The following is a 54,316-nucleotide window of genomic DNA, read 5'->3' as shown; positions in this document are numbered from 1 at the left end:
GAGATCGGTGGGAATCGCGATCACCAGGTAGGTGCCGACCGCGGTGGTCAGGGCGATCCACCACCGGCGAGCTGGCCAGCGGCGCAAAGCCCCGCCCGCGATCACGACGGAGCCTGCCAGCCGTGAGACCGGCGACCGTCCGGAGACTGCTGCGGTCGTTCGTTCACTCTGCATCACTGGCCTCTTCACAGGTAGGAGGTGAAACCGGAAAAAGATTTGATACCCACAGGGGTATTTTTATACCGTACGGGGTATTCTGTTGAGGGTCAACCTCGACGGGACTCCCCCCGTCGAAGCCTCACGACCAGGACGGGAGCACACGAAATGGGATCGTCACCAGACTCTAAGCCGCGCCTCGCGACAGCCTCGATCTCCCCGCTCGACGAGCCGACCGCCACCGCGGCCGCGTCGACGAAACCCGACGATCTCCGCAAGACCGTCAACCGTCTCAAGCGCGCGCAGGGACAGCTGGCCGCGGTGATCGCCGCGGTCGAATCCGGAGCGGACTGCCGGGCCGTCGTCACGCAGCTCGCGGCGGTCTCCAGCGCGATCGACCGTGCGGGCTTCACGATCATCTCCACCGCCATGAAGGAATGCCTCACCGGCACCGGCACGGACAGCACCAAAAAGCCCCTGCGGGTGGAGGAACTCGAGAAGCTGTTCCTCGCCCTTTCCTAGGCGGGTCGCCCGCACGGGCGGAGCAGGACCTGGCTGAGGCGATCAGCCGACCAGCGCCTGCACGGCCACATAAACCGCGACGCCGAGTACCAGTACCGCGAAGCCGCGCTTGAGCACGGTGTCCGAGAGACCTCGTCCGAGCCGGCCCGCCACCAGGGACGCAACCATGGCCGACGCGGCGAAGGCGCCTGTGACGGCCCAGTCGATCTGCACGTCGCCGAGGTGAGCGGTGAATCCGGCGACGGAATTGATGACGATGATGACCAGGGACGTCCCGACCGTCACGCCCATCGGCAGGCCGAGGACCAGGGTGAGGGCCGGCACGATCAGGAATCCCCCACCGACGCCGAGCAGCCCGGTGAGAAAACCGACCACGGCGCCCGTGGCCAAAGCCCGGGGCAGACAGCTGCGCCAGTTGACGCCCCCACCGGGGAGAGCGCAGGGACCGCCCTTCGATCGGGTCGGCAGGAACATCCGTACGCCAGCGATGACCATGATCAGGGCGAAGGCTCCGAGCAGCACACGCGGGTCGAGCAGCCGGTTCACCATGGTGCCCAGGTAGGCCGTGGCCACGCCGGCGCCGCCGACGATGAGGGCGAGTCGCCAATTCACCCCGCGGCGGAGTCGGGGAAGCACCGCAACGGCTGAGGCGGCTCCCACCACGATCAGGGAGGTCGGGATCGCCTCGGACAGCGGCAGGCCGACGCCATAGACGAGGGCGGGGACAGCGAGAATCGACCCACCCCCGCCGACCAGGCCCAGCAACGCCCCGACGATCAGGCCCAGGACGAGGGCCGTGACGATCACGGAAGCTGGGGCAGAACCATGGGGAGCCCCTCCGCGGCCCACTCGAGCATGCCGCCCCTCATCGTCTGGGCGTCGAAGCCGGCCTCGGCCAGGTGGTCTGCGGCGGCGGCGCTGCGACGCCCGCTGCGGCAGACCACGATGACGGGCCGGGCCGAGTCCAGGACCGCGTGACTGGCCGGGATCTGGCCGAGGGGGATGTGAATGGCACCGGGGATCATTCCGTCGACAAGCTCCTCGAGCTCTCGAACGTCAACGATCTGGGCCTCGTTCCGTCGGGTGGATACCTGCTGGGTGGTGAGTTCCATTATGGATGCCTTTCTGGGGAGGGGACGGTGCGGAAATGCCACCAGAGGACTGCGGAGAGCCAGGCCAGCGCGAAGAGGCCGATCAGGATCGCTCCCAGGGAGTTGAGATCGAGCGCCGCGACGACGGTGGAGACTCCCCCGCCGACGCCGAGGTCGGTGAGCATGGACATCAGGCCCATTCCGCCGACGAAGAAGGCGACGAACACGGACACTCCGGTCACGATGAGGTTGTAGTACACCTTCCGCACCGGGTCGGTGGAGGCCCACCGGTAGACGTGGTTCATCAGGATGCCGTCGGCGCTGTCGAATAGTGCCATCCCGGCCATGAAGACGATGGGCAGCACCATTGCCGCGTACCAGGGCAGGTTCGGCGTGAGCACCCCGGCGAAGACGAACAGGCTGATCGACGCGGCCGTGTCCAGGCCGAGTCCGAAGAGCACGCCGATCGGGAACATCTTCCAGGGCGCGTCCACGAGTCGGGACATCGGCCGGAGGAGCCGGTTGATCAGGCCTCGGTTGGCCAGGTGCCCGTCCAGTTCACTCTGCACGAACCGGCCGGCGCGGATGTCGCGGAGCACCCGTCGCAGACCCGTGAGGGAGGAGAGATTGAGCGCCCCCATCAGGATGAGGAAGAGCCCCGAGATGGCGGCGCCCCAGACCCCGGCGATCTGGCGGAGGGCCGACCCCTCATCCGCGAGACCGCCCGCGAACGCGTTGATGCCGACGACCAGCATGACGACGGAGACCAGTACCACCGCGGAGTGGCCCAGGGCGAACCAGAACCCCACGGATACCGGCCGGCGACCGGTGGCGATCAGCCGACGGGTGGTGTTGTCGATGGCAACGATGTGGTCGGCGTCGAAGGCATGCCGAACGCCCAGAAGGTAGGCACTGACGGCCAGGCCGAGCAGCACGGCGGGGTTGCCGCCCGACCGGGCCAGGCCCGGCAGGACGAAGACGAACAGCGCCCCCCAGCCGATCAGATGGAGTGCGCCCACGGCCACACCCATGCCGAGAAGACTGCGCTTCTCGGCCGGGTGAATGGCGGCTCGGAGCACCGTCACGGGTTAGACGGTTTGCTCGGCCATCGGCACGCCGGCCGATTCGGCATCACCGAAGGCTGCGTCGACGTGCACGACGTCCCGGCCGGCGCGCTGCAGGAGGCTGGCGGCGACCCCGGCACGGTACCCGGATCCGCAGTGGACCCAGACGGTTCCCGCCGGGATCTCGTCCATCCGGGAAAGGAGCTCGTGCAGGGGCACGTTGACCGCGTCGAGCAGGTGCGAGTCGGCGAATTCGTCGGTGCGTCGCGTGTCCAGGAGAACATCGTTCGCCGCCCGGTCGCGCACGAGTTCCGGCCAACCCACGCGGGGGTAGGCGGCGACGGGGGCATCCGGGGCCAGGGCGTGCGGCTCGGTGCCGATGGCGGCATCAGGCGAGTCGATGCCGATCCGGGAGAGGTCACGGATTGCATCCTCGACGTCGGCGTGAGCGCCGACCAGGGTGAGCTTCTCGTTCCAGGGCAGCACCCAGCCCAGATAGGTGGTGAAGTTGGACCCGTTGCCGTATTCGAAGCTCACCGCACCCTGCAGGTGGTTGCTGGAGAAGGCGATCCGGTTGCGGAGATCCACGACCCATTCACCGTCGGCGAGCCTGCGGGTCAGTTCGGCGCCGTCCAGGGATTCGGGCACCTCGAGGTTCGCCGGACCGGGACCCTGGGTGTTGGCCGGCGCCATGTGCGCGTAGTACGACGGGTACGCGGTGAGGTTGGCGATCAGGTCGGCGACGAAGTGTTCCTCATCGGCGTCGGTGAGGGCGTGGTTCGCGGTGAGCTGCTCACCGATGGTGGATGAACCGGCTCCGGTGGCGGGGCCGCTGGAGCAGAACGAACCAAAACCGTGGGTGGGGAAAAGCTCGGCGTCGTGCTCGGCTTCGTGCACGAGTCTGCGCACCGACGCGTACTGGTCGTGGGTGAGTCCGACCGTGTCCGTGGCGGCGACCAGGTCGGTGCGGCCCACGGATCCAAACAGCAGGCTGCCACCGGAGAATACGGCCTCCGTGGTGCCGTCGCTGACGATGTACGAGACGTGGGTGTGCGTGTGCCCCGGGGTGGCTACGACGGTGACGCTGAAGTTTCCGATCTGGATGACCTGGCCGTCGGTGACCGGCTCTCGTTCGAACGTCACGGGGTCGGCGGCGTTGACCAGGTACTTCGCACCGTGCGCCCTGGCCAGCTCGTAGCCACCGGTCACGTAGTCATTGTGCAGGTGGGTCTCCGCGACGTGGGTGATCGCGACACCCGCTTCGCGGGCGGCGTTGTCGACTCGGTCGGTGTCGCGCTGCGGGTCGATGACCAGTGCGACGGCGCCGTCATGCACCAGGTAGCTGCGGTCTCCCAATTGCGGGGTTTCGATAACGATAACGTCCATGGTTCGAATTCCTCCAGGTCTCAATGCGGCTCGGTTCTGCCCTTCACGATACCCCTAGGGGTATACGGAAGCAAGTCGGGACAACTCTTCGCTCACCCGCAGCCGCGCTCTGCGCGATACCCCAATGGGTATTTGCAACTATACCCCATAGGGTATATTCTGGGCGTATGGCTACCATTGACATCACCGAAAAGACGTTTGACGAGACCATCACCGCCAACAGCATCGTGCTCGTGGATTTCTGGGCCGAATGGTGCGGACCCTGCCGCATGTTCGCGCCGACCTTCACTGCGGCATCGGAGAAGCACCCGGAGATCGTCTTCGCCAAGGTCGACACCGAGGCCGAACAGGGACTGTCCGCTGCGGCGGGCATCCGTTCGATTCCCACCCTGATGGCGTTCCGGGACAAGATCCTCGTCTTCTCCCAGCCCGGTGCGCTCAACGCATCGTCCCTGGACGAGGTGATCACCGCCGTGCAGAGCCTGGACATGGAGGCCGTGCGCGCCAGCGTCGCTGCCCAGCAGCCCTCCGCCTGACCCGGCGGCCGTGACGGGCGCACCGTGACCCTCCCGATCATCCCCACGCCCCGCGCTGGCGACGTGCCCCGGCCGATCACACTCGGCCTGAGGCAGAACCTCGCCCAGTTTCTGCTACTCGTCGCCGTCAACGCGTTCGTCGGCGGCACGCTCGGCCAGGAGCGCACGGTGCTGCCGCTCCTGGCCGACCAGGTCTTCCACCTGGACCTCTACACGAGCGCCCTGACCTTCATCGTCGCCTTCGGCCTGGCCAAGGCGGGCACCAACTATTTCGCGGGGACCCTCTCCGACCGCTACGGTCGCAAACCCGTGCTGATCGCCGGCTGGCTGATCGCGATTCCCGTGCCGCTGTTGCTGATCTTCGGTCCCTCCTGGGGTTGGATCGTGGCGGCCAACGTCGTACTCGGGATCAGCCAGGGCCTGACCTGGTCCACCACGGTGATGATGAAAATGGACCTCGTCGGTCCGGAACGCCGCGGACTCGCGATGGGCTTCAACGAGGCCGCCGGATACCTCGGTGTCGCCGGCGCGGCACTGGCCACCGGGTTCATTGCCGCATCCTCCGGGCTTCGACCCGGCCCGTTCCTGCTCGGCGCCGCCTTCATCGCCCTGGGCCTCGGGCTCTCGGTCCTCTTCGTGCGAGAGACGCACCACCACGCGAAGGTCGAGGCCGCCGGCCACCTCGTCGTGCACGCCAACGCCGGCTCCGCTCTCAGCAACCGTCAGGTATTCACCCTCACAAGTTTCCGGGACCGATCGCTGTCCTCGGTGAGTCAGGCCGGCCTGGTGAATAATCTGGGTGACGGACTGGCCTGGGGATTGTTCCCGATCCTTTTCGCGGCGGCCGGCCTCAGTATTGAACGAATCGGCATCCTGGCCGCCGTCTACCCCGCGGTTTGGGGAGCCGGCCAGCTCATCACCGGCGCCTTGTCCGACCGAATCGGACGAAAATGGCTGATCGCCGTTGGAATGATCGTGCAGGCCATTGCCCTGGTCCTGGTCGGCGCCGGCCACGACTTCGGTACCTGGCTGGTCGCCGCCGCGCTGCTCGGGGCCGGGACAGCGATGGTCTACCCGACCCTGCTGGCCGCCATCGCCGACGTCGCCCACCCCGCATGGCGCGCTCGGTCCGTGGGCATCTACCGCCTGTGGCGTGACGGCGGGTTCGCCATCGGGGCCGTGCTCTCCGGACTACTCGCCGACGCGTTCGGCATTCCCCACGCGATCATGGTCGTGGCCGCACTCACGGCAGCGTCCGGCGTCGTGGTCGCCGTGCGCATGCGCGGGACCGACTACGTTAGGAATCAACCGGCGAATTGAACGGGAGCGACATGATTCGGACCAACCGCGTCGGTGTCGATCCGGTCGCGCACGTCGCCGAGCCCGCTCGGCGTTTCCTCTGGCGCCAGCGCCGGGCCGACGCACTGGAAGGCCTGAGCTGGTTCTCCTTCGCCGTGGTACTGGCTCTCTTCCTGGCCGACGGTGGCTGGACCTACTTCACGAACATTCGCGATCTCGCGACCGGAACCGGCATCGTGGCCGGGCTGATCGGTAGCAACCTCTTGTTGGTCATGCTCCTGCTCGCCGCGCGGCTGCCGGTCGTCGATCGGGCGATCGGCTACGACCGGGCCCTCGCAGCACACCGACGACTCGGCAAGCCGGTGCTGTACCTGATTCTCGCCCACCTGATGCTGCTGCTCATCGGCTACGGCCTGGCCCTGGGACGTGACCCCGTTGCCCAGGCCATCGCCATGATCACGACCATGCCGGATCTGCCGCAGGCGTTCATCGCCCTCGCCATTCTCGTGCTGGTTGTGCTGACCTCCCTCGTGATCGTGCGGCACAAGCTTCCCTACCTGGGCTGGTACGGCGTACACCTGCTCACCTATGCGGCGGTGCTGCTCGCGCTCCCCCACCAGTTCGGACAGGGGGAACTGTTCGCCGTCGGCACCTGGGCGCGCTGGTACTGGCTGACCCTGTACGTTGGCACGCTAGCCGCCGTCCTGGGGTACCGTTTTCTGATCCCGCTCGCCCGCAATCTGCGGCACCAGCTTCGCGTGGCTGAGGTGCGCGCCGAGGCGCCCGGCGTCGTGTCCGTCGTGATGACGGGCCATCACCTGGACAAGTTGGCCGCGCACGGCGGACAGTTCTTCGGCTGGCGGTTCTGGTCGCCCGGACTGCACCTTGAAGCGCACCCATATTCACTTTCTGAGGCTCCGAACGGCCAGAGCCTCCGGATCACGGTGCGCCAGCTGGGCGACGGCAGTCACCGCCTCCTCAGCGTACGGCCAGGAGCCCGCGTGTTCTTCGAGGGACCGTACGGCCTGTTCACAGCCGCCGCTCGCACGACCGGGCATACGGTGCTGATCGGCGCGGGCATCGGAATCACCCCGATCAGAGCCCTCCTGGAAGACATCGACACACCGTCGGGGGGCCTGACCGTGATTCTCCGCGGCGACGACGAGGAGCATCTGTACCTGAGGCGGGAGGTCGAGGAGATCTGCGGCCGCATCGGTGCCCGTCTCGAGGTGCTGGTGGGCTTGCCGCCCCACCAAGGACGCACCTGGTTGCCCTCGGCCGAGTTCGCCGCGGGCCAGACAATTTCGACCCTCGCGCCCGACATCCCCGATGTCGATCTCTTCATCTGCGGCCCGAAGCCCTGGGCGGAACTCGTGGTGCGCGATGCGCGCGCGGCCGGCGTTCCCAGACACCGCATTCATGCCGAACGGTTCGACTGGTGATGAGACGCTCGAGCACCGCAATCGTCGGGGTGGGCTCCGCCGCCGTTCTGGTCGCGGGCTGGTTGGCGGGCTCGGCCCGGTTCACCACTGACCTGCCCGTCGCCCCGGCGACGCAGCTCCCGATCGCAGAAAAGACGCCACCGCCAACGGATGCCGGAACGAGTCCCCTGCCGACCCCCACGGAGGCGGCACCGGTTGTCGTGGCCTTCAACGGTCCGGTAATCGAAACCAAGTACGGTTCCGTGCAGGTGCAGGTCGTTCTCACGGACGGCGCCATCACGGACGCCATCGCCCTCACCCTCACCGATTCGAGCGAGACCTCGGTGGAAGTCAGCGCGAGGGCGGCTCCCATCCTGCGCGAGGAGGTGCTGGCCGCACAATCTGCCGGCGTGAGCAACGTCACCGGTGCCACCTATACGACCCAGGCCTATCTCAGCTCGGTTCAGTCTGCGCTCGATGCCGCGGGATTCATGGGGTAGACGAGTCACCGATGAGCGTGAACACCTTCGAGAGCATGGGCACCGTGATCAGCATTCGTCTGGCACCGGATGTCGACACCGAGGCGCCGGACGCCGCCCGCGCCATCGCCCCCGCGCACGCGCTCGCCGACATTCGCCGGGTTTTCGATGACCTGGACCGCCGATTCAGCCTCTACGACCCGGCTTCGGAACTCTCCCTGATCGCCGACGGCTCCCTACCCCTTTCCGGTTCGAGCCCGGAAATGCGCGGCGCCTACGCGGATGCCCTGGGCTGGCGCGAACGCACGAACGGGGCTTTCACACCCCACCGTCCCGACGGCGTTCTCGATCTCTCCGGCCTGGTCAAGTCCGTCGCGATAGAACGGGCGGGCCGAGTACTCGAGCGTCACGGACACCGGGTCTTCTCCATCAACGCCGGCGGGGACATCCTCACCGGGGGCGTGCCCCGTGAAAGTGCCTGGATCACCGGGATCACCGATGCGGGCGATCGGACCGGACTGCTGACCCAGGTGACCCTCTCGCCCGGATGGCCTGCCGTGGCCACGTCGGGTTCGGCCGAACGCGGCAACCACATCTGGCTGCGACCGGACACCGACCGTTCCTTCCGACAGGCCACCGTCATCGCCGAGAGCATCGTGACCGCGGATGTCCTGGCCACGGCGATCATCGCGGGCGGGCAGACGACTCTGGACCACGTCACCGACCGATTCCCCGTCGCCGTGCTCGTGCAACTCGCCGGCGGCGCCCTGCTGGCCAACCCGGCATTCCGCGCGCTCATCGTCCGGCGACCGGACGGCCGGCAGAGCCTTGACCTCACGACCGAACCATCACATGATGACGCCGCACCATCGCCGGTGCCAGAAAGTCCGGAAAGGCCAGCCTGATGAACAGCAGCACCCCATTTGTGATCGTCGTCGGCGTCGACGGCTCAGCACAATCACAGGCAGCCCTGAAGTGGGCCATCACGGAGGCGCAGCTGCGCCAGGCGCAGATCCGGTTGGTCACGGCCTGGTCCTACCCACCGATGGCGTCGGCGGTGGCCGACGGAGTCTTCGATGATGCCTTCCGGAAGGCCTCCGCACGAACCCTGGCCGAGGCCGTCGACGCCGTCACCGACGCCGGCGTCGACGTCACCGGGAACGTGGTCGAAAACACGCCGGCGGCCGCACTCCTGGATGCCGCGAACGATGCGGACCTGTTGGTCGTGGGATCGCGAGGCCACGGCGGCTTCACCGGCCTGCTCCTCGGATCGGTGTCCACCCACCTCGCGCACCATGCCCCCTGCCCGGTGCTGATCGTGCGCCCCGGCCGTTCCTAAACCGCAGAAGCGGCGCTGCCCGTGGCGGGCAACCGGATGGTGATCGTTGTGCCCTCACCCGGTGCCGACGTCGCCTCGATGGTTCCGCCGTGGCTGCTCACGATTTCGCGCACCAGGGCCAGGCCGATCCCCGACCCGCTGACCTGCTGCGCCGCGCGGCCCCGCCACAGCCGGTCGAAGATGTGCGGGAGCTCATCCGGCGGGATGCCCGGACCGGTATCCACCACCCGCAGCACCGCATGGCCGTGCTCGACCGAGACCGTCAGGGTCACCCCATCCCCCGGTCGGCAATAGCGGGCGGCATTCGCCAGCAGGTTGCCGATGGCCTGGTGCAGGCGGTCGGCATCCGCCCGCACGAACGCCGGCCCACTCGGCTCGACGGTCACCGTCAACTCCGCCGCCCGCAGCTGCGGCTCCCGGAGCCCGGATTCGTCACGAATGATCTGCGCCAGGTCCACGACGGCCAGGTGCATGGACAGCCCCGCGGTCTCCACGGCCGACAGCTCGGCGAGGTCGGCCACCACTCGCCCCAGGCGGAGCGACTGGTCGTGCAGGCCGGCGAGGCCTTCCGGCGTCGGCTGCACCAGTCCATCGCGCAGTTCCTCCAACCCGGCCTGCAACGCCGCCAGCGGCGTTCGCAGTTCGTGGGCCACGTCGGCCGTCAGGTTGCGCCGATCACGATCGGACCGCACCACAGCATCCGCCATGCCGTTGAAGGCGACGGCCAATTCACCGAGTTCACCCGGGCCCGGGCCGGTGGCGCGCGACTCTCGGTCGCCGGCGGTGAACGACCGTGCCGCGTTGGTCATCGCGCGGATCGGCCGGACGAGCAGCCGGGTCACCAGCCAGCTCGCACCGAGCGCCATGATGAGCGCGGCCGCGGCGGCGGCGGCGATCCACGACCAGGCGATGTCGACCACTCGGGTTGCGGCCATGGCGCCGAAGTTCAACCGGACCGTGCCGACCTGACTTTCGCCGCTGAGCACCGGCGCGGTGACGAGGTTCTGGCCCATCCCGGACCCCTGGCCCATTCCCGGGCCGTTGGGGCTTCCGCCGGCGGAACCGCTTCTCTGCACCGTCGTGCCGCCCACGTCCAGAACGGTGAGTCTGGCCGACGCGGCGTCGGCGATCGCGATGGCCCGGCTCAGATCGGCGTTGTCCCAACCACCGTCCTGCCGGTAGGCGTCTGCGGCGGCCGCAGCGGCAGACGCAGCGATCTGCTCGCGGTCGGCCTGCTGGGCAACCTGCACTCCCCGATCGACACCGATCAGGGCGGCCCCGGTGAGCACGAGCACCGACGACACGGCAACCAGCACGAAGGCGAGCAGGAGCCTTCGCCCGAGCGGACCCAGTCCCAGCCGGATGCGGGTCATGGCGTGGCGTCCTGGCGAAGCCCGAGGCGGTAGCCGACGCCGAGAACGGTCTCGACCACGTCGGCCCCCGAGGCACCAAGCTTGCGCCGGAGATTCTTGATGTGCGAGTCGATTGTGCGCTCGTAGCCCGCGTACTCGTAGCCGCGAACCCGGTTGACCAGTTCGTAGCGCGAATACACTCGCCCGGGCGCGGCAGCGACTGCGGCGAGAAGTCCCCACTCGGTGGGGGTCAGGTCGAGCAGAGTGCCATCCAACCAGGCCTTGTGGGAGCCCTCGTCGATGCGGAGCCGCCTGTTGCCGTAGGTGACCGGGCCGGCCTCGCCGGGCAGACCGCTGTAGCGGTGAAGCACCGCCTGCACCCGGAGCACCACTTCGGCGGGACTGAATGGCTTGGTCACGTAGTCGTCGGCACCAAGCTCGAGCCCGTGAATGCGATCTTCCGTGGTGCTCCGGGCGGTCAGGACGATCACCGGCAGGTTCCCCAGGCCGTGGATCTCCCGCAGGATGTCCGTGCCGTCGATGTCCGGAAGACCGAGGTCGAGGATCACCAGGTCTGCCGAGGCCAGCAGACGGAGCGCCTCGGCGCCCGACGCGGTCGTGAGCACGGAAAACGCGGCGCGTTCCAGATAACGGCGCAGCACGTCCCGAATGTCGCGTTCATCCTCGACCACCAGCACTGTCGGCATGACTTCACCCTATTCCGTCGGGCCATCCGTTGAACCTCCGGCGGATGACGCGGCCACGCATCTCCATGCAATCTCCACACGCCCAGCAGATCTCCTGCACGCCGGGGAGGGATCTTATAGGTAGCAACAACCACAAGCCACCGAAGGAGCACATCATGCGCAAGAGAATCATTGTCACCACGGCGATCGCCAGCGGCGTCGTCATCACCGCTCTCATCGCCACGCCGAGCATTGCCGCCATGAACAGGGGCGGAGATGGCCAGGGCGCCGGAGAATCCGTGCAGAACAGCCAGTCGTACGGCCACTCGGAAGAGATGCCCGGCGGCATGCACCGCGGAATGGGCGACCGGGTCGCCGACGGCACTCACTCCGGAATGGGCGACGGCATCGCCGACGGCACCGGCACCGGAAACGGCCCCGGCATGCGCGGCGAAGGGAAAGCCGGCCAGGGAATGGGCACCGGCCTCACCGATGTCGCCAGCGGCACCGTGACGGACGAGCAGAAGGCCACCCTCACCGCGATGGCCGCGGAGGAGACGCTGGCCCACGACCTGTACGTCGCCTTCGCCGAGAAGTACGAGGACTCCACGGTCTTCAGCCGGATCGCCCGGTCGGAGACGAAGCACCTCGAGGCCGTTCGCACGCTCCTTGAGCGCTACGACATCACCGACCCGACCGTCGGACTGGAAGCGGGAACGTTCCCGACCGATGCCACCCAGAAGCTCTACGACACACTGCTCGCCCAGGGCTCGGTCAGCCTGGACGGCGCGATGGAAGCGGCCCGCACCGTCGAGAAGACGGACATCGCCGACCTGACCGCAGCCGCGGAGGGTGTCACCGCTCCTGACCTGCTCAAGGTCTACGAGAACCTGCTCAACGCCTCGCAGCACCACCTGACCGCGTTCGGCGGCTAGGACCATCAACACCAGGGAGGGGCGTCCACGACAGTGGGCGCCCCTCCCTCGTGTCCGCGATCCGGGTCGCGATCTCCCGTTCTGGCTACGGGGTCGTCACGATGGCGAGGCCCGTCGAACCGGCTGCCGCCGACATGGCACCGGCATCCGTCACCTGCGTGTAGCCCAGTTCGGCCAGCCGTGCGGCGGCGGCGGCCGAGCGATTACCGGACTGGCAGTAGACGACGTAGGCGCCGTCCTTGGGCAGGGCGCCGATCTGGCTGTCGAAGTCGGGCGACTGCACGTCGACGTTTATCGCTCCCTCGAGGTGCCCGGCCGCGTACTCCCCCGGGGTGCGCACGTCGATCACGACGGAGCCTGCCGGCAGTTCCGCCGGAGCCGCGGATGAACACGCGGTCAAGCCGAAGAGGGCGGTGAGGACAAGGGCCAGGGTTGTGATCACTGTTTTCATTCCCCCATGTTATACCCCCGAGGGTATAAAAGGACCTTGGTCCCTATACCCCCTGAGGTATCGGAGTATGGTCGGATAAACAGCGCAGATGCTGGGAGCGAGAGGTCTGACATGGCACGAGTCGTCATTCTGGGTGCCGGAGTCTCCGGCCATACCGCGGCGCTGTACCTCAAGCGGCGCCTGGGCCGGAAGCACGAGGTCGTCGTGGTGTCGCCGGGCTCGAACTGGAACTGGATTCCGTCGAATATCTGGGTCGGCGTCGGCCGAATGAACCCCGCGAAGGTGGTCTTCCCGCTCGCCCCGATCTATCGGCGCAAGAAAGTCGATTTCCGTCAGGCCAGGGCCGTCGCCCTCCGCCCTGAGGGTGACGCCGATAATCCCCGGGCTGGCGTTGATGTGGTCTACACCGACCCGAAGCGAGCCGGGCAGACCGAACGCATCCGCTACGACTACCTGATCAACGCCACCGGCCCCAAACTCAATTTCGCGGCGACACCAGGGCTCGGCCCGGACACCGGCCACACCGTCTCGGTGTGCACCCCCAGTCACGCAGTGGAAGCCGCCAGTCATCTGGCCACCGTCATCGAGACGCTGAAGGCGGGCACGCCACAGACCCTGGTGATCGGCGTTGGCCACGGCACCTGCACCTGCGAGGGCGCAGCATTCGAGTACGCCTTCAACGTCGAACATGAGCTCCGCACGGCGGGGGTCAGGGACCTGGCCGAGGTCATCTACCTCACCAACGAGCATGAACTGGGTGACTTCGGTGTCGGCGGAATGACGTTCAGCCAGGGTGACCGCCGGATCACGAGCGAGGCCTGGCTTGAGTCCCTCTTCCGCGAACGCAAAATGAAGGCGATCACCCAGGCAGCCGTGACCGAGATCGAACCCGGGCTGATCCACTACCGGCAGATCGACGGCAGCGCGAACACCCAGCCGTTCGATTTCGCGATGCTCCTGCCGCCGTTCCGGGGCGTCGGCCTCGAGGTCTTCGACCGAAACGGAGCCGAGATCACCGACGCGGTCTTCGCCCCCAGCGGCTTCATGCGAGTCGACGCGAACTACGAGGCCAAGCCCTTCGAACAGTGGACGGCGGACGACTGGCCGAAAACCTACCAGAACCCGAGCTACCGGAACGTGTTCGGCATCGGGATCGCGTTCGCTCCGCCGCATGCGATTTCTCGGCCGTACGCCACCCCGGACGGGATAGCCATTGCGCCGGCTCCCCCACGCACCGGCATGCCATCCGGGGCAATGGGGAAGGTCGTGGCGATGACCATTTCCGACATGATCCTCAGCGGCGCGACCTTGCCGACCCACACCGGGTCGATGGGAGAAATGGCGGCAGCCTGCATCGCCTCCACGGGCACGGGAATGCTCTCCGGCACCGCGGCGGCCATGTCGATGTCACCGATCGTGCCCGACTACTCCCGATACCCGGACACGCTCGGCCGGGACCCGAAGGAAACCACCGGGGACATCGGTCTCGCGGCGCACTGGGTCAAGAGACTGCTGCACACGATGTTCATCTACAAGGCCAGGGCCTACCCGCTCTGGTACCTCATCCCCGAATAACCCGCGAACGACCACCCGCTCCAACGGAGAACAGCATGGATGACGCCCAGCGTCGAATCGATACGGCACCGCTTCCGGGCGCGCAGGAACTCCGCCGACGCAGCAACCCGGTCGGGCAGTTCCTGCGCTTCCTGCGCCTGAACTGGACGATGTACCGGCTCGCCAACCACCGCCACTAGCTACGGATACCCGGCGATCAGACGCTCGACGGCGTCCACCCCACCGGCGAGGTAGCCGGCCCAGCCGACCCCGGAACGACCGGGGCCATCGGCCTGGGCCGTCCACCGGTCACGGAGGTCGCGCAACACCTCCCGGGCGGCCGCATCATCCGGGGGTGTGTCACCCTCGGGCTTGACCGCGTCCGGCACCGGCGGGAGCCGTCGGAGGGCGCGGCGCGCCTGGGCGAGGGCCGCGGCCTCTCCCTCGTAGTACTTCACCGCCGGAACCGGCCCGGGTCCCCGGGACAAAGAACAGAGCGACTGGCCGCCGGTGGCGGCGGCCAGTCGCTCGAGCGCCTCGTTCTCACGAGCCGCAATGTCTGCGGTGAGCGCCTCCCGGCGGCCCACTAGTTCATCACCTTTGTTTCGCACTGCCGACGACGACGCGCGAAGGAGACGTGTGCAGCGGAGACTAGTTGCAGGTGCAACGCTGCTCGGCGGGAACATCGGCCATGACGCTGGCGACGTGTTCGCCACATCCGGCCCAGGTGATCTTGCCGCAACGGTTACAACGGACTGCACTACACATGGGTCACTCCTTCTATTGGTCCAACGGAAGTCCCAGTATACCCCCCAGGGTATCAAAAACACAAAGCGCCGTGAGCCCGGCCGGAGAATCACCCCTGCCCCCAGGACCTCAGGTGTACCGCGAGCGGTGAGGGGGCCGGACCCAGGTGACGACCCACCATCCGTGCGTTGCGGGTCACCTCGCCTCGGCGCGCCACCCAACAGTCCGGACCCGGCTATTCTGCGATGGTGGCAAGGATCCTCGCGGCCGGCGCAGTGGTCATCGACCGGAGTGGCCGCATCCTGCTCGTTCGCCGGGGCACACCCCCGCAGCGGGGCCTGTGGACGGTGCCGGGCGGTCGGGTCGAACCCGGCGAGACACTGGCCGCGGCCGCCGTGCGTGAGGTCCTGGAGGAGACCGGACTGGTCGTGCGCATTCTCCGGGAGTTGGGCAGCCTGGAGGTAACCGACGGCAATGGCGACGTGTACGAGGTGCACGACTTCGCAGCAGATCACCTCTCCGGCGACCCGATTGCCGGCGACGATGCGGCGGAGGTCGGCTGGTTCGCCCCCGACCTGCTCCCCGGATTACCGACAACTCGGGGCCTGCTCGACCACCTTGCCCGGTGGGGTCTCTATGTTCCCCCTGGGACGTCACCGGCCGGATCCCCCATCCGGCCGGCGCGCCCACCCGCTACTTGAGGGTGCGAATGAGCTTCTTGTTGGCGAACTCCGCCATGCCGAAGCGGCCCATTTCCCGTCCGAATCCGGACCGCTTGACGCCGCCGAACGGAAGCTCCGCGGCGTCCAGGAGCGATCCGTTGATGAACACCATCCCCGCGTCGATCTGGTCGGCGACCCGCAGGGCCTGTTCCGGGTCGGTCGTGAAGAGGTAGGAACCCAGGCCATACGGGGTGTCGTTGGCCACCTGCACGGCCTCGGCCTCGTCCTGCACGCGGTAGATGGCGGCGACGGGACCGAAGAACTCTTCCCGGTACGCGTCACTCGTCGGCGGGACGTCGGTGAGAACGGAGGGCGAGAAGAAGGCGCCATCACGGTTTCCACGCAGAGCGACCGTTGCACCCTGCGCCTCGGCACGCTGAAGCTGCTCCTCGAGGCCCTCGGCGGCGCCGAGGGATGAGAGCGGCCCGAGGGTGGCGTCCGGCGACATGGGATCGGCGGGGACGTTGCCGGTCATCTTGGCCGTGAAGGATTCCACGAAGGCATCGTAGAGCCCGTCGATGACGATGAACCGCTTGGCGGCGTTGCAGGACTGGCCGGAATTGTCCAGCCGTGCGGCGACGGCCGCGTCAACGGCCTCGTCGAGGTTGTCGGTGCTGAGCACGATGAACGGGTCGGATCCGCCCAGTTCGAGCACGACCTTCTTGAGGTTGCGGCCGGCGACCTCGGCAACCGCGGCGCCGGCGCCCTCCGAGCCGGTCAGTGAAACGCCCAGGACGCGGGGGTCCGGGATGATGATGCTGGCGATCTGAGCGCTGGAGGCGTAGAGGTTGCGGTATCCGCCCTCGGGGAACCCGGCATCCGTGAAAATCTGCTCGATGGCGGCGGAGGATTCGGGGCACTGCGAGGCGTGCTTGAGCAGGATCGTGTTACCGAGCACGAGGTTGGGGCCGGCGAAGCGGGCGACCTGATAGTACGGGAAGTTCCACGGCATGATCCCGAGAAGCACTCCCAGCGACGCGTTGCGAACGAACGCCGAGCCTTCCCCGCCGAACAGCTCGATCGGTTCGTCGGCGAGAATCGCCTCGCCGTGGGTGGCGTAGTACGCGTAGATCTCCGCGGCGAAGTCGACCTCGCCGAGGGCCTGGTCGAGGGGCTTGCCCATTTCGCGCACGATGAGTTCGGCCAGGTGTTCGCGTCGCTCGGTGTGCAGGTCGGCGACCTTCTGGATGAGCGCCGCGCGCTCGGCAACCGTCGTGCCGCGCAACTCGCTGTGGGCACGATCCGCAATCCCGATCGCCGCGGTCACCTCGTCATCGGTCGTCAGCGGGAAACTCGATCCGCTGACTCCGGTCGCCGGGTTTGTGACTGCGTATTTGTTCATGATCTCTCCAGGTGTCGTCGTTAACGCCAATCGAAAATGGAACCGCCCTGCACGGGCAGGGCCACTCACATGTGGTTACAGTCTGCCGTAGTCGTGGTGCCATTTCGCCTCAGACCGGCGATTCTGGGTCGGAGTGGATTCCTCGGTGCGCGCGACGAAGCCCGTGGAAACCGGCAAACGAAAACGAATCCGTCGGAGCCTGGGTCGACCGGGGTCAGTCGTCGAGGTAGGAGACCAGATTGGCCGGTACTCCGAGCACCAGCGAATAGGTGTCGTGCGAAATCCGCAGGCCCCGCGGGTGACGGAAGACCTGCCAGCCGTGCAGGTCGATGCCGCTCGTGAGCATCTCCAGCAGGGCCTCCTCCCGTTCCGCAGCGGTGTGCGGTTCGCGGTCCGTGCCGAGGATCACGCGGTACCGAACGTCCTCCACCGACAGGCCGGACATCTCCTCGAGACGATGGTCCATCCCCAGTGTGACGGGAGCGAGGTACAGATCGGCCAGGTCATGCGGTCGTGCGGTCACAGCCGCCTCCTTCAGTTGATCTCAACATAGCGGTGCGTTCGCCCGAACGAAAGGATTGTTTCCGGGCCAGGAACCCCGCCGAGTGACGCGACCGTCTGCCCCGGCTCCAGGCCCGGACGGGGACGGCAGTCGTCAAGGGTGACATCATCGAGAAGGACGGCGCAGGCGCCCCTGAAGCATTCGTCGCGCCTCCGCAGAACCATCGACAGGAAGCAACCGCGTGACCCACCAAACCGTGAACCCCTCAACCGAGCCAGCCGACATCCGCCTCATCGTCTCGGACATGGACGGCACCCTGCTCGACGACGAGGGCCGCGTTCCCGACGCGTTCTGGCCTCTCCTCGACGACCTCGCGCATGCTGGGGTGCTGTTCGTTCCCGCGAGCGGTCGGCAGTACCAGACGCTGCACAAGGTTTTCGGTGAGCGCCAGGGACTGATTTACATCGCGGAAAACGGAACCAATGTGGTGCGCGACGGCACCAGCATCGACCGGACACCCGTCGATCCGTCGATCATCGCCCCCATCGTTGGCTGGGTGCGCAGCACCGTCGCCGCGGGAGCCGACCTGGGGCTCGTCGTCTGCGGCGCCCGCTCCGCCTACATCGAACGCGCCGACGAAGAGTTCGTCGGCCAGGTTTCCCGCTACTACGCGGCGCTCGAGGTCGTCGCGGATGTGCACGTCGCCGCCCTCGAGGACGTCGTCCTCAAGCTCGCAATTTTCGACCGCGGTGCGGCCGAGACCCGAACCGGACCGGCCCTGCGCGAGCTCGACCTCCTGGCGGACATCGTGGTCTCGGGCGAGAACTGGGTCGACGTGATGCGCCGGGGAGCGAACAAGGGCCGGGCACTCCTCCGGTTGCAGCAACAGCTGGGGATCGGCCGGGAGCAGACGATGGCTTTCGGCGACTACCTCAACGATGCCGAGATGCTCGATGCCGCCGGGCACTCCTACGCGGTCGCCAACGCGCACCCGAGCATTCGAGCCCGGGCTCGGCACATCGCGCCGTCGAATGCGGAGGCCGGCGTGATCACCAGCATCCTCGCGGCCCTGCCGCAACTGCAGGACGAGCGCACACACTCGGTTTAGGCGGTCGGTGCGGCGGGCAGCACCCGGGCCAGGTCGCCGCCGGAGACGATGCCCGGTCGAATGACCTCGGCGTAGACGCCGAATTCGATCTCGCCCGCCCGGAGGCGATAACCGGCCAGCGTCTTGAGCAGGCTCGTTCCCGAAACGCCGGTGTCCGGGTCGAGGTCGATGACCGCGCACCGGGGAACACCGCTCGAAACACGCAGTCGGGCAGTCCCGATCTCGAGCTCGCGGCCGATCCAGGCATCCTCCACGTGCGCCGCGGCGTCGCCGGTGTCGATCGTGAGGGTGGACCGGAACCGACGCGCATCGACCATGGTGCCGGATTCGGCGGCCAGGCGATTGAGCGAGCCGGACGTCGCGATCGTGACGGAGCCGCCGAAGACCACGGTGCCCGGGACGGCGCTCCGGGCGAGGACAACCCTCCGCCCCAGGAACCGCGAGAATTCGCTGGCCCATGGCCCCTCGATGACCTCCATCCTGGCGGTCCGGCCCCAGTAGTCGAGTGCGACCTGATTCCCGCTGGGCTCGACCTCCGCCGAGATCCATTCCCCGTCGATCTCCACGGACAGCACCCCACTGCCCCAGCGCGCTTCGCAGCCGAGGAGGGACGGCTGCTCAATGGTCCTCACGACCCGTCCGGCCTCGAGATCGACGACCGCGAACACTCGGTCTCCGACCGGGCCATCGGGCTCGAGTCGAATCTGGTCCCGGGATCGGTGGCGGCCGCCCTTGAGGGCGGAGACGCCGATGGTGCTTATCTGCATGGCGCCCAATCGACCGGATATCGTGCAACGTGGAGGTATCCCACACGGTACGCGAGGCGATGGGTTCGAATCAACCGCCCCACTCACAGCCAAATGATATATGATTCAACAAGCGATAATAGAACGGCGTGTTCGATTATCGAATCGACAGTGACGTCCGATTCGCCCACACAGAGAAGTGAGGAAGCCGTGCAGTTTCACCACCGAGGATACGTGTCCACAGACCCGCGCATTCAGGATGCGGCGGGTGTCGGCATCGATCGCCCCGACGATCTTCCCGAGAATGTCGACGTGCTCATCGTCGGAACGGGCCCAGCCGGCATGATCACCGCCGCCCAGCTCTCCCAGTTCCCTGGCATCACGACTCGCATCGTCGAGCGCCGCGGCGAACGCCTGGCGATCGGGCAGGCCGACGGCATCCAGGCCCGCAGCGTCGAGACGTTCCAGGCCTTCGGCTTCGCGGAGCGCATCATCGCCGAGGCCTACCGCATCACCGAAATGGCCTTCTGGAAGCCGGACCCCGCCGATGCGTCGCGAATCGTCCGCACCGCCCGCGCGGTGGACGACCCCACCGGCATCAGCGAGTTTCCGCACCTCATCGTCAACCAGGCGCGCGTGCTCGACTACTTCGCCGAGGTCATGGCCAATTCGCCGACCCGGATGAAGGCCGATTTCGGCCTGGAATTCCGCAGCCTGGAGAACACCAACGAAGGTGAGTATCCCGTCACCGTCACGCTCGTGAACACGGGCGGGGACAGCGCGGGCCGGGAGCGCATCGTTCACGCCAAGTATGTGGTCGGCGCCGACGGTGCCCGCAGCGCCGTACGCGAATCTATCGGCTGCACGCTCGCCGGCGACCAGGCATTCCACGCCTGGGGCGTCATGGACGTTCTCGCCGTCACCGATTTCCCGGACATCCGCACGAAGTGTGCGATCCAGTCAGGTTCCGGCGGCAACATCCTGCTCATTCCGCGTGAGGGCGGGTACCTGTTCCGCATGTACGTCGACCTGGGCGAGGTGGCCCCCGACGACAACGGGGCCGTGCGCGAGACGACGATTGAGCAGATCATCGGCAAGGCGAACGAGATCCTGCACCCCTACACGCTGGACGTGAAAAACGTCGCGTGGCACAGCGTGTACGAGGTCGCTCACCGTCTCACTGACCGATTCGACGACGTGCTGCCCGACGAGATCGGCACCCGCACGCCGCGCGTTTTCATCACCGGCGACGCGTGCCACACCCACAGCGCCAAGGCCGGCCAGGGCATGAACGTGTCGATGCAGGACGGCTTCAACCTGGGCTGGAAGCTCGCCTATGTGCTCGACGGCCGCAGCCCGGAGACGCTGCTCGGAACCTACTCGGCCGAGCGTCAGGTCATCGCCAAGAATCTCATCGACTTCGACAAGGAGTGGTCGACCCTGATGGCGACGAGGCCGGAAGACCTCACGGTTCCACTGGAGGAGTTCTACACTCGCACCGCTGAATTCCCGGCCGGATTCATGACCCAATACCCGCCGTCGATGCTGGTCGGCGAGGCGACCCACCAGGATCTCGCGGCGGGGTTCCCGATCGGCAAGCGTTTCAGGTCCGCCCCGGTGGTTCGCGTCGCCGATGCCAACCCGGTACAGCTAGGGCACCACCACCGCGCCGACGGTCGGTGGCGCCTCTATGCGTTCGCGGATGCCGCAGCATCCGGCGACACCTCACCGCTGGCCGATTGGGCGCACTGGCTGCAGACCTCGCCCGATTCGCCGCTGCGCGCGCACACTCCGGCGGGCAGCGACATCGACAGTGTCTTCGACGTGAAGGTGGTCTACCAGCAGTCTCACTCCGACGTGGACCTGAGTCGGGTTCCCGAGGCGTTCCTGCCGAGGACCGGTCCGTTCGAGCTGATTGACTACGAGAAGGTGTATTCCGCCGACCCGGCGCACGACATCTTCGAGCTCCGCGGACTCAGCCGCGACGGCGCCGTGGTGGTGGTGCGGCCGGACCAGTACGTGGCGACCGTGCTGCCCCTGACCTCGACCGACGAGCTGGCCGCGTTCTTCCGGCAGATGCTGCTCGTTCGGTAGGTTCCCCCGCCTTGGCAGTCCGCGCAGACTGGGCCGTCCGCGCCGGTGCGGTCGGCGCGGTCGGCGCGGTCGGCGCGGTCGGCGCGGCGCCCGCTCGCCTACTCGGCGGGCGGGCGCTGGCGCTGCCGCTTGGTGGCCGACCGCTGTTGCTTCGCGGCGAGGTGTCGCCGCCCCGAACCTCGGGTGGGTTTGGTCGCGCGGCGAGCAGGCGCATCGGGAGCCAGGCCTGCGGCAACGATCTCGGCGAGCTTGGCCAGGGCGATCTCCCGGTTGCGCAGCTGGGACCGTTGCTCGGAGGCGGCCACGGTGATCACTCCGGCGATGAGTCGTCGATCGAGACGCGAGAGCAGCAACATCCGCTGCTCGTCGGACAGGGCCGCCGAGTCGGCGACGTTCCAGATGAGCTCTACCCGACTGTCCGAGGTGTTGACGTGCTGGCCGCCGGGCCCCGACGACCGCGAGAATCGCCAGCCGAGTTCCGACGCGGGAATGGTGAGCGCGGGCGACACCTCCAGATCCATGCTCCCAGCGTGGCACGATCCGGCCTCGGCCGGGGCCAGGCAGGCGCGACCTGTCATGAGACTGTCCTCATCCGGGATCCGGCCCAACCGGATCCAGTGAGCCCTCTGTCGTCAGATTGCCCGCATCTGGTTGTTCCTGGGCGTGTGCGTGAGTTCGGCGAGACCGAGTGCCTCGAGCAGCGGCGGCAGGTACATGCCGAATCGTCCTCGATAGCCCTTCCGGGTTCCGTACCACCCGCCCACGGGGTTGTCGTCGGACCGACCCCAGGCCTCGACCGTTCCGGCCGCCACCGGCTTCTGCTCGTCGGCCGCGCCCAGGGGCACCCAGGTGGCCTGTTCGGTGAGCCAGGTGTGCAGGTCATCGATCGCGCGAGCGAGGTACTTCAGGGTGGTGGATCCCACCTGGCAGACGAGCAACTCGGGGTCGGAGACGTCATCGCGGTAGATCGTGAATGACGAGGTTCCCGGCGGCGTGGTGAGCACCCACGGGTCATCTTTCGTGCCTGTTCCAGCGGCCATGGTCGATCCCTTCGTCAGGCTTTCAGGCTACTCACCGGAGCGCCGGTAGACCATACGCGGTCAACCGTGCCCAGCTCGCTGTCTGGTGATGCGCCAGTGGGCGCCGCGCTATCTGGCGGCGCACTAGTGGGCGTCGCTCCGGGCGGCACGGTCGGCGCCGAGACGCAGTGGCGACCCGAGCTGCAGGGCGGACTTGCTGACCAGCCGAATCGGCTTCTGCCCGGCGTCGACGTTCGGCGGCGGGATCAGAAAGTACTCGGTGCCGGTGCGCACGATCTTCCAGTGCTCGTTGTGCAGTCTCAGGTGATCCGGCGCGCAGAGAAGGATGCCGTCGGCCAGGTCGGTCAATCCACCGTCGGCTGTCCACCCGTCGAGGTGGTGGGCCTCGGTCCAGCTCGGGGGTTTGAGACAGCCGGGCATCATGCAGCCCCCGTCGCGCACGGCCAGCGCGGCTCGTTGGGCGGCCGTGAAGAGGCGCTGCTCGCGCCCGACATTCAACACCCTCACATCGCCGCTCGTGGACTCGGCCGAGACCACTATCGGGATGAATCCGCTGTCGCAGATGAGCCGATTGATCGTCTCCGTGGGTGCCGGACTGGTGGTTCCCTCGATGATTCCCGGGGCGACGAGAGCCAGCCCGCGCCCGGGCCCCGCGGCGCCAACACCAGCACCAGCACCAGCACCAGCACCAACACCAACACCAGCACCAGCACCAGCACCAGCACCGTCGCCCGCAACGTCGCCCGCCCGTTTCGGAGCGTCACCCTGCTCCGTGGCACGGGCCTGCACGACGACCTTGACGCTCGCGCGGGTGCGACCGAAGACCACACCCGGGTTCGCGGCGGCGGCGACCCTGATCGCCTCGATCAGGGATTCCGCGGCGATCTGGTCGGTGGAGCGAGGATCGTCGATGATGGCCTGCGCCCGCGCCTTCTCGCCGGCTTCCACGAACCGGGGTCCTCCGGTGCGGGGGCCCGTTACCTGCAGCAGGAAGTCGCGGAAGCAACTCCCGTTCTCCGGGTCGAGCTCGAAGTTGCCGTGCAGCATGCCGTCTGGCTTGTCGTATACCCGCAGGTACTGCCGGGCCCGCATCGCGTCGGCGCGTGCGGCGATGCCCGCGGCATCGATCGCGTCCCGTGCCTGCCGTGCGGCCCGCGCCGCCTGGTCGGCATTCATCGAGCGGCAGTCTTCGATGAGGGGCACCAGCGCGTCCCGGAGCATGTCCTCCGTGACCCCGAGGGCCGGTTCGCCCAGGCCTCGTCGGATCAGGGTGGCTGCCTCGGCGCCGAGCACTGACGCGGCGACCGCCTCGCCGAGGGGCGCGAACCACGGCACCTGCACCGATGGGGCCGGTTGCTCCGGGTGTTCCGGAGGCGACTCTCCTGACTCCGCGGCCGCTTCCTCCTCCTCGCGCCGACGAGCCTCTTCCTTCTCCTGACGACGACGGGCGAGCTCGGCCACGGTGGCCATGGTTCCCGCTTCGATCAGGCGGCGGGCATCCGTTCTCGTGCCGGCTCCTCCCCCGCCGAGGTGTTGCACGAACTCCTCCGAGTTGCGGAATCCGTTCCGGCGGGCCAGGCCCTCCCGGCCGAGTTCCCAGCCGGAACGGCGGTCGATGTTCGCAGCCGACAGGGCGGCGACGGTCGTCACCGAGCGCAGAAACAGGGAAATAGCGGAATGGGCGCGTTCCGACTCCTCGTCGGACAGCTCCGCGAAGACACTCGCGGACAGTTTTGACCGGGCCAGGGATTCGGCCAGGTTCTCAATAACAGCTTCGATGCTGGTCATACGAGGAGTGTGCCACAACCCGCCGACATTCGAACATAAAGACGAAGTCTGTGGAGAAATCGCCCGCGGGGACATCCTCTGTGAAGTAGTCACCCGCGGCGAAAGCCGATCGGGACCAGCGTCAGGCCGACTGGTCCGGGCCGAACGTGGTTTCCTTGACCAGACGGCCGTCACGAGCATACGTTCGCCAGACGCCGATCTGCGTGCCACGATCGAACTCACCGGAGCGCATCAACGACCCGTCGAGGCGGTAGAACTCCCACTGGCCATGCATCTCACCGTCGAGTTCGAACCCTCGGGATTTCGTCACGCCGGTCGTGTAAACCTCGTGGCGCTCTATCGGAATCTGCTCAACCATGGGACCAGACTGCCAGAAACCGCTCAGTGATCGGCGGCATCCGGTCGGGAGATGGTGATCTCGCTCTGCAGCGGCAGTGTGCGCACGCTCTCGAACAAACGCGGGCTCCCGTCCACGGGGTCGGTGAACCGCACCTCGCTGGCCAGGAGCTGCAACGGGCGGGAGAAGTCGTCCAGTGCGACGTCCTCGACCACGGGGTACAGCGGGTCATCCCAGATCGGAATCCCCAGCCCGAGCATGTGCATCCGCAGTTGGTGCGTGCGTCCCGTCTGCGGAGTCAACCGATAGACGGCAAGGGCCTGCAACTGCGCTTCCCGCTCGATCAACGAGACGGCATTGACCGGGGCGCCGGGAATGACCTCGGCCTGCACCTGCCCGCGCGGTTTGCTGAGGTGATTGCGCACGGTCACGGGGAAGTCGAGCTCCGGGCGCAGCGGCGCCAGGGCGCGGTAGGTCTTGCCCACCTCGCCGCGCTGGAACATGGATTGGTACGCGCCGCGCCAGCGCCGCTCCGTCGCCAGGATGAGTATCCCCGATGTCACCCGGTCCAGCCGGTGCAGGGGCGACAGCTCGGGCAGGCCCAACTCCGCGCGCAGCCGCACGACCACGCTCTGCAGCACGTGGCGCCCGCGCGGGATGGTGGAGAGAAAGGCCGGCTTGTCGACCGCCACGATCCGCTCGTCGCGGTGAACGATGTGGATGCGTCCGGGCACGATGGTCTCCTCCGCACGATCCCGGTGAAACCAGACGAAGGCACACGACCGGTACGGGGCGTCGCCGTCCACCGGGCTGCCCGCCTCATCGACGAAGCGCCCCCGCGCCAGAAACCCGGCCACGTCGACGAAGTCGCTCAAGCGCTCGTGCAGCCAGTCCCCCATGGTCGGCCACGGGTCAGGCCGGGAGCGGTCACGGTCCGGGGTGCGCACCCACGCTGCATCGAGCCCGTGTTGCTGGGGCAGGGGGGAACGCGGGGGCACCACCCGATCGTACGCCGCTCAGGCGACCATGCCGCATGACCCATCAACGCCGGCGGCGCCCCACTTCCCGTCCTGCAGGGCCACGCTGATCACGCCGCAATTCGGCACACTCCCGCCGAACCGGTGCTCGGGATCGAGGCTACGGAGAAGGCCTCCCAGCACGCTGCCGTGGGTCACGACGAGCACATCCCCGGCGCCCTGCTGCGTCGCCCGCTCTGCCGCGGCGACGACGATCTTGAGCGCGGCCTCGACGCGAGCATTCACGTCTGCACCCGTCTCGGCACGCCCGATCGGGTCGAAGCGGTGGATGCTGTCGATGACGCTGTCGAAACCGTCGGCCGTCACTCCGGGCCAGTCCGCCGGCCCCGGGGCGTACCGCTTGCCGTGCGCCTCGAAGACCGGCGTCCAGAGGTCGGCGTTGGGCTGCCCCTCCCAGCTGCCGAAGTGCCATTCGCGCAGCTCGCGCAGCGGGGTCGGGACCAGGTGCGGATGCCCGGCGAGCGCGGCCGACATCGTCGTGCGAGTTCGGGTGAGGTCGCTCACGAACGCGGCAGCGAGCGGTACGTCGCGCATCCACTCACCGAGGGCAGCGGCCTGGCGTTCGCCGCGTTCGGTCAGCGGCGAATCGCACCAGCCCTGCAGCTGCCCGCTGACGTTGAAGAGGGTTTCGGCGTGCCGAACGAAGTGGATCTGTGCGCTCATGATGCGCCGAGGTCCGACGTCGGAACGGCGGTGATATCGACGGCGGGTCGCGCGTGCACGAGGGCAGCGGAGTGGGTGACGGTGGCGCGGTGGGCCATGGTGGGTGGTGCCTTTCGGTTGTCTGGAGGGTTCCGGGCAGGTTGCGCGCGGTCGGACCAGAGTTCTATCTGCGGGACGCCGTGGCGTTTCCCACGGGTGCCTTGCTCGGCAGGGAGAGGAGAACGATCAGTGCCACGGCTCCGAGGATCGGGATCAGGGCCAGGAAGAGGTACTTCCACGAGAGGCCAGCGTCGCGGAGTCGCCGAACGGCGACGGCGAGGGTCGGCAGGAGGACGACGAGCACCCAGGTCGTGGAGATGATGGCGAAAGCGCTCTGCGGATTCAGCCGCGAGTCGATGCCGCTGAGGAAGAAGTCAATGGCCGTGATGAACAGGATCCACCACCAGTATTCGGCGCGGCGGGCGACCCCGGTGAATTGGCCGTACTTGCCGAAGACGGAGGAAATCGCTTGGCCGAAGGTCATCATGTGGTGGGTCCTGACTCAGTGGGGTGCACGAGAAAGCTTAGGCGACCTGCGCTCCCCCAGCGAAGTGACCGGCTCACGTCGCTCCCGTGACCCGCAGAAGCGCCTAGAACAACGGCCAGGGCACCGCGGGCATCTCGCCGTGCGGGGCAGGGAACCGGCCGTCGGCCTGCAGGCGGTCGCAGCGTGCGGCCAGGGCGGCGATCTCTGGAGCGCTGAGCAGGCCGGCGAGTGTGTCGCCGAGCTCGCCGGCCAGGTGCGAGGCAACCCGCGCGATCCCGTCACGCTCCTCGGCGGTGAGCTCGTCGCCCAGCCAACCCCAGAGCACCGTGCGCAGCTTGTGGTCGGCGTGGAACGTGAGCCCGTGGTCGACACCGTGACGATGCCCACCCGTCATCGCAAGAATGTGGGCACCCTTGCGATCGGCGTTGTTGACGACGATGTCGAACACGGCCATCCGCCGCAGAGCGGCAGAATCCTCATGGATGAGCGTCACCTGACGGTTGTGCTCGTCCCTGCCGTCGAGAATATGGCGCCACCCCCGGGCGGGCACGGCGTTCGAGGGCACCAGGTCGACGGCATCCTGTTCGGGATCCACCTCCTGCCACAGTTGCACCATCCCCCGGCCCATCGGCCCATCTCGGAGCCAGGTGCGCGGAACGATGTCCCAGCCGAACGACTCCGAGACCAGGTACGCCGCCCTCTCCCTGCTTGCGAGGTTGCCGCCCGGAAAGTCCCACAGCGGATGCTCCCCGGCGATCGGTTTGTAGACGACCGCGACGCCGTCGATGCTGCCGAGGAAGGTCGCGTTCGACGCCGTCGTGATCCGACCCGTGAGCTCGAGTTCGCCGTCGCCGGGGTCCGCACCGCCAGGGCCGGCAGCGGGCACCATCAGGGGCTGCCGCGGAAGGTGCAGGAGTGTCCGTCCGCGTCGATCGGCTCACCGCAGAGCGGGCACAGGCGCCGGCCGGCTCCGACCACCTCGCGGGTGCGCTTCGCGAATGCCCTGGCGGTGCCGACCGGCATCCGCACCAGCAGCACCTCCGACGCGTCGGGCGGGTCGAGCGGGTCGAGCGCTTCGCCGTCCTCCCCCTCGGTCGGGAATGCGTCGATCGGGAAGGCCTCGATCACGATCTGCACCGTTGACGGATCCCAGCCGAGGCTCAACGCGCCGGTGCGGAATTCCTCCTCGACGGGCTGCTCCAGGGGGTCGTTGTCGACGAGCTCGACCGGAGTGCTGGGCGGGACGCTGAACGGGTTGCCCTCGGCCTTCATCAGCTGGTCGAGCATCGCGTCGATCTTCTCGGCGAGCAGGGCCGATTGTTGTTTCTCGAGAGCGATGCTGAGGATCCGGGCTCCGGTTCGCACCTGCAGGTAGAAGGTGCGTGCGCCGGGGAGACCGACCGTGCCGACGACGACCCGATCCGGCCAGGCAAAGTCGTGGACGATTGTGGACATGTCGATATATTAGGCGCCGGACGTTACCGGAGCCTGAGGACCCGCCCCACCGCCGACGGGGGCGTCGGCCTCCGGTGCCGTGGCACCGAGCCAGGAGAGGTCTCCGGCCTCCGTGTTGGTGGCGTAGACGCTCGGCCGGCTGGTGGAGTACCGAACTATCGAGACCGATGCGGGCCCGACGTTGATGCGCTGGAACAGGTCAAGATGCATGCCGAGCGCATCGGCGAGGATGGCCTTGATGATGTCGCCGTGGCTCACCGCCGCCCACACGGCTCCGGGCCCATGCTGCGCCTCGAAGGCCGCATCCTGACGCCGGATCGCGGCGACGGACCGCGCCTGCATCGCCGCCAGCGACTCACCGCCGGGAAACGTGACGGCGGACGGATGCGCCTGCACCACCGACCACAACTTCTCCTGTGCGAGATCACCGAGGGTGCGGCCCTGCCACTGCCCGTAGTCGCACTCGGTGAGGTCGGGCTCAACCGTCGTCGCCAGCGAACCGGCCTGATGCCCGAGGATCTGCTGCGCCGTCTGCAGGCAGCGCTCCAGCGGGCTCGAAACCACTCCGACCAGCGGCGCCACGGCCAGGCGACGGCCGGTGACCATCGCCTGCTCCCGCCCGATCTCGTCGAGGAGGACCCCGGCGGTGCGCCCCGCGAGCAAGCCCGTGGCGTTGGCGGTGGTGCGACCGTGCCGCACGAGGAGGACTGTAGCCATGGGTACAGCCTAGGCAGGCTCGCCCAGGCGACGCGCGATTCGTGCATCCGCCTGCGCGACGTCGTCGTGTGCGCCGCCCGACGGGCCTGATCCCGAGAACCCCACTGAGCGGAAGTCCCCACTCGTCGCGCCAACGCCGAACGCCGTGCGGACGACCGGCCACCCCCGCGATCCGCCGAACTTCTCCTCCGGAGAAGAATCGCGAAAGTTCTGCGCCGAAGTCTGAACTCGACCGGTCGGGATGGGCGCATTCTTCATATAGCGGCCGATCATGGCCCGCCGGATCCGCCGCCCACAGCCCGCACAATTCAACGTCGAAGGAATGCACATGACCATCTATCAGAACGACATCGAGGCCATCGAAGCACTGAAGCAGGGTGTCGGTCGCAGCTGGGATGCCATCGACCCGGAGTCTGTCGCCCGCATGCGCGCGCAGAACCGCTTCAAGACCGGCCTCGAGATTGCCCAGTACACCGCCGACATCATGCGCAAGGACATGGCGGAGTACGACGCCGATTCTTCTGTCTACACCCAGTCGCTCGGCGTCTGGCACGGCTTCATCGGCCAGCAGAAGATGATTTCGATCAAGAAGCACCTGAAGACGACGAACAAGCGCTACCTCTACCTCTCCGGTTGGATGGTCGCCGCTCTGCGGAGCGAGTTCGGTCCGCTGCCCGACCAGTCCATGCACGAGAAGACGGCCGTTCCCGCGCTCGTCGAGGAGCTCTACACGTTCCTCCGTCAGGCCGACGCCCGCGAGCTGGACCTGCTCTTCACCGCCCTCGACGCGGCCCGCGCCAACGGCGACGACGCCAGGGTCGCCGAAATCCAGGACCAGATCGACAACTACGAGACCCACGTCGTGCCGATCATCGCCGACATCGACGCCGGCTTCGGTAACCCCGAGGCGACGTACCTCCTGGCCAAGAAGATGATCGAGGCCGGCGCCTGCGCCATCCAGATTGAAAACCAGGTCTCGGACGAGAAGCAGTGTGGCCACCAGGACGGCAAGGTCACCGTGCCCCACGAGGACTTCATCGCGAAGATCAACGCCGTGCGCTATGCGTTCCTCGAGCTCGGCATCGACAACGGCATCATCGTCTCGCGCACCGATTCGCTCGGCGCCGGCCTCACCCAGAAACTCGCCGTCACCTACCAGCCGGGAGACCTGGGCGACCAGTACAACTCCTTCCTCGACGTCGACGAGATCACCGAGGCAGACCTGGGCAACGGGGACGTCGTGATCAAGCGCGACGGCAAGTTGCTCCGGCCGAAGCGTCTGGCCAGCAACCTGTTCCAGTTCCGCCAGGGAACCGGCGAGGCGCGCTGCGTGCTCGACAGCATCACCTCGCTGCAGAACGGCGCGGACCTGCTCTGGATCGAAACCGAGAAGCCGCACGTCGCCCAGATCGCCGGAATGATGAACGAGGTGCGCAAGGTCATCCCGAACGCCAAGCTCGTCTACAACAACAGCCCGTCGTTCAACTGGACGCTCAACTTCCGTCAGCAGGCCTACGACAACCTGGTGGCTGAGGGTAAGGATGTGTCGGCGTACGACCGCGCGAAGCTGATGAGCGTCGTCTACGACGAGACCGAGCTCGCCCAGAGTGCCGACGAGAGCATCCGCACCTTCCAGCGCGACGGCTCCGCCGAGGCGGGCATCTTCCACCACCTCATCACCCTGCCGACCTATCACACGGCCGCGCTTTCCACCGATGACCTGGCCAAGGGCTACTTCGCCGACCAGGGCATGCTCGCCTACGTGAAGGGCGTGCAGCGCCGCGAGATCCGCGAGGGGATCGCGACGGTCAAGCACCAGAACATGTCCGGCTCCGACATCGGTGACAACCACAAGGAGTACTTCGCCGGCGAGGCCGCGCTCAAGGCCGGGGGCAAGAACAACACGATGAACCAGTTCGAGGAACCGTCAGTAGCCGCTCGCTGAGTCGACCGCCCCGGTTAGACCGGCACTGAGAAGCCCCAGTCCCAGGACTGGGGCTTCTCAGTGCGCCGGGCAGCGGCCCCGCGCCGCGACCGGCCGGCAAACGAAACGAAACTAGGATGGCCCGATGCAGTTCTCTCTGTGGTTGGCCCTTGTCGGCGCGGGCACCTTGATCAGTTTCACGCCGGGCGCCGGGGCGATCAACACCATGAGCAACGCCCTGAACTCGGGCTTTCGCCGCTCAATCTGGGGAATCCTCGGCCAGCAGGCCGCGCTGCTCATCCACATCGTGATCGTCGCCCTCGGGGTCGGCCTGCTCGTGGCCAGTTCCCCGATCGCCTTCAACGTCATTCGCTACGCGGGTGCCGCCTACCTCGTCTACCTGGGCATCCGGCAATTCCTCGCCAAGCCGGAGCTCGATGCGGAGCGGACCGGTTCGCTGCGGTCTGAGCCCCGGTGGTCGATGTTCCGACGCGGGCTCTGGGTGAACATCCTCAACCCCAAGGCGATCGTGTTCTTCCTGGCGTTTCTCCCCCAGTTCATCCGGCTCGACCGACCAATGCTCACCCAATACTTGATCGTCGCGGTCACCGTTGTCGTGATCGACGTTCTGGTGATGTGGTTCTTCTTCGCCGGCACGGCACGGTCGTTCCGGCGCTTCACCCGTGATGCTGCGGGTCAGCGAGTGCTGAACCGTATCTTCGGCGTGCTCTTCGTCGGCGTCGGCGTGCTGCTCGCGCTCATCCACTGAGCAGGGTGACTGGCGCCGGCCCGGGTGGGTTCCAGACAACCGGAGTAGCTTGGGCGCGTGACCGAACAACAGCCCTATGACGTGGTGCGCAGCTACGACGACTTCCAGCTGCGCCGCTACCCTGAGCACCTGCTCGCGGAGGTCACGACTGATGGCCCCTTCGAGGATGCTGGCAATCGCGCCTTCCGCTATCTCTTCTCCTACATCACCGGCGCCAATCGCTCGCGCAGCACAGTCGCGATGACGGCGCCCGTGGTCCAGGCCGACGCCTCGGCGAAGATCGCCATGACCGCGCCGGTGGTGCAGCAGGCAGCGCCCGATCGGGCCGGCAGCTCCGGTTCAGGAGAATACATCGTCGCCTTTGTGTTGCCCGCCACTCTGACGGCCGACACGGCGCCGCAACCGACCGACCCGCGAGTGCGGCTACGCACCGTTCCCGAACGAAACGTCGCGGCAATCCGTTTCCGTGGTGGCTGGAGCGAGACGAACTACACCAGGCACCTTGACCGGCTGCGGTCAGCCCTCACTGCCGGCGGACTCGCCGCGAAGGGCACGCCGCGGTTCGCACGATTCGATCCGCCATTCATGCCCGCATTCCTGCGACACAACGAAATCATGCTCGATATCGAGTGATCAACGGAGGCACCCCCAACCCGACGAAAGCAGGCAGACACCATGACCGACAGCACCTCCCCGAACGCCGTGGTCATCGAACGCATCGTTGACGCACCCACCGACCTGGTCTGGAGGATGTGGACCGAGGCCGAGCACTTCGCCGCGTGGTACGGCCCGACCGGTGCGACGATTCCCGTCGCCACCATGGATGTCGTCGTCGGTGGCACCCGACTGGTCTGCATGGAGATGCAGACCCCCAACGGCACCATGAAAATGTGGTTCACGGGCGAGTATCTCGAGATCGTCGAGAACAAGCGCCTCGTCTACACGGAGTCCATGTCCGATGAACACGGCACCATTCTCGACCCGGCCGTCCTGGGAATGCCCGCCGATCAGCCCACCACCACCGAGATCACGGTCGAACTTGATGATCTCGGCACCCAAACCCGAATGGTGATGACCCATGCCGGAATCCCGGCGGACTCCCCCGGCGCAATGGGCTGGAACATGGCATTCGACAAACTCGCCACTTATCTGTCGACGCCCCATTAAGCATTCCTGGTCGGAGGAGATTCCCCGGAGCCGGGAACATCCCGCAGGATAGAAGCATGAAATCGCAGACCCTGCCGAACACGAACCTCGAAGCATCCAGCGTCATCCTGGGTCTGATGAGAATCTCCGCGATGACGGATGGCGACATCCACTCCCTGGTGAGCGCCGCCCGGGACGCCGGCATCAACTTCTTCGACCATGCCGACATCTACGGAACCGAGACCCACGAGTGCGAGAAGCGCTTCGGTGACGCCGTGACATTCTCGGCCGCGGAGCGCGCGGCCGTCACGATTCAGTCCAAGGTCGGCATTCGCCCGGGATTCTGGGATTTCTCCACGGAACACATTCTGCGCTCCGCAGACGAGTCCCTTGCCGCCCTGCAGACCGATTACCTCGATCTCCTGCTGCTGCACCGCCCCGATGCGCTCGTGGAGCCCGACGAGGTGGCTGCGGCGTTCGATGCGTTGCAGAGCTCCGGAAAGGTGCGCCATTTCGGTGTCTCCAACCACACCCCGGGGCAGATCGAGCTGCTCAAGAGCTCCGTGACCCAGCCCCTCGTCGTGAACCAGGTGCAACTCAGCCTCACCCACGCGCCGATGATCACCGCGGGCATGTCGGCCAACATGGCCGGCCTCGAGCAGTCCGTCGACCGCGGCAACGGCATCATCGACTACTCGCGGCTCAACGGCATCACCCTTCAGGCGTGGTCGCCGTTCCAGAAGGGTTTCTTCGACGGGATCTTCCTCGGTGATCGGGCGATGTACTCGGCTCTCAACTTGGCCATTGACGAGCTCGCGGTGCAGTACGACGTGGCTCCCGCGGCAATCGCCGTCGCCTGGATCCTTCGGCACCCCGCCAATATCCAGGTTGTGCTCGGCACCACGAACATCTCACACCTCACGGAGGCCGCAGCCGGCGCCGATGTCCCTCTCACCCGCCCGGAGTGGTACCGCCTGTTCACGGCCGCAGGTCACGTACTCCCCTAGCCGGTCCCGGGTTCTGGAGCAGAAGCAGCACGAGTCGGTGGAACGTCGGACCGGGGGCGCACGGCTGCGAGGATGCGGGCGATATCCATTGCGATGGCCGTCGCGGCTCCCATGGCTGTCACCGGCGCGGAGTCCCGCCGTTCGTCCAGTTCGGTCATCAGGGCTGCGGCCTTGTCCACTGCAGCGGAATACGCCGTCAGTTCCATCGCTCCCTGACCCCAGTCCCGGAGCATCACGGCCACCGCGTCCAGGGCCAGGCTCAACGAGGGGCGCAACTCCGGTCTCAGCTCGACCTCGAACGGGGTGCCCCACACCGCCCCGGCAAGGACATCAGTGAGATCTCGCACGTGAAACGTGACGGTTTCGAGGGCGGCGAGGTCCTCGAAGTCAGCACTCAGATCTCGGCGGTGGGTTATTGCCCGCGGATTGACCTTTCGGCTGTCGTCGGCGTGGCGCAACGCTGCCCGCACGTCACGGGAAACCCCGACGAGGGCGTCATTGCGGGATGCCCAGCCATCTTGCTCCGGTGGCCAGCTCTCGACCAGGGCTTCGGCGATCTCGGACAGATGATCCGCCAGCACCACGCGATAGTTCGATAGATGCCGGTCCACGGCATCGAGGCTCAGCGCGGGAAAGATCAGCATGTTGACCAGGAGCCCGATCACAATGCCGAGGCTGATTTGTTCGAGGTATCCGATCGAATACGCGTCGGCATTGGGGCCGCCGACGATGAGCACGAACAGCGCCGTGACCGGAATGAATTCGCGGTTTGCGCCGAACCACCCGGTGGCAGCGATCAGTGCGCCCAGCCCGACGGCGAGCGAGATGGTCGCCACATTCGGCTCGCTGAGCACGATCACTGCCGCGGCGAGCAGAATCCCGACTGCAAGACTTCCGAGGGTTTGCAGGGCATTCCTCAGCGAACCCATGAGCGTGGGATACATACTCACGAGGGCGCCGAGCGGCGCGTAGTAGGGGTAATCGTCGGCCACTCCTGGCAAGTACGGCGCGACGGTCCAGGCAATGCCAACCGCGACGGCGGCTTTGGCCGACTGCAGCATGCGCGACCGGGTTATCTGGGATTTCAACCGCCACGCCGTTCTTTTCACTGGCGCCAGGGTGATGCCTGTCATTGTTGTTCCGTTCGATCGCAGCGCCCACGGGCACCCGGTGTCCATTAATGTACTGCCGAACGCTGCAATCTGCCGGTATTTTTTGGCGCACGTGCCTTCCTCACCACAGGGCCTGACGTCGACGACCGGCCGATAGGGTGAAGGAACGGTCAATGGCGTTGCGAGGGGGAATCGCATGACGGTACGGAACAGAACTGGTACGTGGGGCGCGGTGCTGGCACTACTACTGTCCGCGGCCACTGTGACGCTCAGCGGATGCGCGCATGGCGACCCGACGCCGCAGGTGCTGGCGTTCCTGGCAACAGACCGAACGGCGGAGGACGCCTTACCCGCCGATCTCGACCTCGAAGGCCCCGGCGACCTCGTCGGGGATTCCAGCCGGCTGGTTGGCCTCGAGGCAGGCATCAGCTATTTCGTTGGCACCTCAAAATCGGCACAGATCTGCCTGATTCTCTTGGCCGAACCTCAACACATCGTGGGCTATACCTGCGGACCGGTCAATCGACTTGAGGTCTCGATCAGCGGCCAGGGCTCCGTCCCCGCCCGAGTCCCGGTCAGCGCCTACGGAGCAGCCCGGTTCCTCGGGGGTGCGGACCAGGTCCCGGACGGTTGGATGAGGCTGAACGACTTCCTGATCGTGAGGCGGGGCTGAGCTCTTCAACGACAGCCCATGCGGTTTCCGATGCAGCATGACCGCACAGCCGGTTGACACGGCCTCCCCTTTCGGAGCACGAACCCACTAGCATCTACTCATGCCGAAGACAGCATGGTCAGAGAAGCCCAGCGAATTGCATCGGGTGGAGCCCGGATTCCAGCTGAAGGATGTCGACCCAGGGTCGACACCCGGAATCGACGCCACCAAACGGTCGGGCAAGGCCCTCCGGCTGAAGCAGAAGGACGCCCTGGGCGAGCTGCAGGGCAAGCTCTTCGCCGACAGCACCGTCGGTGGCAAGCGCTCGCTGCTGATTGTCCTGCAGGGAATGGACACCTCCGGTAAGGGCGGGATCGTCACCCACTCGCTCGCCGGGATGAGCGCCTCCGGCGTGGTTGTGCACGGCTTCAAGGCGCCCTCCCCTGAGGAGAAGAAGCACGGATTCCTCTGGCGGGTGCGCAAGAGGCTCCCCGAGCCGGGCATGGTGAGCGTCTTTGATCGCTCCCACTACGAAGACGTGCTCGCCGCCCGGGTGCGTCACCTTGCCGACCCGAAGACGCTCGACCGGCGATACGGCCAGATCAACACCTTTGAACGACAAGCCACCGACAACGGAACCACGATCATCAAGGTGATGCTCCAGATGAGCGAAGAGGAACAGAAGCGGCGACTGGTCGCCCGGCTCCACCGGCCCTCAAAGCTATGGAAGTACAACCCGAGCGACGTCGACGACCGCGAGCTGTGGCGTCAGCTTCAAGAGGCGTACCAGATCGCCATCGATCGAACCTCGACCGAGCACGCCCCCTGGCACGTCGTGCCCGCTGACCACAAGTGGTACTCGCGACTGGCCGTGCAGCAGATCATCCTCGAGAAGCTGCAGGAGATGAATCTGGACTGGCCCCAGCCGGATTACGACCTGGCCGCCGAGCGGATGCGAGTGGCCGGCACATGAGCACCACACTCCGGAACCTGAACGAGAAATACCTGACCGAGGTGCGGGTCCTGTCCGCCCCGGCGAAGAGAAACCTGTACCTCACCGCCGCGGTTCTGGGCGGTGTAGGTGTTCTCGCTTTCGCCGTGATCCTGCGGGGCGTCCTGCTCAACGACGCACCGACCACCATCGACGCGCCGATCCAGGCCTGGCTGAATGGCGGCAGAACGGATGTCCTCACGGGCATCATGATCGGGCTCGCGATCGCGTTCGGTCCCGTCGCGCTGCCCCTGATCATCCTTGTCGTCGTCGTGGTCTGGGGCATCGTCGCCAAACACGTCTGGCGGCCGCTGCTGCTGGCGGCCGGCACCTTGACGGGCGTGATCCTCGCGCAGATCATCACCCGTGCGGTTGGGCGAGATCGCCCGCCGACAGACCTCATGCTGTTCGGAACGGACACGACGTTTTCGTTCCCGTCCGGCCATGTGCTCGGCGCCTGTAACTTCTTGCTGCTGTTGACGTATTTGGTGTTTTCCCGCCGGAGAAACCCGCGCGCACGTGCGGCGGTCTTCGTCCTGGTCGGGCTGCTCATCGTGGCCGCGGCGGTCAGCCGGGTCTACCTCGGATATCACTGGGCAACGGACGCCCTGGCCTCCGTGTCCCTGTCGCTGATCATTCTGGGCGCGGTGATAGCCCTCGACACGCATCACACGGTGCGTGTCAGCGAGGCACCATCACGTTGAGGCCGGCCGGCTTGAGCCTGGCCTTGATCGCCGTCGCGTCTCCGAGGCCGTCACCGTCGAGTTCGATCTCCTCGGCGCCGCTGAGACGCATGGTGATCTCTGCGGCCTTCACGTAGTTGAGCGCGTGCACGTCCTTGGTCGGTACTTTGCTGCCGAGTTTGGTGCGGCGAAGCACCCCGTTCTCCCAAAACACCTTGGCCGCAATCTGCACCCAGCCGAACGGTCCATCCGGGCGCAGAACGGCAATGTCAAAGAACCCGTCGTCCACGGCGGCGTCCGGAAGCAGCAAAACGTTCGCCTGCAACGATCCGCAATTGCCGATGATGATGGTGTGCGCGCGCACGGATTTGACCCGCCCGCCGTCGAGTCGGTACCGCACGCGCAGTTCACTCTTGTCCAGGAGCGCCTTCACGATCGCACTCACGTAGGCGAGCCAGCCCACCTTTTTCTTGAGTTCCTCGTCGGTGTTGGCGAGCATTTTCGCGTCGAGTCCGAGCCCGGCCATGACCAGGAAGGCGTGCTTGGTGAGCGACCCGTCGCCGTGACGGATCTCGATCAGGCCGAGGTCGACCGGGCGTTTCACCCCGGTGAACGCGGTACGGATCGCATCCTCCACATCGTCCAGGGTGAGTTCCAGATTGCGGGCGAACAGATTGCCTGTGCCGGAGGGCAGAAGAGCAAGACTCGCCGCGCTTTCGTGCACAATCTCCGCGACGGCGCGTACCGTGCCGTCGCCTCCCGCCACGATGACCAGGTCTACCCCGGCGTCCAACGCCTCCTGCGCCGCGCCCTGCCCCGGATCATCGACGGATGTGGGGAAGAATTGCGTTGCTCTCCAGCCGGCTGCGGCCTCCTCTGTGGCGACTGCAGCCTTGATCGCGTCGAGGTCAACCTTGATCGGGTTGTAGATCACGGCAGCGGTGTGCGTGTGTGGCGCAGCCACAGGGTTCTTGGGGGTCATCGGTCCATTTCTCTTCGTCATTGAGAATGAGGTCGGCTGCCTGCCGTGAAGCTACTATACGACTCGTTGGATCTATCATTGGCGGATGATATCCCCTGGCAAACCGGATTTCGTTGCCACGCGGCGCGCGAAACGCGTAGCCCGTCGATGGCCGTTGGTGAGCGGACTCGCCGTCGTGGGTCTCGCCTTCACGTTGGGCGCTCTCATCGTGGTGCGCGACAAGGGCCTGCCGCTGACCATCGACACCCAATGGATGACCGAGGTGATCGAGAATCGTGCGCCGGTCTGGGAGTTCCTCTCCCTGATCATGAACAATCTCGGTGGAGGTGTGATCGCGACCTTCATCGTGCCCGTGCTGCTCGTCGCCGCCTTGCTGCTGCTGAAGCGCCCCTGGGCCGCCGGGTACTACCTGGCGGCCACCATGCTCACCGGTGGCAGCGTGCAACTCCTCAAGCATCTGTTCGGGCGGGCACGGCCGGAGGCACTCATGGTCAACGTCGATTTCGGGTCGTTTCCGTCCGGCCACGTCGCCAATGCGGCGGCCATGGCCGTGATCCTGTCGATCCTTTTCCCGGGGCTCTGGGTCTGGATAGCAGGATCGATCTATACGGCTGTCATGATGGTCAGCCGCACCTACCTGGGGGCACACTGGCTCAGCGACACCGTCGGCGGATTACTGCTCGGCATCGGCGTCGCGATCGTGGTTTGGGCGCCGCTGGCCGCAAAGGTCGACGGTGAACGCACACTTCGCAGCAGGCGTTCACCCGATAACGTCTAGAGCCGGGCGCGCCAGGCGCGAACGAAGCAATACAGTCCGTAGGCGATCAAACCGATTCCGACGGCACTCAGGATGACGGTGCCGGCGGGCAGCTCGGCCAGGGCCTTCAGGGCCCCGTCGAGCCCCGTGGACTTGCTCGGATCCCGGGTGACCGCGGCGACCATGAGCAGGATTGCCACGACGCCGAGTGCGATGCCCTTCGCGACGTAGCCCACGACGCCGAGGGCGATGACCACCTTTCGGGCGGGGTCGGGCGGAACCGAGATGTCGGAGGTGAATTTCCTGGCCACGCCCTTCCGAATGAAGTAGGCGCCGATGGCGAGCACGACGATCCCGCCAACGAAAAGCACAACGACGCCGCCCGGGGACGAAATCAGCGTCGCGCTGGCTTCGCTCGTGCTGCTCGACGAATCCGTTGAACTTCCACGGGCAAAGGTGAAGGCCGTGAAGGCGAGGGCGATGTAGACCACGCCCTTACTCACCTCGACCCCGCGGTGGGCCCATTTGCGCTTGGGGTCGCCACCCTGAATCAGGAAGGCCGCGACCAGTAGCCACAGGCCGAGGGCACAGAGACCGATGACAACGGTCCAGAGCAGGAAAACTCCCCCCGGAGTCGACGCAAGCTGCCCGAGCGCACCGGATTGGTCTGCCGAACCGCTTCCCGCCCCGGTCGCGACGCTGATGGCCAGCCCGCCGATAAGAATGTGGAGCAACCCGTTGGTGGCGAATCCCAGCCGCGCGAGGGCACGAAGTGGCGTGCTCGTCTTCGCCGCGCGGGCAACGTTTTTGGCCGAGTCATCATTCATGCGCTCAGTGTACTGGCGTGTGACCGAATCTGACTCGGCCAGTTGGCGAGCAGTGTGATTGGCCGAATACGCCCGATCGGGCACTGCGGTCGGGGAGACGGCTCGGCGAGGTCCACTGTGGCCGTGCCCGGTGTGCCGAACGACGAGGCGAACGAACCGAGCAGTAAAAAGCAGGGAAGCCGTGCCGCGTCGACGACCGCCTCAGTATGGGCCGGACCCAATCAGCCGGCGTCGGGCTCGTCCGTGCCCGTGCGCACCCGCAGCACGGTCTCCCAAGTGGCGACGCCCACGAGCACCCCCGTGGTCATCGCCGCCAGCACGAGCGGTGACAGCGCGAACGCGAGGCCGAACAGCACGAGCAATGCGGTGACCCCGGCCAGATGTGAAATGAGCAGCTCCCGAGCGACGATCCAGCGGAACAGGACGAGTCCGACGAGATAGAGAACCGGCCCACCCACGAGCGTGATGGCCGTGGCCAGGCTGACGGCGGCATCCGGGTGCTTCAAGACCTCTTTGTCGGCGACGGAGGTCAGCACGATCCCGGCGATGATGATCGCGTGCACGTACGTGTATGCGAGGCGAGCGATTCGGCCGGGGGCAGCGGAAGACGCCATGGCATTGGCCCCCACGCGCTCACCGTGATCGAAGTAGAGCCACCACATGGTCACCGCACTGACAAAGGCGACGAGCAGGCCGAGCACGCCGTCAACGGAGATGGACTTGTCGATGAATGCGAACCCGGTGACCAGGAACGACTCCCCGAGCGCGATGATCACGAAGAGGGCGCTGCGCTCGGCGATGTGGGGGCCGGAGATATCCCAGTCCTCTGCGGTGGCCTTGCCCAGGCCTGGCACGCGGAAACCGAGGCCGGCGGAGAGGTATTCGACAGCCAGCGCGATGCCCCAGAGCGGCAGCCGGAACTCCAGTGGAAGAACGGCGCCGAGAATCCAGAAGACCCCGGCGACCGTGAGCCAGACGAGTATCCGCAGGTGCGTGCGGTGCAGGTCCCGGTCGTGCGGGGCGAGCGCGAGCAACATGAACACGGTTCGCCCGAGCTGCAGGGTCACGTAGGAGAGGGCGAAGACCAGTCCCCGGTCGCCGAACGACTCGTAGATGGATGTGCTCATCACGAGGCCGATGAGCGAGAGCCCGATGATCGCGCCCCGCACGGGAAGTCGCACGGGGTCGAGCCAGTTTGTGGCCCAGGTCGTGTAGATCCAGATCCACCAGAAGGCGAGCACGAGAAGAGTGGATTCGAGCGCCCCGGCCAGGGTCTGATTGTCGTAGAGGTATCGGGAGAGCTGGGTCAGCGCGAGGATGAAGATCAGGTCAAAGAACAACTCGATGTAGGCCACGCGGTGGGCGCGCTCCGAATCGTCGGGGCGGAGCAGATTCTGACGGATGCCGAATGCGGCGCGTGCCGTCTTGGTCGGAGGGGTCACGGCCTCATTCTCCCGTGCATCGAGCGAGCTGTCATCCGTCTCATAGGCCGACCTTCACCGCGATGGATTCCTCTTCCCAGACTTTTGGGCTGTGCGTCGCGTTGTGGCTCCAGAAGGGGCGATCCACGATGAAGCGAGTGACACTCGGCTGGTCGGGGATCGATTGCCCGGCACCCGCCAGGATGAGCACGATGTCCACTTTGAGCCTGACGTCGATAACCCGACTCACCCGGTCCACCATGTCACGGTGCCGCTGGTTTATCGGAGCGCTGAGCAAGACAACATCATCGACCAGGGTTCCGGCATTCACCGCGCGCGCCACCACCTCGCCGCCGTAGCTGTGGGCGAACACCGTATCGAGATGTCCTCCCCCGACACCATCGATCCACCGCGCGAGCCGATCGGCGGCCTGCGCGCGCTGTCGCTCGCTCAACGCGCCCGACCAGGAGAACTCACCGCCACCGCGGTACAGGTCGTGGCGGTGGAGTCCCGCCACATACTCGAAGTAGTCGCCGCCCGGGTACCACCAATCGCCCTTCCAGCCCAGTGTGCCGTGCACCATCGTGGAGGTGTGCTGGCGAATGCTGCCGGGCCGCGGCCGCGGGGACTCCTCCTCAGGTGAATCGCCCGGCTCGACGCGCTGCAGCTGCGCCGCGGCGGCGATCTGCCGCACAATCGGGTCGGCAGACTTCTGGGCCAGGCGCACCCTCACCTGGGCCACGCTCCACACGACGGCGTCCAGACTCGACGCCTCCCAGACGGTCCGAACCTTGTCCAACGTTTCCTCGACTCTTTGGCGCCAGGCCAGACCGCGCCATTCCGACGGCACAAGGCCGGCGACGTCGTCGCTCCAGAACAGAGGACTCTCCGTGAGCGCGCGACCCTCAACATCCAACAGTTGCCACACCGCGAAAACAATCTCGGCGGGCACCGCGGTCGGCGCAAGCTTCATCGTGCCCAGGAGGCTGACTGCCGCCGTGACCGACTCGCGCTCGAGTGCGCTGCTCAGCCCGGCGACCAGAAAGGCGAGCCGCGGCGACGCGTCGGCGCGTTCGTTGAGGTCCCGCCAGGCCGTTGCGCGGGCCTCCGCGGCAGTCCACCCCGACTCGACCATCTCCGCAAGGTAGAGAACCTCCCCGTCGAGTGGTCGTTGCACCAGTGGTCGTGCGCCCTCGGCGAAGGCCGGGTTGAATCCGAACCAATCGAGCGCGCCCGGGAGCAGGATGGACGAATCGCCGCTCTCCACAGGCCCCAGTTCGTCGAGGGTGCCGGCAATCGCGAATCGCGCCGCGTTGGTGCCTTCGAACCGCGGCTCCTCAGAAACCGACTCGGGACTGCTGTGAACCTCGAACGTCTCCAAGTCCTCGTCCACAGAAGCCTCCAGCAGTCGCCACCGGTCATGACATCCGCGCGAAAGTCATGGGACCGACTCAGACAAGTCGGTCGGTCGTGTTCCGAGTGTGGCACTACTCATCCGAACCCACGGATACCGAACCCCCGCACGTGTCGAGGGATAATCGAACGATGATGACTTCCTGCATTCTCGACATCTGCGATGGTTCGTAGCCGTGTCGGAGATGTGGCAGGTGGTCCTGAGCGTCATTGCCGGCCTGGTCCTGGTCTGGCTGGTGCTCGTCCTTATTCTCTGGCTCGAGCAACGCAAACATCCGGGCCGTGCGTCGCTCACGGACCTTCTGCGGCTCGCGCCCGACGTGGTGAGATTGCTGAAACGCCTCGCCTCCGACCGAACGGTGCCGGTCGGGGTGCGGATCTCGTTGGGCATCCTCATGGTCTATCTGATCTCCCCCATCGATCTCATCCCGGACTTCATCCCCGTGCTGGGCTACGCGGATGATGCGTTGGTGGTCGCGATCGCTCTCCGGTTCGCGACCAGGCGGGCGGGGCGCGACGCCGTCACGAGACACTGGCCGGGGACCCCGAACGGCCTGGCCGCCGTCCTGCGCCTGGCCGGGCTGCCCGCCTCCGGCACCGGAGGGTGAGCGCGTAACCGGCGGAGCTCGACCCAGCGACCGCGATCGCCGACTCAAAACAGACCCTCATTTGCCCAGATCTCCACGCCGAGCTCCTGGTCGGCCTGCTGTTGACCGCCGGGCCGCGCTTGTGGCCGGCCCGCGTGGCCCGAGCTTTGAGGATTCTCAGATGGATCGGCATGGAGTCTGCCTTGTTGACAAGACGCATCGCTACGCTGACCCCGGCATAAGGAGGACATGCGGTGGATGGACTCGACGCGCTGTGGGCGACCGATATCGTGGATGGACCCGTCATCATTGTCGTGTTCACGCTCTCGGCTCTGGCCCTGGTGTACCTGCTCTTGCGCCCGCCGATCCGGCGCTGGGCGCTGACAACCCTCATCGCCGTGTCGGCTGGGGCTCTGGTTGCGGTCCTGATCTGGTTCGTCACGGTACGCACCTTCAACCTGTTCGGGATGTCACTCGGACACGGGACCTACCTGTGGCTGGCGGCCACCTGCGCGGGCATCAGCCTGGCAATCGCCAATCTGTGGAGAGCGCGACGGTTGCGTCGGAGCGTTTCGGCGGCCGCGGTTGTCCTCTTCCTCGTTGCGGGCACACTCGGCATCAACGCCGGCTTCGGCCTGGACCGAACGCTGGGTTCGCTGCTGGGAATCAGCACCTTGAAACCGATCGCCCTGACGCCTCCCAGCGGGGCGCCGACCGCGAGTCACCCGGCCGGACCGTTGTGGCGCAACTGGACGCCCCCTGCTGGGCTGCCCAGTGCGGGTACCATCGGCACGCAGGTCATCCCAAACACGATTTCCGGGTTCTCGTCGCGGCCGGCCGGAATCTACCTTCCGCCTGCCGCCCTCGTCCCCGATGCCCCTGCCCTACCTCTCGTCGTCATGTTGATGGGACAGCCCGGAAACCCCGACCCCGAGTACATCGCGGCCACCCTTGACCGCGCCGCAGCACGACACGGCGGACTTGCACCGATCGTGATCGTTGCGGACCAGCTGGGCGACCCCGGCCTCGACCCCCTCTGCCTGGATACCGCGGCCTACGGTCGAGCGGAAACCTTCCTCACTCAGGACGTCGTGAACTGGGCCCGGGAGAACCTCAACATCATCCAGGACCGCCGTTATTGGACCATCGCCGGCTATTCCAACGGCGGCCAGTGTGCGGTCTCCCTCGCGGCCAAACACCCGGACCTCTGGTCGAACGTCATCGACATTTCCGGTGAGGAGTTCCTCGGTTCGGAGATCCAGGCTGCCACCCTGCGGGACGTCTTTGGCGGCGATCAAGCGGCATATGACGCGCAGAAACCGATCAATCTCCTCGCCGGCCACCACTACCCCGGCACCGTCGCGGTGTTCACTGTGGGGTCCGACGACACGGGCTTCATTCCCGGCCAGCGGCTCCTCGCCGCAGCCGCCGAGAAGGCAGGCATGGCGGTGACGTACTGGGAGTCACCGAACGGAGGGCATGTTCTCCCCGCCCTCACCGACGGGCTCGACAAGGCTTTCCAGGTGTTGTACCCCCAGCTCGGCCTTGCTCCGCCCACAGCGCGGTGAGCCGAGCCGTGACCAAGAGGTCCATTCCGCAGTGCACGTGTGCGTGGAGCACGCTCTGTCGAGATGGATCCGCCTAGAGTGGAGGCCGTGGTGGACCACTGAAAGGGGCAACCCATGAGCGACACGTTCAGCAAAGAGGAAAAGGCTGCGATGAAGGCCGCGGCCGCCGAAGCAAAAGCAGCAAAGGCGGGCGCCGATCTGGAAGAAGCCTGCCTCGCTGCCATTGCCGAAATGTCGGGCACTGACACGGAGCTCGCCGAGACCCTGCACCAGCTGGTCAAGAGGCACACGACCTTGGCGGCGAAGACGTGGTACGGCATGCCTGCGTACGCGAACGCTGACGGGAAGGTTGTTGTGTTCTTCCAGAGCTCCGCCAAATTCAAGGTGCGCTACGCCACGATCGGTTTTCAGCCGGATGCCAACCTTGACGAGGGCAACCTCTGGCCGACCTCTTTTGCCGTGACCAAGCTCACCGCCGCCGACCAGAAGAACCTGGTCGCACTGTTGAAGAAGGCCATCGGCTAGACCTCGACGCGAACCCGGAGACTGCCCACGACGAAGAGCAGGTTTCCGCTGATTCCGACGGCGGTATGGATGTGCTCGTAGTGCTGAACGAGGGTGCGGATCGTGACGAGATTCATCCGGGGTTCCAATCAGCGTTGCGGCCCAGCCTCACGCCGCTGCCCTCAAAACGAGCGTACCGTCCCGGTTTCGGTCAGCCCATCGGTGACGCGCAGGTGAACCCGCCCACCGTGACCTTGCGCGACCACACCAGCTGGCTTAGATTCACTGCCATGGGCAAGGTCGAGGTTCAGACCACTGCCACGGGCGCAACGTTGACCGCGTGTGGAGTGGCGTTTGCTGCGGCCCGCGTCCTGGGGTTCGTGCGGGGTGCGCCGTGAGCGGCGCCGAAGTGCCGAGCGGGTCCGCGAACGAGGAGGCCGCCGGCCCGCTGCCGGACTCCGACGCGACGAGCGGGGTGCGGTTCACGCCCGAGGTGCTCGACAGCACCACCATCGCGATACCGCTGTTGCAGGTGATCAAGCGGGAGTTGGAAGCGGCTCGCACCGAGCAGGGCTACCGCCCACCCATCCTCGACGTGATGATCGACCTCAATCTCGAATATCCCGATGGCCGCGAGGAGGCTCGTGACCAGGTGGTCAGGCTGATCGACACTGCTATCAAGCAGGCTGGCGTGGACAAGGCCCAGCAGGGAATCGACCCGGTCAGTCCGGTTGGCAATCAGTATGTGGTGGCGCAGCTTGAGCCGCAGGTCGTCAGCACGCTGGCGAGGCTCGACCGCGGGCATCCTCGCGAAGGGCCCAGAAGGGTTCAGCGCGGAGCCATCTTTAGGATCTGGCCTGATTTTGAGGTGCGGAAGCTCACCAATAAGTCGGTCAGCACGGTGAAGGCGGACGCTGCCCGCGTTTCGTTCTCTGCGTTCGGTGAGGGGATCGTCTGGGCGGTGGTGGATTCCGGGATCGACGCCCGGCATCCGCACTTCAAGACCTACGAGAACCTCGCACTGAAACAGCCACTGCGTCATCACGACTTCACCGGTGCCGGCCCAACGGACGACGTCGGCGGCCAGGACACCGCTCTCGTCGACGACTTCGGACACGGTACGCATGTCGCCGGAATCATCGCGGGCGCCAGCTATACCCGCGGGTCCGCCCCCGCGGCCGGCAGCGGCGGCTCATCGAAGACGACCGGCACCCCGATCGTGGGTCACATCCACGCGATGGCGAAGCGTCGGGACGAAGAGGGCGAGACGACCTACGTACCGCTGGAACTCACATCCATCACCGGGATGGCCCCGAAGTGCAAACTTGTCAGCCTCAAGGTGCTGGATGAGAAGGGGACCGGACGCGTCAGCCGCATCGTCGCCGCGCTTCAGGAGGTTCAACGCGTGAACGCGTACGGCAGGAACATCCAGATCCACGGTGTGAATCTCAGTGTGGGGTACGAGTTCCAACCCGAATGGTTCGCCTGCGGGCAGAGTCCGTTGTGTGTTGAGGTTGACCTGCTCGTGCGGTCCGGTGTGGTCGTCGTGGTTGCGGCGGGTAACACGGGCTACGGCTACAACAGAGACCTGTCGAAGGGCGCCGTCGCCGCGGGTCTCGACCTGACGATCAACGACCCGGGAAATGCCGAGCGGGCGATCACTGTTGGCTCGACGCACCGGGAGGCGCCGCACGTGTACGGGGTGTCGTACTTCTCGTCGAAGGGCCCGACCGGCGACGGCCGCCTCAAGCCTGACCTGGTGGCCCCCGGGGAGAAGATCATGTCCTGTGCGGCAGGAGCGCCGAAGGCTGTGGCACTGAGGGCGGCTGATACCCAGGAATGCGACTATGTCGAGGACAGCGGCACCAGCATGGCGGCTCCGCACGTGTCTGGCGTCATCGCCGCGTTCCTCTCGGTTCGGCACGAGTTCATCGGCAAAACCGACGAAGTGAAGCAGATCTTCCTGTCGACGGCCACCGACCTGAACCGTGACCGAAACTTCCAGGGCCACGGCCTTGTCGACCTGATGCGTGCAATCCAATCCGTGTGAAGGGTGAAGTAATGGTTGAGAAGTCGGGGTTCGAGTACTTCGAGGTGCAGTTCACGAAGTCGGGCGACGTGCACGACCGAGACGAGGTCACGGCCCTGAAGAAGCACCTGGCGGCTTCGAACACGACTGATCTCCTTGTGCTCGCTCACGGCTGGAACAACGACATGGCCGAGGCGCGAGGGCTGTACGAGGGCCTCCTCTCACAGCTCCGAACGGAACTGCAAGCGCGGCGGATCGCCGGCGCCCCGAAGAACATCACCGTGCTCGGACTGCTCTGGCCCTCCAAGAAGTTCGCCGACCTGAAGCTGACCGCCAGTGGCGCCGCCGGCCTGGCGAGTTCCGTCACGGATGACGCCCTTCTCCAGCAGTTGGAGCAACTGGAGCTGCTGCTCGACGACCCGTTGCAGACACCGTCGATTGAGTCTCTCAAGGCCCTGATTCCACGGTTGGAGGACAGCCCGAAAGCCCAGCGCGAATTCGCGGACCTGCTTCGCGCGGCCCTTGTCCCCGAGGCTGATCTCCGGGAGGGTGACCTCCCCGACGGGGTGAAGGAGGGTGAAGCGGAGGATGCCTCGGACACGTTCTTCTCGCTTTCCGGCTCCGAGCTGATGGATCGACTGGCGAAACCGGTGGAGCTCGACGCCGAACCACCGGCGGCCGAACCCAGCGGGTTCGACGCCATCGGCGGAGCCACTCGACTGGGCACGGACGATGTCGGGAGTGCGGCCGGCCTGGGAGATTTCCTGAGCGGTATCAAGGCGGGTGCGAGCAATCTCCTCAACTACGCCACCTTCTATTCCATGAAGCAGCGCGCCGGCACCGTCGGTCAACGGGGCGTCAATTCGCTGCTCCGCGAAATCGCACAGGACCACCAGGCCGTGCGGATCCACCTCGTCGGCCACAGCTTCGGCGGCAGGCTGGTGACAGCAGCCACGGCGGGACCGAACGAGGGGTCCGCACTCGCCCCACGGTCGCTCGTCCTGCTCCAGGCCGCGTTCTCGCACAACGGCTTCGCCGAGAACTTCGACGGGAAGGGCCGGAATGGAGCCTTCCGCCGAGTGGTCTCAGCCGGGCTGGTGCATGGCCCGATCGTCATCACCCATACTCGCAACGACAAGGCTGTGGGTGTGGCGTATCCGCTGGCTTCCCTCATTTCAGGAAGCGACTCGGCCGGACTCGGCGACGAGAACGACCGTTTCGGAGGAATGGGACGAAACGGAGCGCAATTCACTCCAGAGGCCGAGAGGGACAACCTCCTGGACGCGGATGGCAGCTATCAGCTCCACCGCGGACGCGTCTACAACCTGCGCGCAGATTCGGCGATCTCCGGCCACAGCGACATCACGGGGCCCGAGGTGGCCCATCTGCTCCTTGCCGCTATCGCCGCCGGTTGAGTCGACCTGCACCACGTGCGTCGTGCGTCGTGCGTCAGATAACGAGGGTCTGGTCGACAAGGCCCTGGGCGACTTCGGACAACATCACGCGGTTACTGCGAGCATGATTCCTGATCAACGCGAATGCTTCCTCCATCGAGACTCCGCGAGTATGCGCTAGCACTCCTTTGGCTTGCTCAATCACGACTCGGGAGTTCAACGCGAGCGTCAGTTGTTCCCGCACCGAATTGCTCTCTCGCACTGTGCGTTCCTGCAGAATCCCGATCGTGGCTACATCGGCCAGCGCCTGGGCGGCCCGCACATCCTGCGTACGCAGGGCGCCGGGGATATTGGACAGCAGGTTGAGGGTGCCAATTGTCGTTTCACGAAGCCGCAACGGAATCGCATGGACCGCAGCGAACCCCTGCTCCCGCGCACTATCCCGAAACCGCTGCCACGCGGGCGGGCTGTCCTCCACGTCCGGCAGGGAGACGACGGATCCGGTGCTGAAGCACTCCACGCACGGGCCCGCCTGAGCGCTCAGTTGCATCACTTCAACGAGCCGGCTGGCCTCGCTGGTCGAGGCGACGACTTCGAGCTCGCCGTCTTCGTCGGCCAGGAGAATGCCGGCCGCCGCAATGTCGAAGAGGCTGGCGCAACTCTCCACCAATGTTTGTAAGAGATCCACGACGTCGTAACCGGCAACAAGAGTGTCCGCGAGGGTCGCGAACGTGTCGATCAAACGGTCCTCTCTTGTTTCATCAATCATGAGACCCCTCGATCCGGTTTTCCTTTACCGCGAAACTCAATCGCCGGTCGATGATCTCCTCTGAGATCTCCTGCATGGATCGGCCAACGGCGAAGGCATGGCCCTGGATGACCAGCCGGGCGTCGAGGGCAGAAATTCCCAGTTGGGACAGCACCATCCCGGTGGCCTGATGCACTTCACGATGAGAAAATTGTTTGCGAGTGTCGGCTTCGCCCTCACTGTCGCTCTGGGACAGCCTGATCGCTCGAGAGAGCACCAGTCGGCTGACGATGGTCGCGAGGTCTGAAGTGCGCCGAATATTCAGATCGCTGAGCTGACTGGGCCGACTCGTGTAGAGGTCGATCGCCCCGATGCGTAAGGGTCCCAGTGACAGGGGAAAAGCGAAAAGCGCACCCAGGTCATCGGCGATGATTGCCTCCGAGAACGCCGGCCATACCCGGTTCGGCCGTTCGCGGATATTCGGCTCAAGAACCGGCACCCCAGATTCAAGTGCGTCCCAACACGGGCCCTCACCAAGATCGAATTGCAGTTCGTCCAGTCGAAACGCTTGGGCGTTGCTTGCCGAAATTGTTTCCGCCTGGAGAAAATCACCGAACGTCGAGATGGACAGCCCGTCCACGGGCAGCACCCCCAGAAAAGGCTCATAGAGGCGTGACTCATTTCCCGCCAAAGCGGTCAACTCTTCCTCGGCCACCGCAAAACGTTCAGGCATCGCAATCCCTCCCACGATTCCTGCTAATTCTCCTTTTCCGACCTGTCCACGTCATATCCCGAACCTACTCCGCCACGTCCGGATTGGGAGGCCCCTGGTCCCCCGGATATTCACGCCGGGGGCGTCGGCGCCGAATCCGCACACTCAGGCGGATGGGAACGACGCGATTCAACTCCACGGCCCCCACACAGAAGAGATCGCTCCTGAGGATTCTCACGAGCGATCTCTTCGGTGTTTTCGGTTATCTTTCGACCGAGTGAGTCGTGCCTGTCACGACCGCCCGACAAAAGCGGTCGGCTCGGTGACCTTCAGTGCGCGGAAGCCGCGCAGACGGAGGCTGTTGCTCACGACGAAGACCGATGACAGCGCCATGGCGGCTCCGGCGATCAAGGGGTTGAGCAGTCCGAGCATGGCGAGCGGAATCGCGGCCACGTTATAGGCGAACGCCCAGAACAGGTTCGCCTTGATCGTGCCGAGTGTGCGCCGGGACAATCGGATCGCATCCGCTGCCGCCATGAGGTCACTGCGAATCAGGGTCAGGTCACTCGCCTCGATCGCGACGTCGGTGCCGGTGCCCATCGCGATGCCGAGGTCGGCTGTGGCGAGCGCGACCGCGTCGTTCACGCCGTCGCCGACCATCGCCACGACCCGGCCCTCTGCCTGCAGCGCGCGGATCACTTCGGCCTTTTCGGCGGGGAGCACCCCTGCCCGCACGTCGTCGATGCCGATCACGGCGCCGACGCTGCGAGCCACGGTCTCGTTATCTCCGGTCAGGAGTACCGGGGTGAGGCCGAGGCGGCGGAACTCCACGATTGCCGCGGTGCTGGTGTCCTTGACGGTGTCTGCGACCGCGAGGATGCCGCGAGCCTCTCCGTCCCAGGCCACCGCGACCGGGGTCTCGCCCCTGGTCTCGCTGGCGGCGAGCGCCGCCTCGAGTTCGGGCGGGAAGGCGATGCCCCACTGTTCGGTGAGCCAGTGCGGCCGCCCGACGACGACGGCGCGGCCGTCGACAACGGCCTGGACGCCGAGTCCGTCTGCCGAGGCGAACGACTCCGCTTCGGGGAGTGGTCCGACCCGGTCTCGCGCTCCGGTGACAATGGACTTCGCGATCGGATGTTCGGAGCCGGCCTCCGCCGATCCGGCGAACCGGAGCAGTTCCAGCTCGTCGAGTCCGGTCATCGGGACGGTGGCGACCAGGGTCATCCGCCCGGTGGTGACGGTACCGGTCTTGTCGAGCACGATGGTGTCGACGCGGCGTGTGGATTCGAGGACCTGCGGGCCCTTGATCAGGATGCCGAGCTGCGCGCCGCGGCCGGTTCCGACGAGCAGGGCCGTCGGGGTGGCCAGTCCGAGTGCGCAGGGGCACGCGATGATCAGGGTCGCGACGGCGGCCGTGAAGGCGACGACGGGGCTGGCCCCGATCAGGAGCCACACGACGAGGGTCGCGAGGGAGAGTCCGATCACGATCGGAACGAAGATCGCGGAGACCCGGTCGGCAAGTCGTTGTACGTCGGCCTTACCGGTCTGGGCCTGTTCGACCAGGCGCCCGAGTTGGGCCAGCTGGGTGTCCGCACCGATCTGGGTGGCCCGGATCACGAGTCGGCCGCCCGAGTTGAGGGTTGCACCCACCACGGAGTCGCCCGGCCCAACCTCGACCGGGACCGCTTCGCCGGTGAGCATGCTCGCGTCGATCGCCGACGCGCCATCGACGACGACACCATCCGTGGAGATCTTCTCGCCCGGGCGCACGACAAACTGGTCGCCGACCACGAGGGAGGCCGTCGGCACGATGACCTCGACGCCGTCACGGAGAACTGCCGTCTCCTTGGCACCCAGTTCGAGGAGCGCCTTGAGCGCTGCGCCGGACTGTTTCTTCGCGCGGGCCTCGAAGTACCGCCCGGCCAGGATGAACACGGTGACCGCGGACGCGACCTCGAGATAGATTTCGCTCGCTCCCCCCCCAGCGTGAGCGGTGAGGCTGAAGGTCATTCGCATGCCCGGTATTCCGGCAGTTCCGAAGAAGAGCGCGAACAGTGACCATCCCAGGGCGGCGAGAACGCCGAGGCTGATCAGTGTGTCCATGGTCGCGGCGCCGTGCCGGAGGTTGATCCACGCGGCGCGGTGGAAGGGCCATGCGCCCCACACCGCGACCGGAGCAGCCAGGGTGAGGGCAAGCCACTGCCAGTTGGTGAATTGCAGCGGAGGGATCATCGACATTGCCGCCACGGGCACGGTCAGGATGATCGACAGAATGAGGCGACGCCGAAGGCCCGCCACCTCCAGGTCCTGTTCGCTGGGCGCGTCGATGACCGCCGTTTCGGGCGGGTGCGGCCTCTCGGCCGAATAGCCGGTGTCCTCGATGACGGCGATGGCCTGTTCGAGAGAGGTGCCCTCCGGCAGATAGACGCTGGCCTTCTCGGTCGCGTAATTCACGGATGCCTCGACTCCCGGCATCCGGTTGAGCTTCTTTTCAATCCGTGTCGCGCAGGATGCACACGTCATCCCACCCACGAGGAGGTCGACGCGTTCGACCGTCATCGGGTCTCAGCGACCAATTCATAACCCGCTTCGTCAATCGCCGCAGCAACGGCCGAGCGATCGAGCGTTGCGCCGGCCACAGTCACGACTGAGACGCCGCCGGGCACCAGGGAAACGGTCACGTTCTCGGGGCCGGCAAGTTTGCCCAACTCCTTGGTCACGCTTGCGACGCAGTGCGAACACGTCATTCCGGTCACCTGGAAGGTGTTGGGCGATTCTTCGTTCGGTGTGGCTGCGTTGACGGCCGTCGTGTGCGAGTGTGTGCCGCAGGCGCAGGATGCGTCGGTCAGACCCAGGTCTTGGCGAGTGGTTCCGTGCATGAGATGTACTTCCTCTCGACCCGTGGGGTGTGCCCAAGGTCTATTCTCAACTGCCCGATCGGGCTTACCTGGAGTATACCCCTATGGGGTATTAAAACGGTGCGCGCGGAGAACGCATTCGGCTATGAGCGAACGAGACGCTTGATGGCGTCGAATGCTTCCTGGATTTTGGCGTCGGCTTCATAACCACCCTTGACCGCGGCCTCAACGACGCAGTGACTGAGGTGATCATTGAGCAGGCCGAGCGCAACCGACTGCAGGGCACTTGTCATGGCCGACACCTGGGTGAGGATGTCGATGCAGTATTTGTCGTCACTAACCATGCCCTGCAACCCGCGCGCCTGGCCTTCGATGCGCCGCAGCCGCTTCAGATAGTCGTCCTTGTTGGAGATGTACCCATGCGGGCCACTGTGCTCGTCAGGACCGACCGACGTCTCGCTCACGGTTGTCATTTCATTTTCTCCCATTGAATCTCTCAAGCCGCATACCCCCCTATGGTACAGGGTCAGCTGGTTTCACCTGGGGGTCACCTCTCAGGGAATGGGGAGTGATCGCCCTCTACACTCAACACACGACAGTCGTGAAAGTACGACTCAGGCGAGAGGGGTCTGCATGAGAGCGACTAACTCGTCCTGTCGCCCGCTCGCCGCCACCCTGCTGCTCTTTGTCGCGCTGGCGTTCGCCATCGTGCTCAGCGGGTTGGCGGGTGCTCACGCCACAATGTTGAGTCCCGCGGGCACTGCGCACCATTCCGAGCTGACGGCCAACACGACGTCGGCAGATTCACTGGAGGTCTCGCCTTCCGGGTCGATTATCTCTGCTGATCGCGCTGACGCACCATTTGAACCAGACTTCGGCGAAACGTGCCCAGTCGGATGCACTCTGGGCTCTGCCTGCACCGGAAGCTTGGCCACGCTCTCTGTGGCAGCGACGACGCACGCGACCCCGGCCCGTGTCATGGACCTCGAGAGCGCACCCCATGCCGATGGCTCATCGGCACAAATTCTGCCGCCCGCCAGGCCACCCTCTCTGACCGCGCTATCCATCAGCCGAATCTGATCACACACAGCGACACGAACCAGCTCCAGTTCACGTCCGCGTTTTTCCCTCGACATC

Annotated in this window: 60 protein-coding genes (1 of these 60 cut by a window edge); 27 read left to right on the top strand and 33 right to left on the bottom strand. The window is 66.3% G+C overall.

Annotated elements, in window-relative coordinates:
• Positions 1-174: the beginning of a hypothetical protein gene (locus QMG61_RS13430; RefSeq protein ID WP_283494831.1), read on the bottom strand. The gene continues 384 nt to the left of window position 1, outside the view; 174 of the gene's 558 nt are visible here — the first part of the coding sequence; it begins with the start codon at positions 172-174; its stop codon lies beyond the left edge, outside the window.
• A 150-nt stretch (positions 175-324) separates the two neighbouring features.
• Here QMG61_RS13430 and QMG61_RS13425 point away from each other — a divergent pair, with 150 nt between their 5' ends.
• Positions 325-678 (top strand): metal-sensitive transcriptional regulator, encoded by a 354-nt coding sequence (locus tag QMG61_RS13425; protein WP_502847042.1) that lies wholly within the window; start codon positions 325-327, stop codon positions 676-678.
• A 42-nt stretch (positions 679-720) separates the two neighbouring features.
• Here QMG61_RS13425 and QMG61_RS13420 read toward each other — a convergent pair whose 3' ends face one another.
• Genes QMG61_RS13420 through QMG61_RS13405 form a run of 4 tightly spaced genes read right to left on the bottom strand, consistent with a single transcriptional unit; the run spans position 721 to position 4,219 of the window.
• Positions 721-1,485, bottom strand: coding sequence for a sulfite exporter TauE/SafE family protein (locus QMG61_RS13420; RefSeq protein ID WP_349358486.1), 765 nt, complete (start codon positions 1,483-1,485; stop codon positions 721-723).
• A complete protein-coding gene (locus QMG61_RS13415; RefSeq protein WP_502847043.1) occupies positions 1,482-1,793 on the bottom strand; it encodes a rhodanese-like domain-containing protein in 312 nt (103 codons plus the stop codon). The genes QMG61_RS13420 and QMG61_RS13415 overlap by 4 nt, the downstream gene beginning before the upstream one ends.
• Complete coding sequence (locus QMG61_RS13410; RefSeq protein ID WP_283494829.1) at positions 1,790-2,854, bottom strand: HoxN/HupN/NixA family nickel/cobalt transporter; 1,065 nt, start codon at positions 2,852-2,854, stop codon at positions 1,790-1,792. Before QMG61_RS13410 ends, QMG61_RS13415 begins: the two co-directional genes overlap by 4 nt.
• Positions 2,855-2,857: 3 nt before the next feature.
• Positions 2,858-4,219: an MBL fold metallo-hydrolase gene (locus QMG61_RS13405; RefSeq protein ID WP_283494828.1), complete on the bottom strand. Its 1,362-nt coding sequence runs from the start codon at positions 4,217-4,219 to the stop codon at positions 2,858-2,860.
• A 167-nt stretch (positions 4,220-4,386) separates the two neighbouring features.
• Here QMG61_RS13405 and trxA point away from each other — a divergent pair, with 167 nt between their 5' ends.
• Genes trxA through QMG61_RS13375 form a run of 6 tightly spaced genes read left to right on the top strand, consistent with a single transcriptional unit; the run spans position 4,387 to position 9,293 of the window.
• On the top strand, positions 4,387-4,755 hold the full coding sequence (gene trxA, locus QMG61_RS13400; RefSeq protein WP_283494827.1) for a thioredoxin: 369 nt from the start codon (positions 4,387-4,389) through the stop codon (positions 4,753-4,755).
• Between the two features lie 24 nt (positions 4,756-4,779).
• On the top strand, positions 4,780-6,075 hold the full coding sequence (locus tag QMG61_RS13395) for an MFS transporter (protein ID WP_283494826.1): 1,296 nt from the start codon (positions 4,780-4,782) through the stop codon (positions 6,073-6,075).
• 11 nt (positions 6,076-6,086) lie between these two features.
• Positions 6,087-7,496, top strand: coding sequence for a ferredoxin reductase family protein (locus tag QMG61_RS13390; RefSeq protein WP_283494825.1), 1,410 nt, complete (start codon positions 6,087-6,089; stop codon positions 7,494-7,496).
• Entirely contained in the window at positions 7,496-7,975 is a 480-nt protein-coding gene (locus QMG61_RS13385) for an FMN-binding protein (RefSeq protein ID WP_283494824.1), read from the top strand. The genes QMG61_RS13390 and QMG61_RS13385 overlap by 1 nt, the downstream gene beginning before the upstream one ends.
• Positions 7,976-7,986: 11 nt before the next feature.
• A complete protein-coding gene (locus QMG61_RS13380; RefSeq protein ID WP_283494823.1) occupies positions 7,987-8,859 on the top strand; it encodes an FAD:protein FMN transferase in 873 nt (290 codons plus the stop codon).
• On the top strand, positions 8,859-9,293 hold the full coding sequence (locus QMG61_RS13375) for a universal stress protein (protein WP_283494822.1): 435 nt from the start codon (positions 8,859-8,861) through the stop codon (positions 9,291-9,293). Before QMG61_RS13380 ends, QMG61_RS13375 begins: the two co-directional genes overlap by 1 nt.
• On the opposite strand, the gene QMG61_RS13370 is transcribed toward QMG61_RS13375, so the two are convergent.
• Both QMG61_RS13370 and QMG61_RS13365 read right to left on the bottom strand, forming a co-directional pair.
• On the bottom strand, positions 9,290-10,666 hold the full coding sequence (locus tag QMG61_RS13370; RefSeq protein WP_283494821.1) for a HAMP domain-containing sensor histidine kinase: 1,377 nt from the start codon (positions 10,664-10,666) through the stop codon (positions 9,290-9,292). The two genes, QMG61_RS13375 and QMG61_RS13370, sit on opposite strands and share 4 nt — an antisense overlap.
• On the bottom strand, positions 10,663-11,352 hold the full coding sequence (locus tag QMG61_RS13365) for a response regulator transcription factor (protein ID WP_283494820.1): 690 nt from the start codon (positions 11,350-11,352) through the stop codon (positions 10,663-10,665). The genes QMG61_RS13370 and QMG61_RS13365 overlap by 4 nt, the downstream gene beginning before the upstream one ends.
• A 155-nt stretch (positions 11,353-11,507) precedes the next feature.
• Here QMG61_RS13365 and QMG61_RS13360 point away from each other — a divergent pair, with 155 nt between their 5' ends.
• Entirely contained in the window at positions 11,508-12,266 is a 759-nt protein-coding gene (locus tag QMG61_RS13360; RefSeq protein ID WP_283494819.1) for a ferritin-like domain-containing protein, read from the top strand.
• Between the two features lie 85 nt (positions 12,267-12,351).
• On the opposite strand, the gene QMG61_RS13355 is transcribed toward QMG61_RS13360, so the two are convergent.
• Positions 12,352-12,717, bottom strand: a complete 366-nt coding sequence (locus QMG61_RS13355) for a rhodanese-like domain-containing protein (protein WP_283494818.1) — start codon at positions 12,715-12,717, stop codon at positions 12,352-12,354.
• 111 nt (positions 12,718-12,828) lie between these two features.
• On the opposite strand from QMG61_RS13355, the gene QMG61_RS13350 reads away from it, so the two are divergent.
• Positions 12,829-14,292 (top strand): NAD(P)/FAD-dependent oxidoreductase, encoded by a 1,464-nt coding sequence (locus QMG61_RS13350; RefSeq protein WP_283494817.1) that lies wholly within the window; start codon positions 12,829-12,831, stop codon positions 14,290-14,292.
• Between the two features lie 35 nt (positions 14,293-14,327).
• Positions 14,328-14,471 carry a hypothetical protein gene (locus QMG61_RS13345; RefSeq protein ID WP_283494816.1) on the top strand — a complete coding sequence of 48 codons (144 nt, stop codon included), beginning with the start codon at positions 14,328-14,330 and terminating at the stop codon, positions 14,469-14,471.
• Here QMG61_RS13345 and QMG61_RS13340 read toward each other — a convergent pair whose 3' ends face one another.
• Both QMG61_RS13340 and QMG61_RS17540 read right to left on the bottom strand, forming a co-directional pair.
• The gene (locus QMG61_RS13340; protein WP_283494815.1) at positions 14,472-14,858 is read right to left on the bottom strand and encodes a hypothetical protein; all 387 of its coding nucleotides are present in this window, start codon (positions 14,856-14,858) and stop codon (positions 14,472-14,474) included.
• A gap of 64 nt (positions 14,859-14,922) precedes the next feature.
• Positions 14,923-15,039, bottom strand: a complete 117-nt coding sequence (locus tag QMG61_RS17540) for a DUF8730 family Cys-rich protein (RefSeq protein WP_502847041.1) — start codon at positions 15,037-15,039, stop codon at positions 14,923-14,925.
• A gap of 227 nt (positions 15,040-15,266) precedes the next feature.
• Here QMG61_RS17540 and QMG61_RS13335 point away from each other — a divergent pair, with 227 nt between their 5' ends.
• On the top strand, positions 15,267-15,719 hold the full coding sequence (locus QMG61_RS13335) for an NUDIX hydrolase (RefSeq protein WP_283494814.1): 453 nt from the start codon (positions 15,267-15,269) through the stop codon (positions 15,717-15,719).
• On the opposite strand, the gene QMG61_RS13330 is transcribed toward QMG61_RS13335, so the two are convergent.
• The gene (locus QMG61_RS13330; protein WP_283494813.1) at positions 15,712-17,082 is read right to left on the bottom strand and encodes an NAD-dependent succinate-semialdehyde dehydrogenase; all 1,371 of its coding nucleotides are present in this window, start codon (positions 17,080-17,082) and stop codon (positions 15,712-15,714) included. The two genes, QMG61_RS13335 and QMG61_RS13330, sit on opposite strands and share 8 nt — an antisense overlap.
• A 214-nt stretch (positions 17,083-17,296) precedes the next feature.
• The gene (locus QMG61_RS13325) at positions 17,297-17,605 is read right to left on the bottom strand and encodes a hypothetical protein (protein WP_283494812.1); all 309 of its coding nucleotides are present in this window, start codon (positions 17,603-17,605) and stop codon (positions 17,297-17,299) included.
• A gap of 220 nt (positions 17,606-17,825) precedes the next feature.
• Here QMG61_RS13325 and QMG61_RS13320 point away from each other — a divergent pair, with 220 nt between their 5' ends.
• A complete protein-coding gene (locus tag QMG61_RS13320; protein ID WP_283494811.1) occupies positions 17,826-18,692 on the top strand; it encodes a Cof-type HAD-IIB family hydrolase in 867 nt (288 codons plus the stop codon).
• Here the strand turns inward: QMG61_RS13320 and QMG61_RS13315 are convergent.
• The gene (locus QMG61_RS13315; protein ID WP_283494810.1) at positions 18,689-19,459 is read right to left on the bottom strand and encodes an MOSC domain-containing protein; all 771 of its coding nucleotides are present in this window, start codon (positions 19,457-19,459) and stop codon (positions 18,689-18,691) included. The genes QMG61_RS13320 and QMG61_RS13315 overlap by 4 nt on opposite strands.
• 189 nt (positions 19,460-19,648) lie before the next feature.
• Between QMG61_RS13315 and QMG61_RS13310 the strand changes: the two genes are divergently transcribed.
• Positions 19,649-21,532: an FAD-binding monooxygenase gene (locus QMG61_RS13310; RefSeq protein WP_283494809.1), complete on the top strand. Its 1,884-nt coding sequence runs from the start codon at positions 19,649-19,651 to the stop codon at positions 21,530-21,532.
• A 98-nt stretch (positions 21,533-21,630) separates the two neighbouring features.
• On the opposite strand, the gene arfB is transcribed toward QMG61_RS13310, so the two are convergent.
• The 10 genes from arfB to QMG61_RS13260 form a co-directional block, all read right to left on the bottom strand.
• Positions 21,631-22,053, bottom strand: coding sequence for an alternative ribosome rescue aminoacyl-tRNA hydrolase ArfB (arfB, locus tag QMG61_RS13305; protein WP_283494842.1), 423 nt, complete (start codon positions 22,051-22,053; stop codon positions 21,631-21,633).
• Between the two features lie 111 nt (positions 22,054-22,164).
• Positions 22,165-22,572 (bottom strand): DUF6855 family protein, encoded by a 408-nt coding sequence (locus QMG61_RS13300; RefSeq protein ID WP_283494808.1) that lies wholly within the window; start codon positions 22,570-22,572, stop codon positions 22,165-22,167.
• 123 nt (positions 22,573-22,695) lie between these two features.
• Positions 22,696-24,360 carry an HNH endonuclease signature motif containing protein gene (locus QMG61_RS13295; protein ID WP_283494807.1) on the bottom strand — a complete coding sequence of 555 codons (1,665 nt, stop codon included), beginning with the start codon at positions 24,358-24,360 and terminating at the stop codon, positions 22,696-22,698.
• Positions 24,361-24,481: 121 nt separating this feature from the next.
• Complete coding sequence (locus QMG61_RS13290; protein ID WP_283494806.1) at positions 24,482-24,718, bottom strand: toxin-antitoxin system YwqK family antitoxin; 237 nt, start codon at positions 24,716-24,718, stop codon at positions 24,482-24,484.
• A gap of 23 nt (positions 24,719-24,741) precedes the next feature.
• Positions 24,742-25,695, bottom strand: a complete 954-nt coding sequence (locus tag QMG61_RS13285; RefSeq protein WP_283494805.1) for a pseudouridine synthase — start codon at positions 25,693-25,695, stop codon at positions 24,742-24,744.
• A gap of 18 nt (positions 25,696-25,713) precedes the next feature.
• Positions 25,714-26,397: a histidine phosphatase family protein gene (locus QMG61_RS13280; RefSeq protein WP_283494804.1), complete on the bottom strand. Its 684-nt coding sequence runs from the start codon at positions 26,395-26,397 to the stop codon at positions 25,714-25,716.
• A gap of 163 nt (positions 26,398-26,560) precedes the next feature.
• Positions 26,561-26,923 (bottom strand): DUF805 domain-containing protein, encoded by a 363-nt coding sequence (locus QMG61_RS13275; RefSeq protein ID WP_283494803.1) that lies wholly within the window; start codon positions 26,921-26,923, stop codon positions 26,561-26,563.
• A gap of 103 nt (positions 26,924-27,026) precedes the next feature.
• Entirely contained in the window at positions 27,027-27,812 is a 786-nt protein-coding gene (locus QMG61_RS13270; protein WP_283494802.1) for an SCO1664 family protein, read from the bottom strand.
• A complete protein-coding gene (locus QMG61_RS13265; RefSeq protein ID WP_283494801.1) occupies positions 27,812-28,378 on the bottom strand; it encodes a DUF3090 domain-containing protein in 567 nt (188 codons plus the stop codon). The genes QMG61_RS13270 and QMG61_RS13265 overlap by 1 nt, the downstream gene beginning before the upstream one ends.
• Before the next feature lie 9 nt (positions 28,379-28,387).
• Positions 28,388-29,095 (bottom strand): histidine phosphatase family protein, encoded by a 708-nt coding sequence (locus QMG61_RS13260; protein WP_283494800.1) that lies wholly within the window; start codon positions 29,093-29,095, stop codon positions 28,388-28,390.
• A gap of 328 nt (positions 29,096-29,423) precedes the next feature.
• Here QMG61_RS13260 and QMG61_RS13255 point away from each other — a divergent pair, with 328 nt between their 5' ends.
• The 5 genes from QMG61_RS13255 to QMG61_RS13235 all read left to right on the top strand — a co-directional run bounded on the left by QMG61_RS13255 (position 29,424) and on the right by QMG61_RS13235 (position 33,941).
• A complete protein-coding gene (locus QMG61_RS13255; protein WP_283494799.1) occupies positions 29,424-31,040 on the top strand; it encodes an isocitrate lyase in 1,617 nt (538 codons plus the stop codon).
• 124 nt (positions 31,041-31,164) lie between these two features.
• Positions 31,165-31,788, top strand: coding sequence for a LysE family transporter (locus QMG61_RS13250; RefSeq protein WP_283494798.1), 624 nt, complete (start codon positions 31,165-31,167; stop codon positions 31,786-31,788).
• A gap of 57 nt (positions 31,789-31,845) precedes the next feature.
• Complete coding sequence (locus tag QMG61_RS13245) at positions 31,846-32,421, top strand: SOUL family heme-binding protein (protein ID WP_283494797.1); 576 nt, start codon at positions 31,846-31,848, stop codon at positions 32,419-32,421.
• A 42-nt stretch (positions 32,422-32,463) separates the two neighbouring features.
• Positions 32,464-32,955 carry an SRPBCC family protein gene (locus QMG61_RS13240; RefSeq protein WP_283494796.1) on the top strand — a complete coding sequence of 164 codons (492 nt, stop codon included), beginning with the start codon at positions 32,464-32,466 and terminating at the stop codon, positions 32,953-32,955.
• Positions 32,956-33,011: 56 nt separating this feature from the next.
• Positions 33,012-33,941 carry an aldo/keto reductase gene (locus tag QMG61_RS13235; protein WP_283494795.1) on the top strand — a complete coding sequence of 310 codons (930 nt, stop codon included), beginning with the start codon at positions 33,012-33,014 and terminating at the stop codon, positions 33,939-33,941.
• Here QMG61_RS13235 and QMG61_RS13230 read toward each other — a convergent pair.
• On the bottom strand, positions 33,938-35,074 hold the full coding sequence (locus QMG61_RS13230) for an FUSC family protein (protein WP_283494794.1): 1,137 nt from the start codon (positions 35,072-35,074) through the stop codon (positions 33,938-33,940). The genes QMG61_RS13235 and QMG61_RS13230 overlap by 4 nt on opposite strands.
• Before the next feature lie 175 nt (positions 35,075-35,249).
• Between QMG61_RS13230 and QMG61_RS13225 the strand changes: the two genes are divergently transcribed.
• The 3 genes from QMG61_RS13225 to QMG61_RS13215 all read left to right on the top strand — a co-directional run bounded on the left by QMG61_RS13225 (position 35,250) and on the right by QMG61_RS13215 (position 37,400).
• Positions 35,250-35,726 carry a hypothetical protein gene (locus QMG61_RS13225; RefSeq protein WP_283494793.1) on the top strand — a complete coding sequence of 159 codons (477 nt, stop codon included), beginning with the start codon at positions 35,250-35,252 and terminating at the stop codon, positions 35,724-35,726.
• Positions 35,727-35,826: 100 nt separating this feature from the next.
• Positions 35,827-36,678 (top strand): PPK2 family polyphosphate kinase, encoded by an 852-nt coding sequence (locus tag QMG61_RS13220; RefSeq protein ID WP_283494792.1) that lies wholly within the window; start codon positions 35,827-35,829, stop codon positions 36,676-36,678.
• Positions 36,675-37,400 (top strand): phosphatase PAP2 family protein, encoded by a 726-nt coding sequence (locus QMG61_RS13215; RefSeq protein WP_283494791.1) that lies wholly within the window; start codon positions 36,675-36,677, stop codon positions 37,398-37,400. Before QMG61_RS13220 ends, QMG61_RS13215 begins: the two co-directional genes overlap by 4 nt.
• On the opposite strand, the gene QMG61_RS13210 is transcribed toward QMG61_RS13215, so the two are convergent.
• Positions 37,378-38,361, bottom strand: coding sequence for a diacylglycerol/lipid kinase family protein (locus tag QMG61_RS13210; protein ID WP_283494790.1), 984 nt, complete (start codon positions 38,359-38,361; stop codon positions 37,378-37,380). The two genes, QMG61_RS13215 and QMG61_RS13210, sit on opposite strands and share 23 nt — an antisense overlap.
• A 157-nt stretch (positions 38,362-38,518) precedes the next feature.
• Between QMG61_RS13210 and QMG61_RS13205 the strand changes: the two genes are divergently transcribed.
• The gene (locus QMG61_RS13205; RefSeq protein WP_283494789.1) at positions 38,519-39,139 is read left to right on the top strand and encodes a phosphatase PAP2 family protein; all 621 of its coding nucleotides are present in this window, start codon (positions 38,519-38,521) and stop codon (positions 39,137-39,139) included.
• Here the strand turns inward: QMG61_RS13205 and QMG61_RS13200 are convergent.
• From QMG61_RS13200 to QMG61_RS13190, 3 genes are all read right to left on the bottom strand, one after another.
• Entirely contained in the window at positions 39,136-39,945 is an 810-nt protein-coding gene (locus QMG61_RS13200) for a DUF1206 domain-containing protein (protein ID WP_283494788.1), read from the bottom strand. The genes QMG61_RS13205 and QMG61_RS13200 overlap by 4 nt on opposite strands.
• Positions 39,946-40,166: 221 nt before the next feature.
• Positions 40,167-41,387, bottom strand: coding sequence for a low temperature requirement protein A (locus tag QMG61_RS13195; RefSeq protein ID WP_283494787.1), 1,221 nt, complete (start codon positions 41,385-41,387; stop codon positions 40,167-40,169).
• Between the two features lie 40 nt (positions 41,388-41,427).
• Complete coding sequence (locus QMG61_RS13190) at positions 41,428-42,759, bottom strand: alpha/beta hydrolase (RefSeq protein ID WP_283494786.1); 1,332 nt, start codon at positions 42,757-42,759, stop codon at positions 41,428-41,430.
• 205 nt (positions 42,760-42,964) lie between these two features.
• Here QMG61_RS13190 and QMG61_RS13185 point away from each other — a divergent pair, with 205 nt between their 5' ends.
• The 5 genes from QMG61_RS13185 to QMG61_RS13165 all read left to right on the top strand — a co-directional run bounded on the left by QMG61_RS13185 (position 42,965) and on the right by QMG61_RS13165 (position 48,882).
• A complete protein-coding gene (locus QMG61_RS13185) occupies positions 42,965-43,387 on the top strand; it encodes a YkvA family protein (protein ID WP_283494841.1) in 423 nt (140 codons plus the stop codon).
• Positions 43,388-43,620: 233 nt separating this feature from the next.
• Positions 43,621-44,934: an alpha/beta hydrolase gene (locus QMG61_RS13180; RefSeq protein WP_283494785.1), complete on the top strand. Its 1,314-nt coding sequence runs from the start codon at positions 43,621-43,623 to the stop codon at positions 44,932-44,934.
• A gap of 114 nt (positions 44,935-45,048) precedes the next feature.
• Positions 45,049-45,459 carry a hypothetical protein gene (locus QMG61_RS13175; RefSeq protein ID WP_283494784.1) on the top strand — a complete coding sequence of 137 codons (411 nt, stop codon included), beginning with the start codon at positions 45,049-45,051 and terminating at the stop codon, positions 45,457-45,459.
• A 373-nt stretch (positions 45,460-45,832) separates the two neighbouring features.
• Complete coding sequence (locus tag QMG61_RS13170; RefSeq protein ID WP_283494783.1) at positions 45,833-47,488, top strand: S8 family peptidase; 1,656 nt, start codon at positions 45,833-45,835, stop codon at positions 47,486-47,488.
• Between the two features lie 11 nt (positions 47,489-47,499).
• Complete coding sequence (locus QMG61_RS13165; RefSeq protein WP_283494782.1) at positions 47,500-48,882, top strand: hypothetical protein; 1,383 nt, start codon at positions 47,500-47,502, stop codon at positions 48,880-48,882.
• Between the two features lie 34 nt (positions 48,883-48,916).
• Here the strand turns inward: QMG61_RS13165 and QMG61_RS13160 are convergent, their stop codons facing one another.
• From QMG61_RS13160 to QMG61_RS13140, 5 genes are all read right to left on the bottom strand, one after another.
• Positions 48,917-49,630, bottom strand: a complete 714-nt coding sequence (locus QMG61_RS13160) for a GAF and ANTAR domain-containing protein (protein ID WP_283494781.1) — start codon at positions 49,628-49,630, stop codon at positions 48,917-48,919.
• Positions 49,623-50,342, bottom strand: a complete 720-nt coding sequence (locus QMG61_RS13155) for a GAF and ANTAR domain-containing protein (RefSeq protein WP_283494780.1) — start codon at positions 50,340-50,342, stop codon at positions 49,623-49,625. The genes QMG61_RS13160 and QMG61_RS13155 overlap by 8 nt, the downstream gene beginning before the upstream one ends.
• Before the next feature lie 270 nt (positions 50,343-50,612).
• The gene (locus QMG61_RS13150; RefSeq protein ID WP_283494779.1) at positions 50,613-52,880 is read right to left on the bottom strand and encodes a heavy metal translocating P-type ATPase; all 2,268 of its coding nucleotides are present in this window, start codon (positions 52,878-52,880) and stop codon (positions 50,613-50,615) included.
• The gene (locus tag QMG61_RS13145) at positions 52,877-53,200 is read right to left on the bottom strand and encodes a heavy-metal-associated domain-containing protein (protein ID WP_283494778.1); all 324 of its coding nucleotides are present in this window, start codon (positions 53,198-53,200) and stop codon (positions 52,877-52,879) included. The genes QMG61_RS13150 and QMG61_RS13145 overlap by 4 nt, the downstream gene beginning before the upstream one ends.
• A gap of 122 nt (positions 53,201-53,322) precedes the next feature.
• On the bottom strand, positions 53,323-53,652 hold the full coding sequence (locus QMG61_RS13140) for a metal-sensitive transcriptional regulator (protein WP_283494777.1): 330 nt from the start codon (positions 53,650-53,652) through the stop codon (positions 53,323-53,325).
• Positions 53,653-54,316: the final 664 nt, after the last annotated feature.

Source organism: Cryobacterium sp. PH31-AA6 (genome assembly GCF_030063195.1).
GTDB lineage: Bacteria > Actinomycetota > Actinomycetes > Actinomycetales > Microbacteriaceae > Cryobacterium.
Note: the sequence above shows the minus strand (reverse complement) of the source record. Positions and strands in the feature narration are given on the sequence as shown.

Excerpts from the sequence above, each read along its gene's own strand:
- QMG61_RS13425 (WP_502847042.1), top strand. The coding sequence starts at position 325 with ATGGGATCGTCACCAGACTCTAAGCCGCGCCTCGCGACAGCCTCGATC.
- QMG61_RS13405 (WP_283494828.1), bottom strand. The coding sequence starts at position 4,219 with ATGGACGTTATCGTTATCGAAACCCCGCAATTGGGAGACCGCAGCTAC.
- trxA (WP_283494827.1), top strand. The coding sequence starts at position 4,387 with ATGGCTACCATTGACATCACCGAAAAGACGTTTGACGAGACCATCACC.
- QMG61_RS13390 (WP_283494825.1), top strand. The coding sequence starts at position 6,087 with ATGATTCGGACCAACCGCGTCGGTGTCGATCCGGTCGCGCACGTCGCC.
- QMG61_RS13385 (WP_283494824.1), top strand. The coding sequence starts at position 7,496 with ATGAGACGCTCGAGCACCGCAATCGTCGGGGTGGGCTCCGCCGCCGTT.
- QMG61_RS13380 (WP_283494823.1), top strand. The coding sequence starts at position 7,987 with ATGAGCGTGAACACCTTCGAGAGCATGGGCACCGTGATCAGCATTCGT.
- QMG61_RS13375 (WP_283494822.1), top strand. The coding sequence starts at position 8,859 with ATGAACAGCAGCACCCCATTTGTGATCGTCGTCGGCGTCGACGGCTCA.
- QMG61_RS13370 (WP_283494821.1), bottom strand. The coding sequence starts at position 10,666 with ATGACCCGCATCCGGCTGGGACTGGGTCCGCTCGGGCGAAGGCTCCTG.
- QMG61_RS13365 (WP_283494820.1), bottom strand. The coding sequence starts at position 11,352 with ATGCCGACAGTGCTGGTGGTCGAGGATGAACGCGACATTCGGGACGTG.
- QMG61_RS13360 (WP_283494819.1), top strand. The coding sequence starts at position 11,508 with ATGCGCAAGAGAATCATTGTCACCACGGCGATCGCCAGCGGCGTCGTC.
- QMG61_RS13355 (WP_283494818.1), bottom strand. The coding sequence starts at position 12,717 with ATGAAAACAGTGATCACAACCCTGGCCCTTGTCCTCACCGCCCTCTTC.
- QMG61_RS13350 (WP_283494817.1), top strand. The coding sequence starts at position 12,829 with ATGGCACGAGTCGTCATTCTGGGTGCCGGAGTCTCCGGCCATACCGCG.
- QMG61_RS13345 (WP_283494816.1), top strand. The coding sequence starts at position 14,328 with ATGGATGACGCCCAGCGTCGAATCGATACGGCACCGCTTCCGGGCGCG.
- QMG61_RS17540 (WP_502847041.1), bottom strand. The coding sequence starts at position 15,039 with ATGTGTAGTGCAGTCCGTTGTAACCGTTGCGGCAAGATCACCTGGGCC.
- QMG61_RS13330 (WP_283494813.1), bottom strand. The coding sequence starts at position 17,082 with ATGAACAAATACGCAGTCACAAACCCGGCGACCGGAGTCAGCGGATCG.
- QMG61_RS13315 (WP_283494810.1), bottom strand. The coding sequence starts at position 19,459 with ATGCAGATAAGCACCATCGGCGTCTCCGCCCTCAAGGGCGGCCGCCAC.
- arfB (WP_283494842.1), bottom strand. The coding sequence starts at position 22,053 with ATGGATCTGGAGGTGTCGCCCGCGCTCACCATTCCCGCGTCGGAACTC.
- QMG61_RS13300 (WP_283494808.1), bottom strand. The coding sequence starts at position 22,572 with ATGGCCGCTGGAACAGGCACGAAAGATGACCCGTGGGTGCTCACCACG.
- QMG61_RS13295 (WP_283494807.1), bottom strand. The coding sequence starts at position 24,360 with ATGACCAGCATCGAAGCTGTTATTGAGAACCTGGCCGAATCCCTGGCC.
- QMG61_RS13290 (WP_283494806.1), bottom strand. The coding sequence starts at position 24,718 with ATGGTTGAGCAGATTCCGATAGAGCGCCACGAGGTTTACACGACCGGC.
- QMG61_RS13280 (WP_283494804.1), bottom strand. The coding sequence starts at position 26,397 with ATGAGCGCACAGATCCACTTCGTTCGGCACGCCGAAACCCTCTTCAAC.
- QMG61_RS13275 (WP_283494803.1), bottom strand. The coding sequence starts at position 26,923 with ATGATGACCTTCGGCCAAGCGATTTCCTCCGTCTTCGGCAAGTACGGC.
- QMG61_RS13270 (WP_283494802.1), bottom strand. The coding sequence starts at position 27,812 with ATGGTGCCCGCTGCCGGCCCTGGCGGTGCGGACCCCGGCGACGGCGAA.
- QMG61_RS13265 (WP_283494801.1), bottom strand. The coding sequence starts at position 28,378 with ATGTCCACAATCGTCCACGACTTTGCCTGGCCGGATCGGGTCGTCGTC.
- QMG61_RS13260 (WP_283494800.1), bottom strand. The coding sequence starts at position 29,095 with ATGGCTACAGTCCTCCTCGTGCGGCACGGTCGCACCACCGCCAACGCC.
- QMG61_RS13255 (WP_283494799.1), top strand. The coding sequence starts at position 29,424 with ATGACCATCTATCAGAACGACATCGAGGCCATCGAAGCACTGAAGCAG.
- QMG61_RS13250 (WP_283494798.1), top strand. The coding sequence starts at position 31,165 with ATGCAGTTCTCTCTGTGGTTGGCCCTTGTCGGCGCGGGCACCTTGATC.
- QMG61_RS13240 (WP_283494796.1), top strand. The coding sequence starts at position 32,464 with ATGACCGACAGCACCTCCCCGAACGCCGTGGTCATCGAACGCATCGTT.
- QMG61_RS13235 (WP_283494795.1), top strand. The coding sequence starts at position 33,012 with ATGAAATCGCAGACCCTGCCGAACACGAACCTCGAAGCATCCAGCGTC.
- QMG61_RS13230 (WP_283494794.1), bottom strand. The coding sequence starts at position 35,074 with ATGACAGGCATCACCCTGGCGCCAGTGAAAAGAACGGCGTGGCGGTTG.
- QMG61_RS13225 (WP_283494793.1), top strand. The coding sequence starts at position 35,250 with ATGACGGTACGGAACAGAACTGGTACGTGGGGCGCGGTGCTGGCACTA.
- QMG61_RS13220 (WP_283494792.1), top strand. The coding sequence starts at position 35,827 with ATGCCGAAGACAGCATGGTCAGAGAAGCCCAGCGAATTGCATCGGGTG.
- QMG61_RS13215 (WP_283494791.1), top strand. The coding sequence starts at position 36,675 with ATGAGCACCACACTCCGGAACCTGAACGAGAAATACCTGACCGAGGTG.
- QMG61_RS13210 (WP_283494790.1), bottom strand. The coding sequence starts at position 38,361 with ATGACCCCCAAGAACCCTGTGGCTGCGCCACACACGCACACCGCTGCC.
- QMG61_RS13200 (WP_283494788.1), bottom strand. The coding sequence starts at position 39,945 with ATGAATGATGACTCGGCCAAAAACGTTGCCCGCGCGGCGAAGACGAGC.
- QMG61_RS13185 (WP_283494841.1), top strand. The coding sequence starts at position 42,965 with ATGTGGCAGGTGGTCCTGAGCGTCATTGCCGGCCTGGTCCTGGTCTGG.
- QMG61_RS13175 (WP_283494784.1), top strand. The coding sequence starts at position 45,049 with ATGAGCGACACGTTCAGCAAAGAGGAAAAGGCTGCGATGAAGGCCGCG.
- QMG61_RS13165 (WP_283494782.1), top strand. The coding sequence starts at position 47,500 with ATGGTTGAGAAGTCGGGGTTCGAGTACTTCGAGGTGCAGTTCACGAAG.
- QMG61_RS13160 (WP_283494781.1), bottom strand. The coding sequence starts at position 49,630 with ATGATTGATGAAACAAGAGAGGACCGTTTGATCGACACGTTCGCGACC.
- QMG61_RS13155 (WP_283494780.1), bottom strand. The coding sequence starts at position 50,342 with ATGCCTGAACGTTTTGCGGTGGCCGAGGAAGAGTTGACCGCTTTGGCG.
- QMG61_RS13150 (WP_283494779.1), bottom strand. The coding sequence starts at position 52,880 with ATGACGGTCGAACGCGTCGACCTCCTCGTGGGTGGGATGACGTGTGCA.
- QMG61_RS13145 (WP_283494778.1), bottom strand. The coding sequence starts at position 53,200 with ATGCACGGAACCACTCGCCAAGACCTGGGTCTGACCGACGCATCCTGC.
- QMG61_RS13140 (WP_283494777.1), bottom strand. The coding sequence starts at position 53,652 with ATGACAACCGTGAGCGAGACGTCGGTCGGTCCTGACGAGCACAGTGGC.